General features: G+C 60.9%; 41 protein-coding genes and 2 pseudogenes. 18 read left to right on the top strand and 25 right to left on the bottom strand.

Going from position 1 to position 42886, the window contains the following annotated elements; all coding sequences use genetic code 11:
• Positions 1-740 (top strand): DUF6880 family protein (locus tag BFP70_RS21010; protein ID WP_369820196.1); only part of this gene is annotated, 740 nt, incomplete at its 5' end.
• A 155-nt stretch (positions 741-895) separates the two neighbouring features.
• On the opposite strand, the gene BFP70_RS08665 is transcribed toward BFP70_RS21010, so the two are convergent.
• Positions 896-2281, bottom strand: a complete 1386-nt coding sequence (locus BFP70_RS08665) for an IS1182 family transposase (protein ID WP_066010987.1) — start codon at positions 2279-2281, stop codon at positions 896-898.
• Positions 2282-2794: 513 nt separating this feature from the next.
• On the opposite strand from BFP70_RS08665, the gene BFP70_RS08670 reads away from it, so the two are divergent.
• Positions 2795-3520 carry a PD-(D/E)XK nuclease family protein gene (locus BFP70_RS08670; protein WP_176715529.1) on the top strand — a complete coding sequence of 242 codons (726 nt, stop codon included), beginning with the start codon at positions 2795-2797 and terminating at the stop codon, positions 3518-3520.
• Positions 3507-4124 carry a hypothetical protein gene (locus BFP70_RS08675; RefSeq protein WP_066010989.1) on the top strand — a complete coding sequence of 206 codons (618 nt, stop codon included), beginning with the start codon at positions 3507-3509 and terminating at the stop codon, positions 4122-4124. Before BFP70_RS08670 ends, BFP70_RS08675 begins: the two co-directional genes overlap by 14 nt.
• A gap of 287 nt (positions 4125-4411) precedes the next feature.
• Here BFP70_RS08675 and BFP70_RS08680 read toward each other — a convergent pair whose 3' ends face one another.
• On the bottom strand, positions 4412-5320 hold the full coding sequence (locus BFP70_RS08680; protein ID WP_066011022.1) for a LysR family transcriptional regulator: 909 nt from the start codon (positions 5318-5320) through the stop codon (positions 4412-4414).
• 95 nt (positions 5321-5415) lie between these two features.
• Between BFP70_RS08680 and BFP70_RS08685 the strand changes: the two genes are divergently transcribed.
• Complete coding sequence (locus BFP70_RS08685; RefSeq protein ID WP_066010990.1) at positions 5416-6057, top strand: DsbA family protein; 642 nt, start codon at positions 5416-5418, stop codon at positions 6055-6057.
• Positions 6058-6083: 26 nt separating this feature from the next.
• Positions 6084-6977: an MBL fold metallo-hydrolase gene (locus BFP70_RS08690; RefSeq protein ID WP_066010991.1), complete on the top strand. Its 894-nt coding sequence runs from the start codon at positions 6084-6086 to the stop codon at positions 6975-6977.
• A 510-nt stretch (positions 6978-7487) separates the two neighbouring features.
• Here BFP70_RS08690 and BFP70_RS08700 read toward each other — a convergent pair.
• Complete coding sequence (locus tag BFP70_RS08700) at positions 7488-8327, bottom strand: LysR family transcriptional regulator (protein ID WP_066011023.1); 840 nt, start codon at positions 8325-8327, stop codon at positions 7488-7490.
• A 111-nt stretch (positions 8328-8438) separates the two neighbouring features.
• Here BFP70_RS08700 and BFP70_RS08705 point away from each other — a divergent pair, with 111 nt between their 5' ends.
• Together BFP70_RS08705 and BFP70_RS08710 are read left to right on the top strand one after the other, a co-directional pair.
• On the top strand, positions 8439-9407 hold the full coding sequence (locus tag BFP70_RS08705) for a quinone oxidoreductase (RefSeq protein WP_066010993.1): 969 nt from the start codon (positions 8439-8441) through the stop codon (positions 9405-9407).
• Between the two features lie 286 nt (positions 9408-9693).
• Positions 9694-10380 (top strand): SH3 domain-containing protein, encoded by a 687-nt coding sequence (locus tag BFP70_RS08710; protein ID WP_066010994.1) that lies wholly within the window; start codon positions 9694-9696, stop codon positions 10378-10380.
• A gap of 349 nt (positions 10381-10729) precedes the next feature.
• On the opposite strand, the gene BFP70_RS08715 is transcribed toward BFP70_RS08710, so the two are convergent.
• The 5 genes from BFP70_RS08715 to BFP70_RS08735 form a co-directional block, all read right to left on the bottom strand.
• On the bottom strand, positions 10730-11455 hold the full coding sequence (locus tag BFP70_RS08715) for a hypothetical protein (protein ID WP_066010995.1): 726 nt from the start codon (positions 11453-11455) through the stop codon (positions 10730-10732).
• Between the two features lie 79 nt (positions 11456-11534).
• Complete coding sequence (locus BFP70_RS08720; protein WP_066010996.1) at positions 11535-12554, bottom strand: MsnO8 family LLM class oxidoreductase; 1020 nt, start codon at positions 12552-12554, stop codon at positions 11535-11537.
• Between the two features lie 75 nt (positions 12555-12629).
• Positions 12630-13610 carry a nuclear transport factor 2 family protein gene (locus BFP70_RS08725; protein ID WP_066010997.1) on the bottom strand — a complete coding sequence of 327 codons (981 nt, stop codon included), beginning with the start codon at positions 13608-13610 and terminating at the stop codon, positions 12630-12632.
• 3 nt (positions 13611-13613) lie between these two features.
• Positions 13614-14600: a TIGR03571 family LLM class oxidoreductase gene (locus tag BFP70_RS08730; RefSeq protein ID WP_066010998.1), complete on the bottom strand. Its 987-nt coding sequence runs from the start codon at positions 14598-14600 to the stop codon at positions 13614-13616.
• A 264-nt stretch (positions 14601-14864) separates the two neighbouring features.
• Positions 14865-15791, bottom strand: a complete 927-nt coding sequence (locus tag BFP70_RS08735; RefSeq protein WP_066011024.1) for a LysR family transcriptional regulator — start codon at positions 15789-15791, stop codon at positions 14865-14867.
• Positions 15792-15965: 174 nt separating this feature from the next.
• Between BFP70_RS08735 and BFP70_RS08740 the strand changes: the two genes are divergently transcribed.
• From BFP70_RS08740 to BFP70_RS08750, 3 genes are all read left to right on the top strand, one after another.
• The gene (locus BFP70_RS08740) at positions 15966-17084 is read left to right on the top strand and encodes an alkene reductase (protein WP_066010999.1); all 1119 of its coding nucleotides are present in this window, start codon (positions 15966-15968) and stop codon (positions 17082-17084) included.
• A complete protein-coding gene (locus BFP70_RS08745; protein WP_066011000.1) occupies positions 17077-17541 on the top strand; it encodes a nuclear transport factor 2 family protein in 465 nt (154 codons plus the stop codon). Before BFP70_RS08740 ends, BFP70_RS08745 begins: the two co-directional genes overlap by 8 nt.
• Positions 17542-17708: 167 nt before the next feature.
• Positions 17709-18728, top strand: coding sequence for a zinc-binding alcohol dehydrogenase family protein (locus BFP70_RS08750; RefSeq protein ID WP_066011001.1), 1020 nt, complete (start codon positions 17709-17711; stop codon positions 18726-18728).
• 748 nt (positions 18729-19476) lie between these two features.
• On the opposite strand, the gene BFP70_RS08755 is transcribed toward BFP70_RS08750, so the two are convergent.
• From BFP70_RS08755 to BFP70_RS08785, 7 genes are all read right to left on the bottom strand, one after another.
• Complete coding sequence (locus tag BFP70_RS08755) at positions 19477-20469, bottom strand: alcohol dehydrogenase catalytic domain-containing protein (RefSeq protein WP_066011002.1); 993 nt, start codon at positions 20467-20469, stop codon at positions 19477-19479.
• 46 nt (positions 20470-20515) lie between these two features.
• Positions 20516-21289 (bottom strand): L-iditol 2-dehydrogenase, encoded by a 774-nt coding sequence (locus tag BFP70_RS08760; protein WP_066011003.1) that lies wholly within the window; start codon positions 21287-21289, stop codon positions 20516-20518.
• Positions 21286-22287 carry an ABC transporter ATP-binding protein gene (locus BFP70_RS08765; protein ID WP_066011004.1) on the bottom strand — a complete coding sequence of 334 codons (1002 nt, stop codon included), beginning with the start codon at positions 22285-22287 and terminating at the stop codon, positions 21286-21288. Before BFP70_RS08765 ends, BFP70_RS08760 begins: the two co-directional genes overlap by 4 nt.
• 10 nt (positions 22288-22297) lie before the next feature.
• Positions 22298-23128 carry a carbohydrate ABC transporter permease gene (locus BFP70_RS08770; protein ID WP_066011005.1) on the bottom strand — a complete coding sequence of 277 codons (831 nt, stop codon included), beginning with the start codon at positions 23126-23128 and terminating at the stop codon, positions 22298-22300.
• Positions 23129-23161: 33 nt separating this feature from the next.
• Positions 23162-24034, bottom strand: a complete 873-nt coding sequence (locus tag BFP70_RS08775) for a carbohydrate ABC transporter permease (RefSeq protein WP_066011006.1) — start codon at positions 24032-24034, stop codon at positions 23162-23164.
• A 72-nt stretch (positions 24035-24106) separates the two neighbouring features.
• On the bottom strand, positions 24107-25420 hold the full coding sequence (locus tag BFP70_RS08780) for a sugar ABC transporter substrate-binding protein (protein WP_066011007.1): 1314 nt from the start codon (positions 25418-25420) through the stop codon (positions 24107-24109).
• Positions 25421-25549: 129 nt separating this feature from the next.
• Positions 25550-26575, bottom strand: coding sequence for a LacI family DNA-binding transcriptional regulator (locus tag BFP70_RS08785; protein ID WP_255356650.1), 1026 nt, complete (start codon positions 26573-26575; stop codon positions 25550-25552).
• A gap of 134 nt (positions 26576-26709) precedes the next feature.
• Between BFP70_RS08785 and BFP70_RS08790 the strand changes: the two genes are divergently transcribed.
• Both BFP70_RS08790 and BFP70_RS08795 read left to right on the top strand, forming a co-directional pair.
• On the top strand, positions 26710-27660 hold the full coding sequence (locus BFP70_RS08790) for a carbohydrate kinase family protein (protein WP_066011009.1): 951 nt from the start codon (positions 26710-26712) through the stop codon (positions 27658-27660).
• Positions 27657-28898, top strand: a complete 1242-nt coding sequence (locus tag BFP70_RS08795; RefSeq protein ID WP_066011010.1) for a class II D-tagatose-bisphosphate aldolase, non-catalytic subunit — start codon at positions 27657-27659, stop codon at positions 28896-28898. The genes BFP70_RS08790 and BFP70_RS08795 overlap by 4 nt, the downstream gene beginning before the upstream one ends.
• Positions 28899-29267: 369 nt before the next feature.
• Here the strand turns inward: BFP70_RS08795 and BFP70_RS08800 are convergent.
• Positions 29268-29483, bottom strand: a pseudogene (locus tag BFP70_RS08800) (IS6 family transposase); the annotation flags it as partial.
• Between the two features lie 382 nt (positions 29484-29865).
• Here BFP70_RS08800 and BFP70_RS08805 point away from each other — a divergent pair.
• From BFP70_RS08805 to BFP70_RS21245, 5 genes are all read left to right on the top strand, one after another.
• Positions 29866-30750 carry an NAD(P)-dependent oxidoreductase gene (locus tag BFP70_RS08805; RefSeq protein WP_066011012.1) on the top strand — a complete coding sequence of 295 codons (885 nt, stop codon included), beginning with the start codon at positions 29866-29868 and terminating at the stop codon, positions 30748-30750.
• Between the two features lie 263 nt (positions 30751-31013).
• Positions 31014-31454, top strand: coding sequence for an alcohol dehydrogenase catalytic domain-containing protein (locus tag BFP70_RS21230; protein ID WP_218059656.1), 441 nt, complete (start codon positions 31014-31016; stop codon positions 31452-31454).
• 57 nt (positions 31455-31511) lie between these two features.
• The gene (locus BFP70_RS21235; protein WP_218059657.1) at positions 31512-32231 is read left to right on the top strand and encodes an NAD(P)-dependent alcohol dehydrogenase; all 720 of its coding nucleotides are present in this window, start codon (positions 31512-31514) and stop codon (positions 32229-32231) included.
• A gap of 103 nt (positions 32232-32334) precedes the next feature.
• The gene (locus BFP70_RS21240) at positions 32335-32859 is read left to right on the top strand and encodes a hypothetical protein (RefSeq protein ID WP_218059658.1); all 525 of its coding nucleotides are present in this window, start codon (positions 32335-32337) and stop codon (positions 32857-32859) included.
• A 15-nt stretch (positions 32860-32874) separates the two neighbouring features.
• Positions 32875-33450 (top strand): metallophosphoesterase, encoded by a 576-nt coding sequence (locus BFP70_RS21245; protein ID WP_255356651.1) that lies wholly within the window; start codon positions 32875-32877, stop codon positions 33448-33450.
• On the opposite strand, the gene BFP70_RS08820 is transcribed toward BFP70_RS21245, so the two are convergent.
• From BFP70_RS08820 to BFP70_RS08840, 5 genes are all read right to left on the bottom strand, one after another.
• Positions 33431-34300: an SMP-30/gluconolactonase/LRE family protein gene (locus BFP70_RS08820; protein ID WP_066011013.1), complete on the bottom strand. Its 870-nt coding sequence runs from the start codon at positions 34298-34300 to the stop codon at positions 33431-33433. The genes BFP70_RS21245 and BFP70_RS08820 overlap by 20 nt on opposite strands.
• A gap of 69 nt (positions 34301-34369) precedes the next feature.
• The gene (locus BFP70_RS08825) at positions 34370-35200 is read right to left on the bottom strand and encodes an aldo/keto reductase (RefSeq protein WP_066011014.1); all 831 of its coding nucleotides are present in this window, start codon (positions 35198-35200) and stop codon (positions 34370-34372) included.
• On the bottom strand, positions 35193-35996 hold the full coding sequence (locus tag BFP70_RS08830) for an SDR family oxidoreductase (RefSeq protein WP_066011015.1): 804 nt from the start codon (positions 35994-35996) through the stop codon (positions 35193-35195). The genes BFP70_RS08825 and BFP70_RS08830 overlap by 8 nt, the downstream gene beginning before the upstream one ends.
• Positions 35981-36823 (bottom strand): SDR family oxidoreductase, encoded by an 843-nt coding sequence (locus BFP70_RS08835; protein ID WP_066011016.1) that lies wholly within the window; start codon positions 36821-36823, stop codon positions 35981-35983. Before BFP70_RS08835 ends, BFP70_RS08830 begins: the two co-directional genes overlap by 16 nt.
• 3 nt (positions 36824-36826) lie before the next feature.
• On the bottom strand, positions 36827-37975 hold the full coding sequence (locus BFP70_RS08840; RefSeq protein WP_218059659.1) for an MFS transporter: 1149 nt from the start codon (positions 37973-37975) through the stop codon (positions 36827-36829).
• Between the two features lie 133 nt (positions 37976-38108).
• Between BFP70_RS08840 and BFP70_RS08845 the strand changes: the two genes are divergently transcribed.
• Entirely contained in the window at positions 38109-39008 is a 900-nt protein-coding gene (locus BFP70_RS08845) for a LysR family transcriptional regulator (RefSeq protein WP_066011017.1), read from the top strand.
• A 300-nt stretch (positions 39009-39308) separates the two neighbouring features.
• Here BFP70_RS08845 and BFP70_RS08850 read toward each other — a convergent pair.
• The 4 genes and pseudogenes from BFP70_RS08850 to BFP70_RS08870 form a co-directional block, all read right to left on the bottom strand.
• A pseudogene (locus BFP70_RS08850) lies at positions 39309-40676 on the bottom strand (transposase).
• A gap of 245 nt (positions 40677-40921) precedes the next feature.
• Positions 40922-41191 (bottom strand): hypothetical protein, encoded by a 270-nt coding sequence (locus tag BFP70_RS20325; protein WP_176715530.1) that lies wholly within the window; start codon positions 41189-41191, stop codon positions 40922-40924.
• Positions 41192-41236: 45 nt separating this feature from the next.
• The gene (locus BFP70_RS08860; protein ID WP_066011019.1) at positions 41237-41566 is read right to left on the bottom strand and encodes a hypothetical protein; all 330 of its coding nucleotides are present in this window, start codon (positions 41564-41566) and stop codon (positions 41237-41239) included.
• A gap of 422 nt (positions 41567-41988) precedes the next feature.
• A partial coding sequence (locus BFP70_RS08870; protein ID WP_176715531.1) for a metallophosphoesterase occupies positions 41989-42886 on the bottom strand: 898 nt, incomplete at its 5' end.

A 42886-nucleotide genomic window follows, 5' to 3' on the forward strand; every position in this document is an offset into this window, starting at 1 on the left:
AGCAGGGCGATGTCGATGGCTGGATGGCCAAATACACGCCCGAGCAGCTGACCTACCATACCATCGCTCCCGATGCTGCGACCCGCCTCTTGGATGCAGGGCGCGCAGAAGAGGCTCTCGCGCTGACCCGCACTGCCCTCGCCGCGCAGAAATCTGACCGGCGCTCCGACTGGCATGATCCGCGCGAGCTGGATGACGCGCATTTCGCCTGCCTCTGGGCGCTCGGGCGCAAGGCGGAGCTGCGCGATGCGCTTTGGGCGCGGTTCGAAGCGCGGCTCTGCCCCGATGCGCTGCGCCATCACCTGAAGCTGCAGCCGGATTTCGAGGATATCGATGCAGCCGACGCCGCCCGCGCGATCGTGCTGGCCTATCCATCGATGACCAAGGCGCTGTGGTTCTGCCGCGCCACGCAGGACCTACAACTGGCCCGCCAGTTGATCGACGCGCGCCACGCCGATCTTGATGGCAATGTCTACGAGATCCTGACGCCGCTGGCAGAGGAACTGGCTCCAAACCACCCGCTTCAAGCCGTGCTCCTCTGGCGCGCCCTGATCGATTATGCTCTCACCCATCAGCGCAAGGGCCGCTACGGCCACGCCGCCCGCCACCTCCAAAGCTGCGCCGAGGCCGACACCCGTATCAGCGACTACGGTCCGCACCTCTCGCACGCCGCTTACCTAAAGACGCTGGAGGACACTCATGCCCGGAAGTCCTCCTTCTGGGCAGAGGTCGTAAGATAATCAATGCAGCGCAGCATACGACTAAGATTGGGCGGATGTTGTTGAAAAAGTCGGCCGAAATCGCCGATTTTGAGGCTCGCCGCCGCCGGGCAAGGCTATTGCGTTCGGGCGATCGCCCGTCGCCCCGCCTCAAGGCGGTAATATGGCCGCTCAGCTCATGCTGCGGCCTCCTGTAGGACGCTTCGCGAGCGGAGCTTCGCGAGTTTTCGGAGATTCTGTGCGATGGCGGCGAGCAGAAATTCGTCCTTGGCGCCGTTTGGACCACGGAGCCGCAACCGTGTTAGGCCAAGAATACGCTTGAGGTGCGCGAAGAGCATCTCGACCTTCTTCCGTTTGTCGCGCGACACTTTGTAGGCCTTGGTCTTGCGGCACTCTCTGGCGAACTCGCGCGCCTCTTCATGGGGCTCACGCGTGACATACCGGGCATCGGCTTTCGGGCAGCAGATCTCCTTGGATGGACAGGCTTGGCAGATAGCCTTCAAGCAGCGGTATTTCTTTCGCCCACCAGTATCCCGACCCCGGTTCGGATCGAAATAGTTGCGTCTGAACTGTTTGAGGGCATGGCCTTCAGGGCAGATATACTGATCATTCGTCTCGTCCCACTGGAAGTCTGAGCGGGAGAACGTGCCGTCGGTCCGTTCCGACTTGTCGATCACCGGTATGAAGGGGGTGATGCTGCGTTTCTCGACCAGCCAGCCCAGGTTCTCGGCATTGCCGTAGGCCGTATCGGCGGCCAGCCAGTCCGGCTTGATGCCAAAGCGTTTTTCGGTCCTGTCCAGCATCGTGTGCGCAGCTCCAACTTCGGCTTGGCGGATGGCTCTTGTCGCTTCAACATCCATGATCACCGAACTCTTGGTGTCGATCAGGTAGTTGGTGGCATAGGCAAAATAGGGGCGGCTCTCCTCCGCACGGGTCCATTGCGCTGCCGGATCGGACTTGGCCACGAACTTGGGCTGGACAGGCGATGCGGCCCCGAAGGCGGCGTCATCCAGTGTCTCCAGATATTCTCGTGCCGCCCTGTTGCCAGCGTCCCGCGCGGCCTCGGGGCTCCAGTCTTCCGCCGCGATGGAGCGGATCTTGTTGGCATCTGCCGAGATCAGGCTCGCATCGACCGCGAAACCTTCGCCCGACACCAGATTTTCTTTCAGGCAGCGTTCAACGGTTGTCTCGAAGACCTGACGCAGCAGACCGCTTTCCCTGAACTTGCCATGGCGATAGCGGGAGAAAGTCGAGTGGTCGGGGACATTGCCTTCCAGACCCAACCGACAGAACCAGCGGTAGGCCAAGTTCAGATGAACCTCGTCACAGAGCCGGCGCTCCGAACGGATCCCCATGACATATCCGATCACCAGCATCCGGATGATCAGTTCGGGGTCGATCGAAGGCCGGCCAAGGTGGCTGTAGAAGGGACGCAGTGCCTCGCGCAGGGAGTCGCCATTCAGGAACAGGTCAATCTCGCGCAGCATGTGATGGGCGGGGACATGCCGCTCCAGATCGAAGTCGTAAAACAGCTGCGCCGGTGCTTCTTGCCTGCCCATCATGCCGAAATCCTCCAATCCCCTCATAGTCGAGTGAATCGAAAGACTTGCCGCAGCGCAACAAAGACTTTTTCAACAGCATCGGCGGAAAGCAGACTTTCTTTGCACGCGCGAAACTATCTTGGCTGGACACGGAAGCGGACGTACCCACCAAGATATCGCCAATGAAGCCGACGCGACTTACACGGAAGGCGCGAAGTAGCCATTCGCAGCGAAGACGATGAATAGGCACGTTGATGCTGGGACCTATATGTCCATCCTTCTGCAAAAACCGCGCTTCTACAGCCTGGTTTCCGGGTCGGGTAGTTCCGCACCGGAGAACGTTAGGAAACTGTTGGATCTGGTATTATGGCGAGATAAGGTTCCAGTGAAAAAATTCTAACAAGCGTTTACGCCGATCAGGAACTTGCAATGCCTCAAGGCAAAAAATCTAAATTGAAAACAGAGGTGACCTCCGAGAAAGTATACGCGCTCATGAGTTGTGTCCCTAGGCAGGTGATCTCTAAGGACGAACGAATGTCCATCGTCAAGACAACGCGGAGGCTTCTGGATGGTGCAAGTATTCGCGTCGGGGAATTCGCCCGCAATCGACAGTGCTGGCATCGTTACGGGCGCGTAGAGCGCGCCCGTTGTCTCTTTGGACTTGACCGTCTAGACAGCAGCCTAATGCAGCCTCGCCTTGAATGGAAAATGTCCCTTTCCGAAAGGATTGCTACCGAGACCTTGGCGAGGCTTTTGAATGCTGGCGGATGCCAAGCGCGAGCGCTTCGGATCGATGCCTTTTTACGTGCCTTGGGACTTGGAGATGGCGAGCTTGGCGCTGCAATTGGTCAGTTAAATTCGGCGCAGGTCTTTTCAGAGGTGCCCGCGTTGGATGGCCGACGGATCGATCTCAAATTCGTATGGCGAGATGCGAAAGACAAAGAAAAAATTCTCGTTGTCGAAGCTAAGTTTGACCATGAAATAACGCCAGGGCAGCTTCGATGCTATCGGGAAAGTGCGAAGAAAGACCATCCGAAAGCCAAAAGGTATCATCTAGTTCTGGCTTTGCATGAGAGCGCGATGCTGAAAGCAAACTGTCGTGGCGATGGAAATTGGCGATTCTGCTCTTGGCGCGATTTATGGCTACGGTTCGAAACTGCGCGACCGGTCGAATATGATCAAAACCTCCAGCTTTTCCTCAACGTTCTCTGGCGCCGGATAGGACGACTCAACCCGAAAGATGCACATGCTCCCCTTTGAAATCCATGAAAGCGTTCAAGCCTATTTCCAAGAAGCGGACACACGCGCCGTTGTTGATGCGCTTGTAACAATGATTAATGATCCCGATCTGCCTGATATGGACCGAAGCAAACTGACAGACCTGAGCGAGGGCGTAATGCTGGCTTGTCAGGTCCGTTCAGATTTCGTCGAGTTCATGGCCGACATTTGGAAAAACACATTTGGCGCGGCGTTGGAAAAAATTGATCTAAACGAATTTTTTCCTGAAAACTGTACCATTAGCGAGGTCTGGAAAGAGTGGCATTTCTGGTCGTACGTCACCAGAGGTGATGATCTGGAACGAAGTCATTTTGACCTCACGGTCGATATCGATAGCAAACGACCATACGAAGTGACGCTTCGCATATGGCGTTACAACGATGATGACGAATTGCAGACATTTTCTTCTCGTTTGAAAGTCCCAGATTGTTGGCAAAGGATCACGGATGAAGGGGAGCAGCGGCTTGAATCGACCGCAAAGGTTACGATGGAAAGCTTCATAGATAATCCCGATGAGGCACTCAAACCGTTAAAGCTAGCCGCGTCCGCTATTGTGCCGCTCATCGCGAAGCTGCTAGCCGACTAAGCTGTGCGGTGTCACGAATGACCGGCCTGGTGAATCTGTTGCGCTGCTATGACCAACCGGGTGAGCGGCAGCTTTGGGCCGAACACGTCGATACGGCCACGGGGACATCGAGGCAGCCCCGCTGCGCCGCCGCATGACCGGTTTGAGCCCAAACTGACCTATGCTGCGGCACGTGCGAAGAGCGGCGAACTGCGGAGACCTGCCGTTAGCTGAATTTGCATATACGGCTCCCCAATAGTGGTAGTGGGCATTCACGGATATCCAGAGATAGTGCGGGCCTATGGCGCTCAACCACTGCTCCTTATCTTTTCCGCTTGCCGCAGCATTTCTATAAAGACGGATGCTTTTGCGCCGCGGAATTTTGCCGCCGGAAGCACCGCGAAGACCCCCCCTTCAGGGAGTTGCCACGCGGGCAATACCTGTGTCAGCGCGCCCGAGGTCAGACGATCACGCACCACATAGTCAGGTAGGATCGCCAAACCTGCTCCTTCCTCCACGGCGGCCATGATCGCAGGCGCGCTATCGATTGAAAGATCGCTTTGCATTGTGACGGAGGCCGTTTCGCCAGCGGTGTTTTCGAACAACCAGTGCAGCGGATCGGATAGCGCCTTGTTGGCGACGAAGGGTGACGTGGCGAGATCGCTGGGGTGTTGAATGTAATCAAACTGGCCGGATTTGTCGCCCGCGCCGACGAGGAGCTGTCGAAACCCGCCCAGCTTGCGCGCCAACAGGGTGGAATCGCGCAGCCACCCGACCCGAATGGCCAGATCAAGCGCGCCCGCCATGAGATCCCTGTGATCATCCCCGAGATATAGCTCTACTTGACATTCGGGGTATTGACGCCGGAACGCCGCAACAAGCGGGGCCACGATCGCCGTACCGTAATCATTCGGGGCGGTCATGCGCAATGTGCCCATCGGCTGCTCTGAGAGTTGCGACAATTCGCTGAAGGCTTCTTCCGCCTCGTTCAGGATCGACGCGCAGCGTGTGTAAAACAGTTTGCCTGCCTCAGTGGCGCTGACCTTGCGCGTGTTGCGCACCAGCAGAGCTGTTTGCAGCTCCTGCTCCAACTGCGTCACTTGGCTGCTGACCACGGCCTTTGTCACGCCAAGGCGGTCTGCGGCATTGGTGAAGGAGCCGGTTTCGACAACGGCCGCGAAATAGGCCAGACGGTTCAGGTTGTGTGATTTAGCCATGACCAGACTGTAAACCTTTGGCATACGCTGTGTCAAAATTGTTTATCTTATCACTGGCAATTGATGCCCCTATATAGGGTCCAAGGAGACAGACCATGACACAGAAAACGACACTGCATTACCTTTTTGATCCCCTGTGCGGCTGGTGCTACGGCGCTTCGGCGACCATTGGTACACTTGCGGCCGATGCCGAGATCGACCTTCAGCCACATGCGACAGGACTGTTCGCCGGCAGCGGCGCGCGTCCGATGAAAAGCTTCGCAGCGCAAGCTTGGGCCAACGATCAGCGCATCGCCGCAGTAAGCGGTCGACCGTTCACCGAAGCCTATCGCCGCGATGTTCTGGGGGCTGACGATGCGTCTTTGGACTCCACTGTAGCGACTCTTGCAGTAACCGCGGTGGCTGACAGCAGCCCTGATCGCGTGATCGAGGCGCTCGCGGCCATTCAATCGGCACGCTATGTAGATGGCAAGGATGTGACCTCCTCTGAGGTCGTCGCAGGCTTGCTGGCCGACCTTGAACTTGCCGATGCCGCCACGCGTGTTTTGACACCTGACGCCAGCCTCGTTGATCTGGTCCAAACCCTTACCGCAGAGGCCCGCAAGTTGATGACGGCGTTTAACCTGCAAGGCGTTCCCGCCCTCATTGCCGAGGTCGACGGCACCCGCCGCGGGCTGGACGCCAGCACCCTATATTCCGGCCCAGATGCGGTACGCGCCGCACTCGGACTGGCCTGAACCCACTTTACCGAAAGGACAAGACAATGAATCGTAGAGACATTCTAAAACTTTCCACCGCAGCCGCAGCTGCTGCCCTGATCGCGCCCAAACTCTCATTTGCGGATGAAAACGGCCTCACCTGGACGCATTTCCCTGCTGGCGAAAACGGCTTTTACCGTGCGCCCGTTTTGATTGAAGGCGCAAACGAGGCCGTGCTGATTGACGGCGGCTTCACCCTGCCGGATGGTCGCGCATTGGCCGCAGAGATCAAGGCGACTGGCAAAACACTGACCACTATCTACATCAGTCAAAGCGACCCTGATTTCTATTTCAGCCTGCGCCCGATCGTCGAAGCCTTCCCCGAGGCCCGCGTCATCGCAGCCAGCGAGACAGTCGCGGCCATCAATGCCAATGTGGCCAAAAAGGTCGAAACATGGGGGCCGCAATTGGGCGAAAACGGCCCTGCGACTGTGGCAGAGGTGATTATTCCCGACGCCGACGACAGCACGACGTTGACAGTGGATGGCCACGACATCGAGATCGTTCCTGCCGATGGGCTGGCCAACCGTCGCTATCTTTGGGTCGAAGACCTACAGGCCGTGTTCGGCGGCGTGATGGTCTTTTCCGGCACCCATGTCTGGACTGCCGACACACCCACCAAAGAACAGCGCGCTGCATGGATCGCCAACCTTGATGCTATCATCGCCCGCAATCCGAAGGTTGTCGTGCCCGGTCACATGACGCTGGACGCGCCGATGGGCCTTGCTGCGGTGGAATTCACCAAAGAGTATCTTCTGGCCATCGAGGAAGAGCTGGCCACCGCCGAAAATGCGGCAGATCTGCACGCGGCGATGACAGCCCGTTACCCCGATTTGGGGATGAGCGTCGCATTGGATGTCGGCACCAAGGTTCTGACCGGCGAAATGAAATGGGGTTGATCCGCGCCTGATCCGTTTCGCTGCGCTTGCCACCTATGAAACTCGTCAAACGAGAGCGGCCGAGAAATCTTGGCCGCTCTCGCTTCGTTTTGGATAATCCTCCCTTGAGATCGCCAGAAAATACCGTGCGTCAGTAGCGCTGCGGAGGTCAGCATTGTGGAGGATGCTGCGGCGCGGCTCCAGTCGTGGTGATGAAGGTCGGTTCAGGGACGTTCGTGTTGATCGACGCCATGCGCGGATAGCGGCCGTTCATACCAAAAGTGTCGGCGGCGGCTTTGTCCGCACTGCAGACGTCGGTTCGTTTGAAATGCTGCGCCGGTGCCCGAACGGCCGCTTTGGCGAAGCCGCGCCGCAGCGCCCACCAAACGCCGAACGTCCGGAGAGGGCCGATCGCGTCGATAGGGAGGCGCGGCCCTCGTGATGGGGCCGCCGCACCGCCGCATGTCCGCTCCGAGCCCAATGTGACCAATGCTGCGCGCTGTCTGAAGGGCCATCTCCCGAGCGGAGATCTTATTTGAACGCCATTCGCAAAACGTCGATTGTGCGCTTGATCCGTTCTTGGTGACGCTGCGAGTTATGGGTCACAGACCACACTTCGCGGACGAGAAGTGGTTCACCCGATCCCGCTAGCGTCAGTTCGTTTTTGTCTACCGTCAGGAAATCTGGAAGCACTGCAATACCGCCCCTCGCCATGACTGCCGCCATTTGCAGATCGACGTCATCCACATAGCAGGCAAACTTTCCGCCAGCTATCCGGTTGAGAGCGACCTGTTGTGGCATAGCGTCCGGCACGTCGCCCTGACCGATATACCGCCACTCTTCCTCGGGAGTGTTCGCGATGTACGCGCGGTGTGCATAAAGACGAAACGCGACGGATCCGAGTTTGGAGACCGCCAGATCACCGGTCTGGGGGCGCGTCAGGCGCACCGCGATGTCGGCCTCACCACGCAGCAGAGAGGCGAATGCGATTTCACCGGCGAGTTGTATCTCCAATTTCGGGTGTGCTTTCCCGAGGGATAGGAGCGGCGCAATCAACAGGGCCTTGGCCAAAGCGGGTGGTGCGGAGATTTTAATTCTGCCGCTCATGCCCGGGCGCATCCCTGCGGCACATCTCGCCGCCAAATGCGCCGCCTCCATCATCGGCCGGGTTGCATCGGCAAAATCGCGCCCCGCCGCAGTGAGCGCCAGTTGCCGCCCGCGCCGGTCGAACAGTGCCAGACCGGCCTCGCTTTCGAGTGCCTGTATCCGTCGGGTCACCGTGGTGCGCTCAACCCCCAGCTCACGCGCCGCGGCAGCGGTGCTTCCGGTTTCGACCAGGGCGACGAAGAAGCGAATGTTCTCCCAATCCATCCATCTCACCATATAATGCATTTTTGCATCATTATAGTGTACATTATACGCATTCCAATATGCCTAGATGTCACGAATATTCCGTCTCGTCAGAGCGGAAAAAGGTGCATCATGACTCATGTCGTCGAACTATCCGCCCCAGGTGGGGTGCAAAATCTATCGTTTGTCTCGCGTGAGATCGGCACTCCTGGCCCCGGAGAAATCCGTTTGCGTCAGACTGGTGCGGGCGTGAATTTCATCGACATCTATCAACGCAAGGGGATCTATCCACTTTCCATGCCTGCTGTGCTCGGCGTGGAAGGCGCGGGTGTGGTGGAAGCCGTCGGCGAAGGTGTCACCCAATTCGCCGTGGGGGATCGTATTGGCTATGCTGGGGCTGTTGGTGGATATGCCGAAGCGCGGCTGCTGCCCGCTTGGCGCGGCGCAAAGCTGCCCCAAGATGTCTCAAGCGATCTCGCGGCCAGCAGCCTCTTGAGAGCCTGCACTGCGCATATGCTACTTCACAAGGTTCATCAGGTGACGCCGGGAACGACGATCCTGATCCATGCCGGTGCCGGGGGGCTCGCCAGCATCGTCATGCCTTGGGCCAAACGAATAGGCGCTCGGATCATGGCAACGGTGAGCACTGACGCAAAGGCGGACCTCGCTCTGGCCAATGGCGCTGACACGGTTATCATCGGGCGAAACGCGGACATTGCAGGGGAAGCGCGAAAGTGGACCGACGGCCTAGGCGTGGATTTTACCATTGATGGCATCGGGGAGCCGACCTTCAGGGCTTCATTGGAGGCGACCGCTAAGTTTGGGACATTCGCAAGCGTCGGCCAAGCAGGCGGCCCGCTTGTCACGCTCTCTGCCAATGATCTCGGGCCACAAAGAAGCGTTGCCTTTCACATGCCAAGCGTGATGGCCTATCTCGCGGACCCTCTCCGTTATGAGAGTGTCATCCGCGCGTCGATCACCGCGCTGAGCGCCGGGCCCGAGAGAGTAGCAGGGCCGGAATTTGCACTTTCCGATGCCAGCGCCGCACAATCTTCTCTTGAGAATGGCACGACCACTGGCACGCCACTCCTCGTGATTTGAGCAAAACGGAAAGCTGCCTTTCGCGCCTTGAAGTTAATAGGCAGCTTTGTCCGCACTGCCGACCTTGGCGTGCCGGACGTTGCTGCACGATGCCACGGATGGCCGGTTTGGGGAAGCTGCGCTGCAGCGGAGCCAGCTGGGCGAATGTCCGGAGAGGGCCGGAGGTGAATGGTCCATCGAACTTGATAACAATTCCCACTGTCGTCATCATCTGGGAGTAAAGGCCGACCGGCGACCGCAAGGACCGCAAGGACCGCCGAAATGAGGCAATTTGAGTGAATGCAAAATGATTAGATTTATTGGACCAGTTGCGGCTCTATGCGGGTTCTTTACCTTGCCAATCCACGCCCAAGAGATTGGAGACCTGGCCAAAGTCAATACAGAGTTGTTGAATGTAAGGACCGGCCCCAGTTCTGATACTTCTGTTGTTGGGAGAGTCTCGCAGGGAGCAATGTTGCTAGTTGTCGAACGGCAGGGCGATTGGGTGAAGCTCTCAGACCCACTCAATCGCGGTCTTGCAGAAGGCTGGGTGAACTCACGCTTCCTTATAGTCGCGGCCCCCAGCCAGCAAATTGACACACAAAGGCCTACTGCTAAATCTGCGCCAGCTCCTCGATTCGTCCCGATACCTGATCCATTTCAGATTGCCGATGCTGATTTCGAGTGCAGCGAAAGTTACATCACCGAGGGCGGTTTTGATGAATGTGAGCTTGAAGTAGAAATTGAGGTGAATATTCCGTCGACTTTTGCGCCATATTTGAGGGACTATGTCGACGTTACCTGTGTGGCAGAGATTTCGTACCGGACCAATGATTCCTATTTCGAGCAATCCGAGCGAGAGAGTGAAAGCACAAGCCTTTATCTTTATTCGGGCACCGCTAGCGGAACCCTCGAAATCGACTTTGATTTTGGATACACCTTTGAACCTGTGATTTCAGCTAAGGTTGAATCACTCGAGTGTCGTCCCGATTGAGATTGCTACAAGTTCTGACGACTTTTCCATTCACCTACTTGGCAGATGCAGCCAATGTCGGCAAAGCAGGCTGCAACCACCGCATCTCGATCTGTGGCCGGACGGCGGCTTTGGGCCGGAAGCGTAGTACGGTGCTGACCGCCTGGGTCACGCGCCCGCCGCAGCGCCGAATGACCGGTTCGAGCCCAAAGCGCTCATGCCGATGCTGCAGCCTCGCTGCGGATGCATTCGCCCGCTGTCCGCGCTAATCCTCACACGCGTGGCATGGCCTCTGTTGCTCGAAGGGCGCGCCTTGAGATGCGCTCCATCCGACAGTCAAGAATAGCAGACCAAGTCAGCCAACGCAGGCTCACGGCAGGGGCTTTTGCTGCGCAGTCCGCTCTGCCGGAATGATGGAGGACACGGCAGGCAGCGGTTGCGATACGTCATCCTCGAGGTCGAGAAAGAGGCTCAGGCCACCTGCCGCAGACGTATCGGTCGCGCTCAGCAGCGCGCGGTACTTTGGGCTGCCCTCGGGGACGTTGGCCTGCACCTGCAACTGCGATGTCGCCGCGCCGAGCGCCTCGCGTAGGCGCGCATCGCTCTCGAGCAGTTCGGCCAGCGCTGCATGGGCCAGCGCCAGAACGCGGTTCGCGGCCCATGACGGAGCGAAGATCGCCTGCGTGTCGGGCAGGATCGGGGTCTTGTCGAGCGAGAGGAACCGCGCGCCTTCGGGCCTATGCGACAGCTCGGTCTCGTAGCGGATGATGGCACCCTGAACGCCTGTCGGGCGCACCGCCTGATAGGCCACCAGCATGTTCAACCGTGACTGTCCCCGCGGGGCGGGTTCGAATGTCGCGTGCAGGATGTGGTGCGCACTGCGCTCGCCCGGCACCGTGGCAAACCATGTGGCAAGGCTGTCGCGGTCGTCGGCGAACAGATGGCGACCTTGGTGACCGCTTAGGCTGACCTGCGGATCGAAGATTTCGAGATGCGGCGCGAGGGCGCTGCCCGGTGCTTCGAAGAAGGCGAACCAGCGGTAGGCAAGATGCAGGGCGTCATGCTGCGAGCGCAGCTGATCGGAGGAGAGTGTCATACCGGCCCCTTAGAATTGGAGGTCGCCCAGGCCAGCGACGGGCCGGGGCATGTGTTTCTGGGGCGTCACGCCCCGAGGATCAGGCGGGGATTGCCTGCGGGGTGACCTCCAGCGCCTGCGCGAGGCTGGTCAGGGCGGTCTGACGCGCGGCTTCACCGGGCATCATCAGGTTCACCATGACCTCGTCGGTGCCATAGGCCCGGCCCAGCTCTTGCAGCTGCGATGCGACGCTGTCCGCCGTGCCGTAGATCAGGCGGCCTTCGTTGCGCTGACGCACCATCCGTTCCTGAACACTCCAGTCGTGTGTGCGCGTGGTCGCAAGCGACGGAAGCCGGTCGAAGGGCCGCGCGCTTTCGGCATGCGACAGCCACAGGTGGAAGGTGTCGGCGAAGGCCTCCGCCTCGGCCTCGGTTTCGCCCACGGCGGCAAAGACCGCGACGACGACGGAGGGCTTGTCGCCGAAGACGGTGGGCTGGAACGCCGCGCGGTAGGCGGCAGCCGCTTCAGTGCCCTGCGGGCCTGGGTTGATGAAATGCGCAAAGGTAAAGCCAAGCCCGGCCTGCGCCGCGACCCCTGCCGTAGAGCCGGAGGCCCCCAGCACGAAGGTCTGCGGGATGCGGGCGGTGCGCGGCAGGGCGCGCAGCCCGGCATGACGGCTTTGGGTGGGATGCTGCCCGCTCAGGAAGCCCAGCAGGTCGCCCAGCTTCTGGCCATAGGGAAGTTGGCTGGTCTTCTCTTCGTTGAGCGCGGCGTTGACCCGTTGATCCGCGCCCGGAGCACGCCCCAGCCCAAGGTCGATCCGGTCCGGGAACATGCCTTCCAGAAGCTGGAAATTCCCGGCAATCTTGTAGCTGCTGTGATTGGGCAGCAGCACACCGCCCGAGCCGAGGCGGATCGTCTCGGTGCCGGCGGCGGTGCGTGCCATCATCAGTTCGGGCGCGCTGCTGACCATGGCGGGCATGCCGTGGTGCTCAGAAAACCAGTAGCGATGAAGTCCGGTGGCATCGGCGGTTTGTGCAAGGTGCAGCGAGGCGGCGAGTGCGTCCTGCGCCTCAAGGCCTTCATCGACGGGGACGTAGTCAAGGATGCTCAGTCGCATGGGATATCCTTTTGACAAGAGTGGGTTGCCCGCGCGGCGAGGGCGGTGGCGGGACAGGTTGATCAACCGGGCCGATCAGGCGGTGCTGTGGCCGATGTCGAAGTCGGGAATGGTGTCGATGTCGAACCAGCCGGGGCGATAATCCGTCCAGCAGAAACGCCACTGGCCGTCCTCTTCGCGCCGCGCGCGCAGCTGGTAATGCGCGCCGTAGAGCGGCTTGCCCTGCGGGGTCATCGTTTGTTCGGGCACGATCCGGCCGACGATGGCATTGGCGTGTCGCCCATCGGGATCGGCCTCGACCCGGACGAGGTCGGCGAAGTGCTGCATCCACGGCCAGTGGTGCCGGAAGCTGCGCAACTGTCCGATCACCGCATCGCGCCCTGCGTACTGGCCCATCGGGGCAAATCCACCCGCGATATCCGCCGTGTAGCTGCCGATGAGCAGGGTGATGTCGCCCTGGTCGATGGCAAAGGAATAGCGGCTGTAAAGCTCTGAGATCGCCGCGAAGAGATCGCTCGGGGGCGTGCCGATGGGTTGCAGGGCCCAAGGCGAATGCAATTCGCTCACAAGAACTGGCGGCGGGTCGCCCACCTGCCAGCCCGCATCGCCGGGTGGCAAAAGCCAGTGCGAGGCAAGCCGTTCGGTGCCGCGCATCCAGCTGCTGGAGACCCTGACATGGCTCACCTGCCAGCAGTCGTCGGCGCGTGTCGCGCGCAGAACCACGGTCGCGCCGAAGAGCAGCGCCTGCGCGGCATCGCTTTGGTTCTGCAACAGCCCATAGACATAGAAGCTGGCCACACCCTCATCGCCACGGGTGGCGGCGTAGCGGTTGCTGGTGCGGATGGTACAGGCGCCTTGCCGACCATCCGCGGCAAGCGCGTTCTGGATGTCCTGCGCACCGCCGAGCTGCCCGTGCAGGTTGCTGTCGAGCCGGGCCTCGGGGGCCAGCCAAGAGGGCGCGCCCGAGCTTTCGCCGGACCATTGGGCCGCAAGCCTGTCGATCAGCGCCAGAAGCGCTGCGCGGTCCTGTTCGGGACCTTGATGTTCATGTGTCATTTGTCACCTTTTGCGGGAAAGACGGGCAAGCGCAGGCAGGATGTGCGCGCCCATTTCGTCGATGATGCGTTCGGCAGGGCGCCGCGACGGGCGCAGGTTGAACGCCACATGTTTCACGCCCTGCGCCGCCTGCTGCTGCAACCGCGCCAGCAACGCCTTGCGCCCGATGCGAAGCACATTGTGGTCGCGCCGCGGCGGAGCATCGGGGTTTCGGTCGAGGTCGAGGAAGGTCGAATAGCCATAGGGCGGCGGGCGCCGCTTGCCGGAGGCTGCCTTCAGATCGTTCAGGATCTTCGCGACCGATTTCGGATCATCCACCGTCCAGATCCAGGCATCGGCGTTCTTCGCGATCCAAGGCACCGTCTGCCCGACGCGTCCGACCGCGATCATCGGCAGTCGGCCCTCTTTCGGTTTGGGCAGCAGGTCGAGATCCCCCGACAGCGTCCCGAAACCTTGGGTTTTGCCGCGCGGGAAGGCCTCGCCGTGAAGTTTGCGGATCAGCCTAAACGCCTCGCGGAACCGGTCGGCGCGCCTGTCGAAACGGACGCCGAAGGCCGGGTACTCCATCGGACGGTCGCCCGACGATAGGCCGAGGATGAACCGGCCCTGCGTCAGCATGTCGATGGTGGCGGACTGTTTCGCCACTGCGATCGGCTCGCGCAGCGGCAGCACGATGCCTGCGGTGCCTATGGTGATCCTCCGCGTCTGCGCGGCAAGAAACCCGGCGTAGACCAGCGGGTCCATGATCTGCGCCGCATCGCCGAACTCCGGATCGAAGAAGGGCACGTCGCGCAGCCAGATGCTGGCAAACCCCGCCTCTTCGGCGCGCCGCGCGGCGGCGTGGCCTTCCAGCGTCGGCACGGGGCCTTCGGCATAGGCTTCGAGCGGCGTAATCAGGCCGACCGTCATACCTTGCGCGCCGAAAACGGCATCGAGGGGATCGGGCCATTGATCCTCCTGCAAAGGATCGAAGCGGGGGTGTCGGGGCACGGGATCGGTCCTTGCTGGTCTTGGCGTGGGCGGGTCGTTGCAGCGGTCTTGCCTGAGACGGCCGCCCAACGGTGTTGCGTTGAGCCCGAACATATTCCCGTCTCAGAAATCTATAACCCCGAGGTTTTTCCGATCAGTCGATCCTATGGTTCCGCAATTGTAGGGCGCAGACCCCGCCAGATGCAGGCCCCGTCAGGTCAGCCACCGGTTGAACGAAGGCTTTTGCGGCACCGGCGGGGCGTCTTCACGCAAGGCGCAGCGCTGTTAGAGCCAGTAGCCGGCCTCTTTCTTGGCCGCGTCGGCAACCAGCGCGTCGATGAGCGCACGCTGGCCGGGCTTGAGGTAGCGCGAGCGTGGCCAGACCGCGTGGATCGGCATTTCGGCGCCGGAGGCATCGTCCAGCACCGTGACCAGCTCCCCTGACGCCAGTGCGTCACTCACCAGCCACGTCGGCAGCTGCGACAGGCCCGCCCCAGCAAGCGTCGCCTCCAGCATGGCATCGCCGTCGCTGAATTCGTGCCGGGCGCGGATGGTTTGCGTGATGACGGACCCGTCCGGCTGGCGCAGAAGCCACGAGGGCGGCACACCGTCCCGACGACTGCCGATGATGCAGTCATGCTCGGTCAGGGCCGCCGGGGTGGCCGGGGTGCCATGCTTGGTGAGGTAGGCGGGGCTGGCGCAGATGACCAGTCGCTGACGGCCCAGCCTGCGGGCGACCAGATCGGCATCGTCGCTCAGCGCGCCGATCCGCACGACAAGGTCCACCCCTTCGTCGATCAGGTTCACCCGCCGTTCGGTAAAGCTGACGGCAAGGTCGAGCGCCGGGTGCTCGTCCGCCAGCCGGGTCAGCACCGGCATCACGTGACGCCGCCCGAAGGCCGCCGGCAGATGGATGCTCAGCCGCCCCGACACCTGCCCGCTGCCCTCGGTCACCGAATGCTCCAGCCCCTGAACATCGCTCAGGATCGCCACCCAGCCATCGAAGTATCGCTGCCCCTCCGGCGTCAGCGACAGCCGGCGGGTGGTCCGGTGTAGCAGCTTCGTGCCAAGCCGCGCCTCGAGACGGCTGACGCTTTTGCCCACGGCAGAGCCGGTCAGCCCAAGCCGCGCACCGGCCGCGGTGAAGGAGCCGTTGCGTATGGTTTCGACGAACTCGCGCGCGCCGGAGAAGGGATCATCGTGCTCAGGCATTGCGGAACCTTGGGACGGAATGACTGGAACGGCGACCATATTATATTCCACGACAGGATCAATAGATTGGCGGTCAGAAAGGAAGGCCCCCAAGCCCCTGAGCAGCCGCTGGCCATGAAATCAGGGCGCAGCAATCTTCCTGCCAACTGCTTATACTCCTTCGAGGACTCACCCATGTCGCACCTCTTCTCGCCATACGACCTCGCGGGGCTGCCCCTGCCGAACCGCACCGTCATGGCCCCGATGACCCGGTCCCGCGCCCCGACCGGCGCCCCTGACTCGCAGACCGCGCTCTACTACGCTCAACGCGCCAGCGCCGGGCTGCTGATCACCGAGGGCGCGCCGATCAGTCAGGAAGGCAACGGCTATCTCTATACCCCCGGCATCTACACCGACGATCACGAGGCCGCATGGGCCAAGGTCACCAAGGCGGTGCATGATCGCGGCGGGCGCATCTTTGTCCAGCTGTGGCATGTGGGCCGCGTCTCGCACACGTCCCTGCAACCGGGTGGTGCCGCGCCGGTTTCGGCCAGCGCACAGCGCGGCGAGGGCGCGTTCTCCTTCGCCATCGGGCCGGATGGCCAGCCGGGGCAGCAGCCTGCCTCGACGCCCCGCGCGCTGGAAACCGAGGAAGTCGCCCGCGTCACCGCAGACTTCGTCGCGGCGGCGCAGCGCGCCATCCGTGCGGGCTTTGACGGGGTCGAGATCCACGGCGCCAACAGCTACCTCTTCGAGCAGTTCCTGAACGCCAATTCCAACCAGCGCACAGACCGCTACGGAGGCAGCATCGAAAACCGGATGCGCTTCCTGCTGGAAACGATTGATGCCGTCGCAGCCGAGATCGGCATGAACCGCGTGGGCGTGCGTATTTCGCCCTTTGGTCGCCTGTCGGGCATGCAAGGCTACGAGGGCGAGGCCGACACTTGGCTGGCCCTGGCCGAGGCGCTGGAGGCACGCCAGCCCGCCTATGTCCACCTCAGCGACCAGCTGACCATGGGTGGCGAGGCGATGCCCGCAGGCTTCCCATCGCAGTTCTGCAAGACCTTCACCGGCACGCTGATCGCTGCGGGCGGCTTGACCCAAGAGACAGGGGAACAGGCGCTGAAGGACGGCGCGCTGGACCTCATCGCCTTCGGCAAGCCCTTCATCGCCAACCCCGACCTTGTCGAGCGGATGCAGAACGGCTGGCCGATCAACACGCCCTCGCGGGAGGCATTCTATGGCGGCAATGGCGCTGCCGGTTACACCGATTTCCCCACTTGGGACGAAGAGAAGGACAAGACCGATGACTGACACCCGAGAGAGCCGCATCACCGCGATGCTCGACCGCGAAGACATTCGCGCCCTGCGCCTGCACTACAGCGCGCTACTGGACGGCAACGCGGCTGACCGCATGGGCGAGGTGTTCACCGAAGACGCCGAAGTGGTCGTGACCGTCGGTGCCATGAAGGGCCTCGACGAGATCAAGACCAGCCTGCGCGATGCCTACCAGAGCTTCGACACTCGCAAGGCCGAGCATTTCCCGTTCGTCCACGCCATTGCCAACCACGAGATCACCCTGACCGGCCCGGACACGGCCACCGGCAGCTGCTACCTGCTCGATTTCGTGACCGACCGTCCGGGTGCGCAGCATCCCTTCCTGCTGTTGGGGCGGTACGTGGACGACTATGTGCGCGTGGATGGCGAATGGCGCATCAGCCGGTCCGAGCTGGACGTGCTCTGGCCGAACGACGACGCGGCAGAGGCCTGAAGCCACCGCCGGTTTCCGCCTGTTTCCCCCGGCCGCCCTTGGCGCAAGGCGCGGTCGGCGCGGGTATAAGCCCCGGGGGTGCCAGACCCTCTGTCCCCCTTGGTCGCGGGGGCCGGACTTGCACCGGCCCCCCGCACATTCGCTGCTCAATTCAAGAGAGAAAGACAATGCGTGCCATAGGTTACACCAAGGCGGGTCCGATCACGGCGGACGACGCCCTTGTCGACATCGACCTGCCCGAGCAGATCCCCGGCGAGCGGGACCTGCTGGTCGAGGTGAAGGCTGTGTCGGTCAATCCGGTCGACACCAAGGTCAGAGCCAGCGCCGCGCCCGAGACCGGGCAGCACAAGGTGCTGGGATGGGACGCGGCCGGCATCGTGCGCGCGGTCGGCGCCGTCGTGACCGGCTACGCGCCCGGGGATGCCGTCTACTACGCGGGCTCCATCGCGCGGACCGGTACCAACGCCCAGTTGCATTGCGTGGATGAACGTATCGTGGGACACAAGCCCCGGACGCTGGACTGGGCCGAGGCGGCTGCTTTGCCCCTGACCACGATCACCGCCTGGGAGGCGCTCTTTGATCGGCTGGAGGTCACGCGCCCGGTGCCCGGCGGGGCACCTGCTGTGCTGATCGTCGGCGGCGCGGGCGGCGTAGGCTCGATCGCGATCCAGTTGCTGCGCGCCTGCACCGAGCTGACTGTCATCGCCACGGCGTCGCGCTCCGAAACGGCGCAATGGACCCGCGACATGGGGGCGCATCACGTCATCGACCACAGCCGTCCGATGGCGCCGCAGATCGCCGCGCTGGATCTAGGCGCGCCGTCCTTCGTCTTTTCCACCACCCATAGTGATCAGCACATCCCAGACGTGGCCGAGCTGATCGCGCCCCAGGGCCGCTTTGCCCTGATCGACGAACACACGCCGCTGGACGTGCGGCCTTTCCAGGGCAAGGCCGTCTCGATCCACTGGGAACTGATGTTCGCCCGCCCCCTGCACCAGACCCCGGACATGGGCGAGCAGAAGGTACTGCTGGACGAAGTTGCACGGCTGATCGACGCGGGCGCGGTGCGCACGACACTGACCGAGCGGCTGTCCCCAATGGATGCCAGGACACTGTCCAAGGCGCATGCTCAGGTCGAGAGCGGGACGATGCGTGGCAAGGTCGTCGTGGAGGGTTGGCCCGACTGAAGCCGACGGCGGAGGGCCGGGCAGCGCCCGACCTCCGCCTTGATCGCGGGCGCTGGATATTCTGCCGTAAGGTAAGCACGGGCGCTTTCCCCGTATGGCCTGAGGAACGGGTGCCGTCCGCTTCGGGCGGCGTCGGCTCTAACAAGACGCTCGACGCGAGTTCTGGTGGCGCAGGCTACGGCGCGCTCCATTAGCCGGTGCATCGGGGCCGCGTGACATGATGCCACGACGGGTCGAATGTCTGGCCGTAAGAGTTGCCGTAGGCCAAGCTCTGTCCAGAAAGAGGTGACGTCTTCTGCTCCCTTTGAACACCATTGCCGCTCCAGTATGGCTCGCTGACGTGGAAGACCTATGACGTGGAGGGCTGATACCGGTCATAGAATGAGAATGTTTTAGGGGGCCAGGTCCACTTCATGCGCATTGCTGACGCTCAACCTGTGGTGGGCTGCGGTCGCAGCGAACGGCAGGAAGGTCCGGATTGCGTTGAAAAACTCCCTCACCGAGCAGTCACAGGGCTCCGACGAGAATTTCGTTCTGGTGGAGGTCAGATCTTCCGTAACCGGTGTTCAACGCCGTCCATTCGGCGACTGTCATGATCGCTGGCATCGAGACTGCTCCCAAAACCCTCAAAGGGCATATGCCGTCAAATTGACTCCATACACTTCAGATCTTTGCGATACAGCCAGTGATTTCCATTCGCTGATATGTGTGAGAAGATCGAGTGAGAGGCCACAAGCTGCAGAGTGCGTTACGACATGACCGCCTGTATCTTCAGGCTCGCCTTAGGCGGATGTGTCCCGAGAAACTCGGCCATTTCCTCGAGTGCGACCTGATGCGAGACCAGTCCTTCGATCTTTGGTCCATAGGCTGTAATCGCGGCAAGGGCCTGCGGGATATTGCGATTGAGAGAATGCGTCCCCATCAGACGCAGTTGCCGCCGGAATACCTCGAACGGAGAGATCTCGATCCGTGCATCGGGCGGACAGACCCCGAAAAACAATGCAGCACCTGAATCGGCGAGATAGCCTGTCAAGCCTGACGCCACCTGAGTGACACCGGTGGCATCGGCGGCGATATCCATGTTGCCGCGTAGCGACTGCATCTGGGCGGAGCCAGCCTCGACCGAGGCAAATCCGAAGCTTTCGGCCAGAGCAAGCCGTTCGAGTGACAGATCCGCCAGCGTGATCCGTTCCACGCCGCGCGTATGCAGCGCAATTGCCAGAAGAATACCGATCGGCCCTGCTCCAATGATCAGCGTTTCATCATGGGCGGCAGGGCGAAGCGCCTCGACCGCATTCAGGACGCATCCCATAGGTTCGGCCAAAGCGGCCTGCGTCCAGGGAAGCTCAGTTTTATGCAGGTTTTCGGCTCGAATGATCGCTTCCTCGGCGAAGCCGCCATCTTTCGATACGCCATAGGCCCCAAGGGCTACACAGAGATTTTCCCGACCGCGCAGGCAACTGCGGCAGGTGCCGCAGGACAAGTTAGGATCGATCACGACCCTATCTCCCGTGCTGAAACCCCGGACTTCGTTGCCGATCTCGATCACCTCGCCCGCAAACTCGTGCCCTGGCACGATCGGGAAGGCACCATTCCCATAACGGGCTGCGCGCACCTCATAATCGGTGTGGCACAAGCCAGCCACGCGCACCTTGACCCGGACCTCACGCGGTCCCACGGCACGCGAGGGCTGGTCGCGCAGGGCAACCTCTCCCTGCGCCGGAAAACAGATCGATTTCATTTCTCCCCTCCCCTTAAAAATGGGGGGCGTTTCTGCCCCCCAAACCTTAGCTCATCCACTGACCGCCATCGACGTTATAGGTCTGCGAAACAATGTAATCGCTGTCGGAAGAGGCCAAGAAGACCGCCATGCCGGTCAAATCCTCAGGGACTGCAAACCGTCCGGCAGGCACGCCCGCTGCGACTTCTGCTTTTTTCTGACCCGGTGCTTTGCCTTCGAGTTTTGCGAACATCGCATCGACATGTTTCCAATGCTCACCGTCGACCACGCCCGGGGCAATGGCATTGACGTTGATGCCATGCTTGATCAGGTTCAGCCCTGCGGATTGCGTCATCGAGATAACCGCCGCCTTGGTCGAGCAATAGACCAGAACAAGAGACTCCCCACGGCGCCCTGCCTGAGAAGCCATGTTGATGATTTTGCCGCCATGGCCCTGCGCGATCATCTGCTTTGCCGCAGCTTGCATAGTGAACAGCGTGCCTGCGACGTTGACTGCATAGAGGCGGTCATAGCTGTCACGGGTGATATCGACCGTTTCCGCGGCATCAAAGAGGGCCGCGTTGTTGATCAGGATGTCGAGCTTTCCGGTCTGTGCGACGACGGACGCAATCGTGGCATCGATGCTGTCCTGACGCGACACATCAAGCTGCACCGCATAGGCTCCCTCTCCCAACTCCGCCGCGGTGGCTTCGGCGGCCGCGAGGTCGATATCGGCAATCGCGACCCGAGCGCCTTCACGCAAGTAAGCTTCGGCAAAGCCGCGGCCAATGCCGCGTGCGGACCCTGTGATAAGGGCGGATTTTCCGTTGAGACGTGTCATTGCTTCAGTCCTTCATTATTGAAGCGGTGGATCTTGTCGGCCTGCGGCGTCAGGAAGACGGTGTCTCCGTGGCGCAGCGCCACTTCACCGCTTGCACGGACGGTGATCGTCTCGGCAAGGCCGGTGTCGTGAACGTGGAAATAGGTATCGGAACCCAGATGCTCGGCGACGCCGATCCGGCCCTGCCATTGACCTTGTGTCGCTGACACATCGATATGTTCGGGACGGATCCCCATCGTGTGGGCGTTATGGTGTGCAGCTTCCGGCCCTTCGATGAAGTTCATCCGGGGTGAGCCGATAAAGCCTGCCACAAAAAGATTGCGGGGGTTTTCATATAGCTCAAGCGGTGCGCCGACCTGCTCGATCCGGCCTGCGCGAAGCACCACAATCTTGTCGGCCATCGTCATCGCTTCGACCTGATCATGGGTGACATAGATCATCGTTGTCGCAAGACGTTTGTGCAGCTCGGAGATCTCCAGCCGCATGCCGACGCGCAGCGCGGCATCAAGGTTCGACAGCGGCTCGTCGAACAGAAACGCCGCAGGCTCGCGCACAATCGCGCGTCCGATGGCGACCCGCTGACGCTGACCGCCCGATAGCTGACCCGGTTTGCGGTCCAGATAATCCGTCAGATTGAGCGCGGAGGCCGCGGCCGCGATACGCCGCTCCTGCTCCTCGGCGGACACTCCGGCCATTTTCATCGGGAAGGCGATGTTTTTCCGCACACTCATATGCGGATAAAGCGCGTAGCTCTGGAACACCATCGCAAGGCCGCGTTTGGCCGGGGGCAGCTCGGCCGAAGGACGCCCATCGATCTCGATCTCGCCCGACGAGACATCCTCCAGCCCCGCGATCAACCGCAGCAGAGTGGATTTACCGCATCCGGACGGGCCGACAAATACTACGAACTCGCCATCATTGATCTGCAGGTCGAGCGGGGGAATGACCTCCACATCGCCAAAGGCTTTACGAACTTTATTCAGGGAAATATGTCCCATGGAACTCTCCTTACTTAACCGCGCCGAAGGTCAGCCCGCGCACGAGCTGTTTCTGGCTGAACCAGCCCATTATGAGAATGGGGGCAATTGCCATTGTCGAGGCGGCCGACAGTTTGGCGTAGAACAACCCTTCGGGCGACGAATAGCTTGCGATAAAGGCCGTCAGAGGCGCGGCCTTGGCCGCTGTCAGATTGAGGGTCCAGAACGCCTCGTTCCACGCAAGGATGATATTGAGCAGCACAGTCGACGCCATTCCCGGAACGGCCATCGGTAAAAGCACATGCACGACTTCCTCACGCAAGTTGGCCCCGTCCATTCGCGCCGCCTCCAGAATCTCGCCCGGGATCTCGCGGAAATAGGTGTAGAGCATCCAGATGATGATCGGCAGGTTGATCAGCGTCAGCACGATGACGAGCCCCGTGCGCGTGTCCAGCAGACCCAGTTGGCGGAACAGAAGATAGATCGGCACGAGAACGCCTACCGATGGCAGCATTTTGGTCGACAGCATCCACATCAGGATATCTTTGGTTCGACGGCCAGGGACAAAGGCCATGGCCCATGCTGCGGGGACGGCAATCACCAGACCAAGCAACGTCGATCCCACCGAGATCACAACCGAATTCCAGAAGTGTAGCAGATAATCCGATCGTTGATTGACGGCGGTGTAGTTCTCTAACGTCCAGTCGAAGGCAAACCAGACGGGCGGGTCGGCAATCGCTTGTGCTTCGGTTTTGAACGAAGTCAGCACAGTCCAGAAAATGGGGAAGAAGATCAACGCACCGACAATGGCGGCAATTGCAGTATTGAGCGCTTTGCGCTGCGGTGTAACGGCCCGAGCCATCAGCAGTCCTTTCGCGGATTTGCGGGTGTGAGATCAGGCATCGAGATTTTTCCCGATGGCGCGCATGAGGAAAATAGCGACGATATTGGCAAGGATGATCGCGACCACACCGCCCGCGGACCCCACGCCCACATCAAAGCGCAGAAGGCTTTCGGCATAGATCAGATAGGTCAGGTTGGTCGAGGCATTGCCCGGCCCGCCATTTGTCGTCACGAGGATTTCGGCAAAGACGGAGAGAAGAAAAATCGTCTCGATCAGGATAACGACAGTGGCCGCACGCCCCAGATGGGGGATGGTGATATAGCGGAAACGCGACAGGGCGCCCGCCCCGTCCATCTCGGCCGCTTCGATCTGCTCGCTATCGAGAGACTGCATGGCCGTCAGCAGGATCAGCGTGGCAAAAGGAAGCCACTGCCAGCTTACGATCCCGATGATCGACAGCAGTGGTGCTTGGGCCAGAAAGTCAAAGGGCGCAAGACCCAAAGCCTTGAACAGGTGTGCAAATAGCCCGTTGACCGGATTCATGAACATGTTCTTCCAGACCAGTGCAGAGACGGTCGGCATGACAAAAAACGGAGCAATCACCAGAATGCGCCAGATCCCTGACGCCCACATCGGCTGATCCAGCAGAAGCGCTAGAAGGGTGCCGCCTACAATGGTGACAACCAGAACCCCCACCACCAGGACAAGCGTATTGATCAATGCCGTCGTAAACGCCGGATCAGTCAGGAAATACTGATAATTCTCGATACCCGCAAAGGGGGTATCTCCCGGCATCAGCAGATTATAGCGCAGGACGGAGAAATATAGCGTCATACACAGTGGGATCAGCATCCAGCCCAGAAGCAGGATAACTGAGGGTGAGATCATGAGGCGCGCCGCGGCGCGTGCGTGTGTGGTCGCCATTGTGTTCTCTTTATAGGGAAAAGAAGAGTGGGGTGGCCTAAGGCGCACCCCACCTGTCCGCGGGAGGGCGGATTAGTTGCCGTACCCAGCGCGACGGATCTCGCGCTCTGCGGACCGTTGCGAGGATTGCAGAGCTTGCTCCGCAGTCATTGAGCCGGAGAGAGCGGCAGAGATGTTTTGGCCGACAGTCGTGCCGATACCTTGGAACTCGGGGATCGAAACATATTGGATACCGGCATAGGGGACCGGCTGGGCCGTCGCATCATTCGGATCTGCGGATTGGATAGCGTCGAGCGTCGTGGCTGCAAACGGCGCAGCGGCGATATAGTCCGGATTTTTATAGGTGGACAGGCGCGTACCCGGCGGCACGGCGACCCAGCCCTTTTCCTTACCGACAAGGGCGACGTAGTCCGCGGAAGTGGCCCAAGAGATGAACTCTTTTGCAACATCCTGTTTTTGCGAGCTGGCGGGCACAGCAAGCGCCCACGCCCAGAAGGCAGAGTTGCCTTTGGGAACGGTCGCGACCGGCGAAGCGGTGAAGGCGACCTTGTCTGCGACATCCGACTGTGTCGGATCGAACACGCGACCTGCAGCAGAGGTTGCATCGATCCACATTGCGCATTTTCCGGTCTGGAACAGCGTCTGGTTCTCATTGAACCCGTTCGACGTCGCGCCGGGCGGGCCGTATTTCGTCATGACGTCGAGGTAATAATCCAGAGCGGCTTTCCACTCGGGGGTGTCGATGGTCGCGTTCCAATCCTCGTCGAACCAACGGCCCCCGAAGGTGTTGACCATCGTTCCGAAGACGAACAGGTTCTCGCCCCAACCGGGTTTGCCGCGAAGGCACAGGCCGTAGACCTCATTGGGCTTGTCGGTCAGCTTGGCCGCGAATTCGCGGATCTGCTCCCAGGTGGGCTGATCCGGCATGGTCAGACCGGCCTTTTCAAACAGGTCTTTACGATAGAGCGTGAATGAACTTTCGGCGTAGAAGGGCACCGCGTAGAGCGTATCATCCGCCGAAAGGTTCGCCGCAACGGTGGGGATCAGATCATCATAGTCGAAGCCGGGAAGATCGTTCAGCGGCGTCAGCCAGTCCTGGCGCCCCCAGATCGGGGCTTCGTAAGAACCGATGGTCATCACGTCATACTGCCCGCCACCGGTTGCGATATCGGTGGTCACACGCTGACGCAGGACATTTTCCTCCAGCACAACCCAATTGATTGTATTGCCGGTTTCTTTCTCCCAGATCGGAGACAGTTCCTGCATGATGATCATATCGCCGTTATTGACGGTCGCGATCGTGATTTCTTCCGCCTGTGCAGATGTCAGGCCAGACAGCAGGGCCAGTCCTGCGACCGTCCCCATCAAACTATATTTATTCGGCATCTAAGGCTCCTCCCTTTTACGCGTGTAAAGATATGCGCTTTTTTATGATCTCCGGTCAAGCAAAAAAATGCCAAAGCCGCAGCAGTTCCCCTGCTGCGGCCTCAAGCCTTTGAAAATATCGAAAGGTTTTTAGGCGGATTCTCGAATGATCAGCCGTGTGGCGAAAGTTTCACGACGCGGCGGCAGATCATGGCTATCGCCTTTGATCTGGTCGGCTACAAGGCGCAGCGCCGCCCGGGCGATCGCGGGAATGTCCTGAGCCACCGTCGTAAGCGCGGGTGTCATGAAACGGCTAAGGGGGTGGTCATCATGCCCCGCAATCCTGAGCCCGTTCTCTCCGGTCAGCCCAAATCTGGTGGCCGCCCGCAATGCACCGATGGCAAGGCGGTCATTCGCGCAAAGCAGCGCGCCAGACACATGCCGCCCCTGTGCAAAATGCCCCTCCATGACATCATGGGCATAGGCCTCGAAGTGCCAGCTGGCGCCAACGCTTCGTCCGCGGATCACGACCGGCTCAAGACCTTTTTCCTCCATGAGTTCGATGTAGGCGGCTTCACGGGAGTCGGCGTTTGCGTTTAGTCGGGGCATACCCAGAAACGTCGGGGGATGACCCGTCCTTAAAAGATATTCTCCAATCATCCTAATGCTTTGGCGGTTATCTGTGCCAACAAAATCGACATCATCAAGCCCTGGAATGGGACTATCCACCAGCACCATCGGCAGATTGCGGCGCAGCCTGTCTAGGCTCTCAAGGCGGCTTTGCCCCCCCAAGGGTGCCACTAGAACCCCGTCTGCATTCATCGAGAGTAACTGCTCGATCGCCCGACTTTCCAATTCCGGAGAGCCATGGGAGCTCTGTGTGAAGACGGTATACCCCAATTCTGCGGCGAAAATCTCGATCTGTTCAAGGACGCTTGCAAAAAACAGATCCGTCGCATGCGGAATGACTACGCCCAGCATTCCGGTAGCTTTGCGGTTCAGTCGAGTTGCAAAAAAATTGGGGACGTAATCCAGCGTTTCCATCGCGTCGGAGATCTTACGCGCGGTGGATGCACGAACAGATTCTGGGTTCTGGAAATATCTGGACAGGGTGGGGCGTGAAATGCCGATCGTTGCGGAAAGCTCTTCCATGGAATGGATTTTTGCTTTTCTCACGATGCAATCTCCGTCTGCCTATCGTGCTCATCTCCGCAGAGGTCACGCTTGTCAATCTCCCCGATCATTCCATAAATATTGACGCGCGTAAATATTATCGCTAGCAACAAGAACGACTCAAGGGAGGTTTCAAGATGTTCAAAGGACATCGGCTGATCGGAATCGGAGAGATTCTGGTCGAGTTCGTATCTCATGTAAAAAATTGCGGACTGACTCAGGTCGGGCCCTATTCGGGGCCTTATCCCAGCGGCGCCCCTGCAATTTTCGCGGATCAGGCTGCGCGGATCGGTGCTACTGTTACAATGATCGGAGGCGTCGGGGCAGACGGCTTTGGCCATACAACGATTGCCCGCCTCAAGCAGGACGGTGTCGATTGCTCTGCCATCAAGCTGGGCAGCCGCTCGACCGGCACCGCATTTGTCAGCTATTACGACGATGGAACACGCGATTTTATCTTCCATATCAGTGGAACCGCGGCCGATGATTTCTCTCTTCCGGCCTTGCCGGAGGGGCCGTTGCTTCTCCATGTCTCGGCAGCCTCGCTGGGCAATCCGGTTCTGCGCAATCTGATCATGACCTATGCCCGGCAGGTCCTGGATCAGGGTGGGAAACTGGCCTGCGATCCCAATGCGCGCCCGGAACTCATGCGCGATGATGATGCGCTCCGCGCGCTTCAAGAAATCATGCAGGAGGCACATTGCCTTCTGCCAAGTACGTCTGATCTTCCCTATCTCTTCCCGGACCTTCCGCTTGAGCAGGCTATCGAGCGCCTCGCGCAACGCGATGGGCTTGTTGTGCTCAAGCGCGGCGCCGAAGGCGCGACGATTTTCGCCGATACCCGCATCGATTTGCCCGGCTATGCCGTGACCGAAGTTGATCCAACGGGTGCGGGCGACTGCTTCTGTGGAACATTCCTCGCCGAGCTGTCTCTGGGCACACCGGTTCTCGAGGCGGGCGCAAGGGCGAATGCAGCAGGCGCCATTGCCGTAACGCGGCGTGGCCCTATGGAGGGCAATTCCTCCCCCGAGGAAATTACCGAATTTCTAGCCCAACAGGCCCGATTGCTGGAAGGAGCGAAGGCATGAACGCTATTTGCAATATGATCGACCGCAACCGCAAAGGCGAACCTGTCGGTCTTCCGAGCTTTTGCACCGCGAATGCCCATGTCCTACAGGCCATCCTGTCCCATGCGGCAGCGACCGGCAAACTGACGGTCATCGAGGCTACCTGCAATCAGGTCAATCAGGAGGGTGGCTATACCGGCATGACGCCGCGCGACTACATGGAGTGGGTGCGTGGTATGGCAGCCGATGCAGGCGTGCCTATGACCCATCTGATTCTGGGCGGGGACCATCTCGGACCCAATCCCTGGAAATCGCGCCCCGCTGAAGAAGCCATGGAAAAGGCGCGCGAACTGGTCCGGCTCTATGTCGAAGCAGGCTTCACGAAAATCCATCTCGACGCCTCCATGCCCCTGGGAGGCGAGGCGCCGCCGAGTTTTGAAACCATTGCCGCGCGTGCTGCGGATCTATGCGTCGTGGCCGAGACCCATGCGCCCGATCCGAGCGCGTTGATCTACATCGTGGGTACGGAAGTGCCGATCCCGGGTGGCGAGACCGAAGAGCCGGACGCGCTGGATGTGACCTCGGTCGACAGGCTTCAGCGCACGATCGATACGCATCGCGCGGCATGGACCGAACGGGGTCTGGATGCCGCGTGGGAGCGGATCGTGTCTGTGGTCACCCAGCCGGGGGTGGATTTCGGTCATAGCTCGGTCTTCGTCTACGATCCGGAGGCAGCCGCCGATCTGTCACAGGCGATTCTGCCGTCGCCGGGTCTGACTTTCGAGGCGCATTCCACCGATTATCAGCCGACCGCCTCTCTCGCCGAACTGGTAGGATCGCATTTCTTCTTCCTGAAGGTCGGCCCGGAATTGACATTCCGCTTCCGTGAGGCTGTCTGGGCGCTGGCGGATATCGAGGCGCGTCTCGATCCCGCGACGCCCTCACGCCTGCGCGAAGTTGTCGCCAAGGCCATGGAGGACAACCCCGCCTACTGGTCCGACTATTATCGCGGCACCGACCTGCTGCAACGGATTTTCAGCTATTCCGACAGGATCCGCTACTATTGGGCGATGCCCGAAGTCGCCAAAGCCGTCGACCAGCTGATCGAAAATCTTACGCAGCTGGATGTCCCGCCAACGCTGGTAACGCAGGCTTTCAGCGGTCTCGAATTCGGCCAAGTGAACACAGATCCCGTTGCGCTGATTGACAGACATATCGGTAAATGTATCAAGCGCTACTACTCGGCATGTTCAATTTAGGATCTGCATCGGCAATATCACGTTGCGTTAAGCCGTGCGAATGCAGACCAACGGGAGTCCGCCAGACGATTATCTTGAAGGCATGATTGTTCCGAAGACATACTGTCGCTGCTTCGCATGACGGTTGCAATTGACGGTGAGGGATTTCAGCGGTTGCAACCCCTCACCGTGATGTGGCATCCGCGCCAGCTCTGGAGGATCAGACACATGCGTAAGAACTGTTTCGCCTGAGCCCGGAGTTTCGGGATGGTCGAGTAGTAAGAGGCCGAGGTACCGACGGCTGAGATGTGGCGGAAGCACGGACTGAGCATTGCCACCGGCACTAACAACTTATTTGTCGGTCGGCGAGTTCGGCCGGAAGGGCGAATGTCAGGCGGTCATCTCGAGGGCATAGTGGGGCCAAAGGTCCTGGGCGTCGGACCTGGTATGACGATAGAAGTTAGCGGAAAGTTGATCGCGGCGGGGTCGGAAGAGAGTGTTGATCTGGTCATGGGCGGAGAGGAACCTCTGCGCTTGCCTGGGCGACTTGAACCTGCCCATCAGTTTCTCACGCTTGCGAGTCGCTCGATGGATGTCCTTGACTACCTTCTCACTGTGGCCTTGCTTGGTTCCGGGTTTCTGTCTCATCTTCACTCCTCGGTGGTTACGACGAGACAGAAACTCCCCCTTATCAAATCATCCTAAACTGTCCCATTGGCGCTGACGTTAGACACCCCGTTATAGTTTTGGCTAGGACTGCATCAGGTCGAGGCTCCGTCGACAGAAATCGCGTCTGAGTTCATGCGAGCTCAGTTTCAAGCGCCGTGGGATTCATGACCTACCCTGTTGCACAGCATGTTGCGCCGCACAGCTACATTGGAAGAGCCAGGTTCACCAGAGCGTTGAACCGAATTCGCGCAACTTCATAGTCAGAAAGGGTTGGAGATCGGAATGCCAAAGGGCGACAAAGAAAAGGATTTTCAGCATTATGACGGATAGAAAACGCATTGCAGTTACCGGTGGCCACGGCAAGGTAGGCAAGGTCCTCATCCCCTACCTACGGGCGCAGGGGCATCAAGTGTTCTGCCTCGACCAGGAAGCGCCTTATACGCTGGATGAACCCTACATGCAGGTGGACCTGACCAATTTCGGCGACACGCTCGACGGATTGGCCTCGGTGGGCGAGGATGTCTACGCCCGCCCCGAGCGGAAGGCCTTCGACGTGGTCATCCACCTTGCTTCGGTCCCGCATCCCCGGATGGTTCCCGATAGCGAGGAGTTCCGGCTCAACATGATGACGACCTATAACGTGTTCGAGGCCTGTCGCCGTCTCGGCATCAAGGATATCGTCTGGGCGGCGAGCGAGGTGGGCATCGGCGTGCCCTTCGATCAGACCGGCGCCCCCTATGTGCCGGTGGACGAAGACTATCCGCTGCGTGGTTACAACGTCTACGCGCTGACCAAGGTTCTGGGCGAGGTTATGGCAGAAGAGTTCTGCAAAAACGACCCCGAGCTGCGGATCACCTGCCTGCGCCTGAGCAATGTTATCGATACTGAAGAATACCCGGGCTTCGAGGACTGGCAGGACGATCCGACGCAGCGCATGTGGAACTTCTGGACCTACATCGACAACCGCGATGCGGCCCAAGGGATCGAGAAGGCACTCCATCATGCGCCGCGCGGGAAGGATGCGTTCTTCATCACCAACGACGACACCGTGATGCGGGCGCCGACCGAGGCGCTTCTCGAGGCGCATTTCCCGGAGGTCGAACGCAAGCGACGCTTCGAGGGCAATGAGGTGGTGTTGACCAACGATAAGGCCAAGCGCGTTCTGGGCTTCCAGCCGCGCCACAACGGGTCACAGGCGCGCTGACCAAATCGCGGAGCAACCTGAGAGGGGCGGGAGCAGCCGAGGTGCTTCCGCCCCTCTCAGTCCTTGGCGCTGTCGATCTGAGCGGGGCTTCAAAGGCACCTTTGGCAATGCCCCTGCGGCGCGCCTGATCATGTTTCATGACATCCGCGTTCAGCCCGACCGATCACCGTGTTGAGCCACAGCCACAGCGAAAGAAACGAGGGAATGCATATCTTTGTGATGTGCGCAAACCTCCCCTGCGTGCCTATCCAACAGGAGTTATCATGACCGTTACCTACGATGCCGATCACCTGGCCGACAACGCGGGCCGCCGCAACTTCCTAAAGCTCGCCGCAGGCACGGGCGCCTGGGGCGCGGCGGGGCTCGCGGGCAGCCGCGCCGCCTATGCCGCAACGGACGTCCCCCCGGCCGCCTTCAACGCGCCGTTCCCCGTCTCCGGCTACGCATCGCAATCCGCGGACTCGGCGCTCGCGCCCTTCGACTTCAACCGCCGTGCCGTTGGTACGAATGACGTTGCCATCGAAATCCACTACTGCGGCGTCTGCCATTCCGACATCCACACCGCGCGCGGCCACTGGGGCCAGCAGCGCTATCCGCTGGTGACGGGCCACGAGATCGCCGGGGTCGTCACTGCCGTCGGCAGCGGCGTCAGCAATTTCCGTGTGGGTGACCGCGTTGGCGTCGGCTGTATGGTCAACTCCTGAGGCCATTGCGGCGAATGCGACGCGGGCTTCGAGCAGTATTGCGAGAACGGCTCGACCATGACCTACGGCACGGGTGTCGCTGCCGACATCGAGCCGACCGAGACCACGCAGGGCGGCTATTCCACCGGCGTCGTCGTCGACAAGGATTTCGTGATCCGCATTCCCGAGACCTTCGACCTCGCGGCCGCAGGTCCCGTCATGTGCGCGGCGGTGACGGTCTACTCTCCGTTGCGGAACTGGAACGTCCGCAAGGGCGCCAAGATCGGCGTTGTCGGGATGGGTGGCCTCGGCCACTTCGCTGTAAAGATCGCCAATGCGCTTGGCGCCGAAGTGGTCGTCTTTACCACAAGCGCCGACAAGGAAGAAGACGCGCGCGCGTTCGGTGCCGTGGACGTCGTGGTGAACTACGACGAAGCCAAGATGGAAGAGCATCGCAAGTCGCTCGACTTCATCCTGAACACCGTGCCCTACCAGCACGACATGAACCCGCTGGTCGCGCAACTGAAGCGCGACGCGACCATGTGCCTCGTCGGCATCGGTGATGTCAGCGAGCCGAACCAGCTATCGCCCTTCACCACGATCCAGGGGCGTAACTCCTTCGCCGGTTCGCTGATCGGCAGCATCCGTGAGACGCAGGAAGTGATCGATTTCTGCGACCTGCACGGCATCGCACCGGAGTATCAGCTGATCCACTTCGAGGATCTGAATCGGACCTGGGAGGACGTGATAGCAAAGCGGGCGCGTTATCGCTACGTGATCGACATCCAGAACGCCTGAACCGGTCCGCTTCACGAAGCGAGGTCGCCCATGTGCTTTGGGCGGCCTCTTCGCGTCTTTTGAAACCGCCGCCAGCCTTCAGATCCTGAAAAGGACCCTTTCCATGTTTCATCTGGTCACCGGGGCGCTCGGCCTCTTTGTCTCCGCGCATCTCTGGCCCTTGTTGCCCGCGTCCCGCTTCCTGCGGATCGTGTGCTGCCTCGGCGTGCTACTGATCTCGCAGCATCATCTCCTGACCAGGCTCACCTTCGGCACGATGTTTTCCGCCGAAGTGCCGCGTGCCGTGCTGATTTGGGTGAACGTCCTCTTCGCGGCCATCGTGTTTGCCGCGGTTATGTTTGTCGTGCTGGACCTGCTCCGATTAGTCGCGTCGCTTGTCAGACTGACATGGACACTCCTGCCAAAGACCGCAGGCAGGAGCGTCATCGTTGTGGCCTTAGCCCTTGCGGGCTTTGGCGTGAATTCCGCCATCAGCCAACCGCCCGTGCGCCGCGTCGACCTCGCCATTGCCGATCTGCCGGAAAGCTTTGAGGGGTATCGCATCGTGCAACTCACCGATCTGCACCTGAGTCGCCTGTTTCGAGCCCCTTGGACCGAGGAACTGGTCCGCCGGACCAATGCGCTGTAGGCCGATGCGATCCTGATCACCGGGGATGTCATCGACGGCACGCTCGACGCGCGCGAGGCAGATGTCGCACCCCTGGCAGGGCTACGGGCGACGGATGGGGTCTTTGTCGTCTCCGGCAACCACGAGTATTACTTCGATCACGACAGGTGGATGGCGCATTACGCGGGCCTCGGCATGATCGTCCTGCACAACGAACACGTCGTTCTGGGCACGCGCGACAACGGTCTGATTGTCGCCGGTGTCCCGGATCGATCCGCGCATCGGTTCGGACTGCCGGGGCCTGACCTCGGCTCCGCGTTGCAGGGCGCGCCGGAGGGGCTGCCGGTGATCCTGCTCAACCATCAGCCCGCCGATGCGCTTCTTTCGGCGGGTGCAGGTGTTGCCCTGCATCTCGCCGGGCACACCCATGGCGGCATGATCCGGGGCCTCGATGCGCTCATCGCGCGGTTCAATGACGGCTTCGTCTCCGGGCTCTACCGGCTGGGCAACACGACGCTCTACGTCAACAACGGCACGGCCCTCTGGCCGGGGTTTGCCATACGGCTTGGCGTCCCTGCCGAGCTGAGCGTGTTTATCCTGCAGCGCGCATGATGCTGTAAAGGCTTGTCGCGCCGGTGATGAACAGGCACCCCGGACCGAAGCACAGGTTGCTGACTGCCTCGGGCACCGGGATGTGTCCGAGGCAGTCGCCGTCCGGCGCATAGACATAGACACCATCCGCGGAGCTCGCCCAGAGGCGACCGTCAGCGTCGACCCGAAACCCGTAGAAGACACCGTTCGGGCAGGTGGCGAAGACCTCCCCACCCGACCAGTGATCGGTAGTTTTGTGAAACGAGCGGATGTGTCGCTGCCCCTCTGCACGGCTGCCACCGGAATCCGCAATGTAGAGCAAGTCGCCTGACGGCCCGAAGGCGATGCCGTTGGGATAGGCGAAGTCCGAGAATACGCGCGTCAGCTGCCCCTGGTGCCAGCGGTAGACGCCATTCACCGGCTGCTCCTTGGGTCCGGCGATACCCTGTCCCTCGATCTCGATCCCATAGCTGGGATCGGTGAACCAGAGCGCACCGTCAGCCGCCATCGCGACATCGTTCGGGCTGTTGAGCCTCCCGCCGCCGTAATGCGTGGCCAGGACCTCCCGCGTGCCATCCGGCATCAGGCGGGTCAGCGCGCGGGTTCCGTGTTCGCACATCACGAGCGCCCCGTCGGCGCCCGTCGTGCCGTTGACGAAATGCCTCGCCCCGCCGCGATAGTCCGACGTCAGCCGTGTCGAAGGTGTGTGGATCAGCTGGCGGTCGTTGGGGATGTCACTGAAGACAAGGATGCCGATGTCCGGCAGCCAGGTCGGTCCTTCGAGCCACCCGCCGCTGGACCAGAGACACTGAAGCTCCGCCCGTTGCGGGAAGAGCGTCGCAAAGATGGGGTCGTAGGTCTCGAGGGGCATCGCGCTACTCCAGAAGAAAATGCCCCCACCGGAGGGAGCGGCGAGGGCATGGGACGGATCAGTCCGGGGTCAGTCCCATTCGGGAGACATGTCCTCGGGCGAGATTATCCGCCCGTCGGGACGCGCGAGGCCGTGGATGGCCTCCATCTGGGCGTCGCTCAGCTCGAAGTCGAAGATGCCGAAGTTCTCGGGCAGGCGCTCGAGCTTCGCGGTCTTCGACAGGGTCACGACACGCGGCTGCTGAACCAGCCAGCGCAGGGCCACCTGCGCGGCCGTTTTGCCATGGGCAGAGCCGATATCTTTCAGGACCTCATCCTGCGGCACCAGACCGTCGGCCATGCCGTAATAGCCGGTAAGCACCATGCCCAGCTCTTCACAAGCCTTCAGGATCGGCGCTTGGCTGAGGTAGGGATGATATTCCACTTGGTTGGTGACCAGCGGTGCATCCGAGAGCTTTGCGGCCTCGTGCATCTCAGCCACGTTGTAGTTACTGACACCGATGTGGCGGACCATGCCCTTTGCGACGGTCTTGTTCAGCTCGGCAATTTGCACCTCGCGCGGTGTATCGTTCCCGTGCGGCCAGTGCAGCAGCAGCAGCAGGTCCACGTGGTCGACGCCGAGTTTTTTCAGGCTCTCCTCGACGGAGGGAAGGAAGTCGGCCTCGGCGAATTCGGTCACCCAGACCTTGGTGGTCAGAAAGATCTCGTCCCGAGCCACGCCGGCCGCCTTGATCGCGGCGCCCACGGCGGCCTCATTGCCGTAAACTTGGGCGGTATCGACATGGCGGAAGCCCAGCTTCAGCGCCTCGGGCAGCACGGCGGCCACCTCGGCGTCGTCCATGCGGAAAGTGCCAAAGCCCAGTGCGGGGATCTCCGCGCCATTTGCGTTCACGTTATGCATTGTCTGTCCCTTTTTGGTCGGGGCGCGCCAGCACTGCGTGGCGACGCGCTTTCTCTTCCTCTGAGAGGATCTTGTGTTCGGCTCCGGCCTCCTGCGTGGCCGCATCGCCGCCGATGACGCTGGTGACGCCCGCGCGCAGGGCCTCGACACCCTGACGGGCGACCAGCGCAGGATCGTTCTTCCAGCTGTAGTCGCCGAAGCGGGTGCTGCCCATGCCCGCGCGGCCGTGGAAGTTGGTCGCAGTGGCGCCGGGGTGCAGGATCGTCACGGTAATCCCGGTGTCTTTCAGCTCCTCGCGCAGCCCGTGGCCGAAGGAGGTCATGAAGGCCTTGGAGGGCCCGTAGACGCTTTCGAACGGCGTGGGGGTCGTGGCAGATAGCGAGCTGACCAGCAGCAGCTTGCCCCGAGTCTCTATAAGTTTTGACAGCAGTGCATGACACAGCCGCACGGTGGAGGTGATGTTCAGTTCGAGCAACTGGAGGTGCCTCTCCAGCGCAATATCCAGAAAGGCCCCGCCGATGGCGATGCCGGCGTTCAGGACGACGACATCGACACGCCCGGCCTTGCGGACGGTGTCCACGACGTCGCGCACGCCCTCCTCGGTCGACAGGTCGGACTGCACGGCAATGACATCCACTTCATGGGTCCGCAGGGTTTCGGCGGCGTCCTGCACGCGGGCGCTGGAGCCGGTGATGATCAGGTCGTGACCGTCCTCGGCCAGGAGCTTGGCGATCTCGAACCCGATCCCGGCGGAGCCGCCGGTGATCAGCGCGCGAGGTTTCACGATTTCATCCATTGGGCGAAATCCTCCTTGCAATCGGGGTGCCAGCGCGACAGCGCGGGACGATTGCGCACCATGTCCTCGGCGGCCCAGCGGATACGTTTCGCGTCCATCGCGGGCGTCACCTCGTTGTCGGGGCACAGGATGTAAAAGTCGCCGTTCAGCAGACGCGCCATGAAGTAATCGACCATCTGTTCCGCTGACCACGGGGCATCGGGCTTCTTGTCGCCCGCCTTGGCGTCGGGGAAGTTCATCGGCGTGTAGGTGTAGCCCGGCACCAGCAGGTGCGCCGAAAGGCGGCCGTCGGTGGCGTTGCGCAGCTCGTGCTCCAGCTGTTCGGTCAGCACCTTGATGCCCGCCTTGGCGACGGAATACGCGGCTTGTCCGGGCGGTGTCGTGATGCCTTCCTTCGAGCCGAGGTTGACGATCGCACCCGGCTGGTCGCCGGCGATCATGTCCGGCACGAAGAGGTGCTGCATCCGGAGCGCAGAGGTGAAGTTCACGTCCAGAACCTCGCGCCACTCCTCGGGCGAGGCCCAGGGACCCGGACGGCGCATCATGCCGGCATTGTTGATCAGCAAGTGTGGCACGCCGAAACGATCGGTCACCTCTCCGTGCAGGTTTTCGCAATCTGCCGGGATGGACACGTCGCCGGTCACGGTCAGCACGTCGCCCTTCAGCCGGGTCGCGAGCGCTTCGAGCGCTTCGGGGTCGCGGTCGAACAGCGCCAGATTCATGCCCCGCGCGGAGAGGTCTTCGGCGATGGCGGCCCCGATGCCCTTAGCGGCGCCGGTGATCACGGCGGTATTCCCGGGGGCGATGACGTCTTGCATACGTGTCATGGTTCAGTCCTTTCCTTGAAGTTTCAGCGAGATGGCGAAGATGAGAAGCCCGGCCAGCGCGAGCGCCGCGCCGACATAGCCGGTGGAGGCCCAGCCGAGGCCCGCCGAGATCGCAAGCCCGCCGGTCCAGGCGCCGATGGCGTTCGACAGGTTGAAGGCCGAGTGGTTCATAGCCGAGGCCAGCGATTGCGCGCGCGGCGCCGCGTCCATCAACCGGGCCTGCAACGCCGGGACTAGCGCGAACCCGATGCCTACGAGGAAGAGCGCCAGCCCCGCCAGCCAGACATTGGCCGCAACCGCGCCGAAGAGCGCCAGCGTCACCACCGTCCAGCCGAAGAACCCGAGGATCGCGCCGGTCAGCGACTTGTCAGCCAGCCAGCCGCCCAGCGTATTGCCCACGACCATCCCCAGCCCCCAGAGCGCCAGCATCCACGGCACCTGCGCTTCAGAGATCCCTGTGACTTCGGTCAGCGTCGGGGTGATGTAGCTGTAGACAGCGAACATGCCGCCAAAGCCAATGGCTGCCGTCGCCAGCGTCAGCCAAACCTGAAGCGAACCGAAAGCCGAGAGTTCGGACAGCGGCGAGGCATCCTTGTCCGCGGGCCGCGTCGGCACCACCAGCGGCAACAGGACGAACAGCAGCACGCCGCCTGCAGCCACCAGCCCGAAGGCCGAACGCCAGCCAAAGACTTGCCCCATCCAGGTCACCAGCGGCACGCCCGCCACGTTCGCGGCGGCAAGGCCCAGCATGACATGGCCGATGGCCTGTGTACGCTTTTCACGCGCCACCAGCGAGGCCGCAACCAGCCCCGCCGTCCCGTAATACGCCCCGTGCGGCAGCCCGGCGACAAAACGTGCCACCCCGATCTGGCCAAAGCTCGCCGCCAGCGCCGAGCCGGCGTTGCCGAGCACGATCAGCACGGCGAGACCCATGAGCAGCTTCCGCTTCTCCATCCGTGCGGTCACGACCGTCAGGAGCGGCGCCCCGACCACGACCCCAATGGCATAGAGGCTCACCAGATGACCAGCCGTCGGCATGTTCACCTCGAAAGTCTCCGCGATTGATGGCAACAGTCCCATGGCTGCGAACTCGGCGGTGCCGAGGAACAGCCCGCCGAGGGCGAGGACGAATTGAGCAATGACGATCTGCATACGGGGCCTCCTGACTTGCCGTGTGGCAGACAGATAGCGGCGTGACAGAGGCGCGACAAGGCAAGACGAATTGCACGCTGTGTTGAATGAAATTCACCACAAGGCGTGCTATATGAGCTAAAAAGGAGCAGCGATGACACTCAACCGCACTGACCTCGGCGATCTCAACCTCTTCCGCACTATCGCCGAAACCGGCGGGTTTCGGAAAGCTGCGGCCGAACTGGATCTTTCGCCCTCCGCACTGAGCCACGCCATGCGCGGGCTGGAGGCTCGGCAAGGTGTGCGCCTGTTCAACCGGACCAACCGCAGCGTGACATTGACCCATGCGGGGCGGGAGCTTCTGACGCATGTGCAGGCCGGTCTTGACGCCATCGAAGGCGGGCTGGAGGGGCTGAACCGCTTCCGCGATCGGCCCGCAGGCAACTTGCGGATAAACGTGCCCTCAGATGCGGGACGGCTCGTGCTGGCGCCGGTTCTGGCGAAATACATGCGACAGTTCCCCGAAGTGAGGGTCGAGGTTGATATCAACGACCATGTCATCGACATCGTGCAAGAGGGGTTCGATGCGGGCATCCGGTACGGAGGCACCGTGCCGGAGGACATGATCGCCCTGCCGATCGGGCCTGAGTTGCGCTGGCTGGCGGTCGCCTCGCCGGACTACCTTGCCGATGCCCCGCAATTGGAACATCCCAACGACCTGAAGAACCATCGCTGCATCGGCCTGCGCATGGGGACCGGACGGATCTACAACTGGGAGCTGGAACGCGGCAGCGAGGAAGTGGAACTGTCCCTCGACTGGTCCGTCATCGTCAACGAGACGATCCTGTCACTGGAAATCGCAAAAGGCGGTGGGGCCATCTGTTACATTCTGGAGGACCGGGTCCGGACAGAATTGGAAACCGGCGAGCTGCTGCATGTCTTGCCAGAATGGTCGTCAATGGGCCCGGCCTTCCACCTCTATTACCCCAGTCGCAGGCAGTTGCCCGAAGCCCTGAGGGCCCTGCTGCGGTCCATGCAGGGCAAACGAGTGTGACCGGGGCATCTTTTTGGCGCCATTGTGGAATGGCGTTAAATTACGCCCCAGAGCCATCTTTTGGTGAAGGGTTGCGAGCAGATATTGCAAATGACGGCTGACCGCTTGGGTTTCGTTGAGCGTCCATAGGTGCAGACCGCTGCGAATAACTGCTCTTCGCACTCACTCCCTCGTGACTTCGCGGGTGCAGCGTTAAACAAGCTCATTCAGCAAACGGCAGGAACGTCCGGATAGTGTTGAAAACGTCGGTGTTCGACGCGTTCAGAAGGGCATTCAAAGGGAGCCGATTGCCAATCCCCCTCATGCAGGGGGCGGCAGGGGCACCAATTTGGCGAGTTTGCGGAGGTTCTGGGCGGTTGCGGCGAGTTGGAATTGCTGCGGCTGCACCCTTGGGTCCGCGCAGCCGCAGCATGCGTAGGCCGATATATCGTTTCAGATGGGCAAAGAGCATCTCAACCTTTCGCCTTTGCATGAACGAGGTAATGTAGGCGTCGGTTTTGCGAATTCCGCGGGCGAGGTCTCGGGCCGCTTCGTGAACCGATCGGAGCACTTTTCGGGCGGATTGGGTCGGGCAGCATTGCGCTTTCAGGTGGCAGGTGTCGCAGTCCTGCTTGCGCGCACGGTAGCGGATCAAACCGTCCTTGCTGACATTCGTGACGCGCGGCTTGGAGAACTTCCGGCGGGACGTCTCGAGCGTATTTCCTGCAGGGCACGTATATTGATCGCTGGTGGTATCGTAGACAAAGTCGTCCCTCGATAAGGTGCCGTCGGTGCGTTTCGATTTGTCCCAAACGGGAATGTGAGGGGCGATCTTGCGCTCCTCTACCAGCCAGCCCAACGTTTCGGCCGATCCGTAGCCTGTATCGCCGACCAACTTTCCGGGTTTGCTGCCAAAGCGTTGCTGAACGCGGTCGATCATGTCCCGTGCGGCGCGCGCCTCCGTTGGCCGGATCGGAGCTGTGGGTTCGACATCCACGATCACGGCGTTGTCCAAGTCGACCAGTTAATTGGTAGAATCGGCGAAGTATGCGGCACCGCCGTCGGCTCCCGTCCAGCGGGCAGCCGGGTCTACTGGCGAGATGTACTTGGGAACGACTGCGGTTGCGGCGCCAAAGGCCGCATTGTCGAGCGTTTCGATATATTCACTCACGGCTCGAGACAGCAGCTCCGGGGGCAGGCCTTCCTTGCTGTCGACGCCTCGCGTCTGATTGGCATTCGCCGGGATCAAGCTGGCATTGACACCGAAGCTGTGACCGCCGACCAGACCTTCGTCGATACATCGTTGCAAGACGGTCTCGAACAGATGACGGAACAGCCCGCTCTCGCGAAAGCGCCCGTGCCGGTTCTTGGAAAATGTCGAATGATCCGGTACCGCGTCGGTCAGATCGAGCCGGCAAAACCAACGATACGCCAGATCGACATGAACCTCGTCGCAAAGCCGCCGCTCGGACTGAATGCCCATGCAATAGCCCAGCAGAAGCATGCGGATCTTCAGTTCGGGATCGATGGGCGCCCGCCAGAACTGTAGAACGGTGCCAACAGTGGCCGCACATCGGAAAGATCGAGGAACCGGTCGATACCGCGCACTGGGTGGTCCAACGGCACGAAGCTCTCAATAGAGAAATCGTAAAACAGCGCGCCCTGCGCAACTTGCCTTGGCCCCATCATCGCGATGCCCTCCACTCTCAGAACGAGTGAATCAAAGCCCCCGACGCTAAGCAACCGACTTTTTCAACACTATCTCCGCATTGCTGACCATGGCCTGCCCAACTACGCTGCGCTGTGTGACGAATGGCTGGTTCAAGGAAGCTGCTCTGCAGCAAGAACCAAACCGGTGAATGATAGTCGGGGCCGTAAACACATATCAGCACAAGTCGCTCCCTTTGCGAAAGGCGGTTTGCGTAGCTCCAATCTCAGCGCCGGCGTCCCCGCGAGGAGGTTTTCTTGTTCCCGCGTGCGCCGGTCACGATAGGTGTGTACTGCTGATTTTCATCTTTCAGCTTGCTCCTCCTTGCAAGGCGCGCGGGGTCGAGCGTGCCAGTTGCGACGGCGGCCTGGACCGCGCAGCCAGGCTCGTGTTGGTGGGTACAATCTCGGAAGCGGCATTTGGGGGCCAGCTCGGTGATCTCGGCGAAGAGCGCGTCAAGGCTGGTCGAGAGGTCGCTGACATGCAGGCTGCGCATGCCGAGCGCGCCCCTGTGAGTTGAGCACTACAAGCCTCACTCGACCTAAAGCTGTATTGCTGCCCAATCTTGGTCCTCAAGGGGTTCGATGCTGAGGAATTGCGGCAACCGTTCTGCTAATCTGAGCCCGGACTTCATGATCGACGAGAGGCCATAAGCGTTTCGCTGGCAGACATATACAGAGCCCGAATGGCCGCGAAAGCGATACTCATGTTCATCGGCCTTGACGCTGACAATACCGGAGTTGATCCGCCACCGGTCGGACTTCATATAGCCGCCGAACCAGCCTGCCAGCACCCGTAATTCTTCGACAGGCTCGCCGCGCTGGATGATTGTGACGCGCAGAATGATCCAGGCGTCAGGATGTTCACTCATGATAGGCCTCCACTTATCTTGTTGAGATCAGAAACTTCATTGCGCTAGCGTCTCTTCCGGATTTCAAACCCGCCATCATTGCTCGGCGAACCGACCTCCATGTTGTCCGGGGGGGGCAGCCGTGGAAATCAAGAAATCTTTGCGGATCGGCCACGAGTGTGGCGGTCGACGCGGTGCCTCATGGGCTCTTGCGGTGTCCGCAGCCCCGCCTTCCTCTTTGCTAGGACTGTGCCCCCCGTTGCTGGGATCGCTTGGGGTGCGACGCAAGTGGTCGGGGATCGGGGGTGCGCTTTCGACAAATCTCACGCGCTCCGGCTCCGGTTCAGCCGATCGCGTTGTCCCCAGATAGGTGATGATCACATGGACAAGACCGATCAGGCAGATCAGCATCCCTGAGATCGAGAAGAACGCCTCAACGGACATCATCCTGATCCTGCCAGTCTTCGACCGAGCGCGAGGATGACATCGACTGCATAAAACGCGTCACCCTCCGGCACGATAGGACTGGCGCGTCCCGTCAGATCATGGCGCAGGATGGCGCATGTTTCGGGTAACAGCTTATCCAGCAGAACATGTGTGTAGGTTTCGCGGCACCGCAGCGCATATGCATAATCCCGTTCAAGCGCCGGATGGATGTCATGCTGCTCCCACGGCTCATTTAGGGGCTGCAAGGCTGGTGCTTCGCTGACGAGGCAAACCTCCGCCAGATCATCCTCGTTCTGGCCATGATCTTCGTCGGGGTATCCGATCGAAACATTTTGAATGCGTGTGCCAGCAACCGTGGAGGACAGCCGTCGATGCGAATGTCCGAAGAACCATGTGTCGATATCTGCCTGTTTTATCACATCGGTCAGATCCGAATGGAAAGCTGGCGTCAGGCGATCCAGCGGGCCTGCCGCGGACAGGTGCGGGCCATGATGGGTGACAACAAATGTCCGCCCTTCGCCTGCGAAATGTGGGGTCGCCAAGCGCTCCTCCAGCCAAGCGCGATGCTCGCCATGCAGCCTGATGGTATCCTCGGGCGTGATCGTGACAAGATGAAGCGGCCGTACCACATCCGGATCGTACTTCTCATGATCTGGGGCTTTGATGGAAATCATATCAAAGTCGCGCATGAACCGGCGCGCGAATTGCATGGCCGCGTTCCTGTCGCCCATGAGGTCGAAGTCGGTCCAGAGAGTGGCACAGAAGTAGCGGTCGCGGCGATGGCGGAGTTCCGTCTTCTGAGCAAACCAGCTCCCGCAGTCACGGACCATGTCGCGCAGCCGTCTGTCATCGTCGAGCCTGCTCCTGTAATAGTCGTGGTTCCCCGGGAGGATG

The organism is Thioclava sp. SK-1 (assembly GCF_001705665.1).
Taxonomy (GTDB): domain Bacteria; phylum Pseudomonadota; class Alphaproteobacteria; order Rhodobacterales; family Rhodobacteraceae; genus Thioclava.

What these genes read in the sequence shown, in the direction of transcription:
- BFP70_RS08665 (WP_066010987.1), bottom strand. Translation starts at nt 2,281, where the DNA reads ATGATGGGCAGGCAAGAAGCACCGGCGCAGCTGTTTTACGACTTCGAT.
- BFP70_RS08670 (WP_176715529.1), top strand. Translation starts at nt 2,795, where the DNA reads ATGTCCATCGTCAAGACAACGCGGAGGCTTCTGGATGGTGCAAGTATT.
- BFP70_RS08675 (WP_066010989.1), top strand. Translation starts at nt 3,507, where the DNA reads ATGCTCCCCTTTGAAATCCATGAAAGCGTTCAAGCCTATTTCCAAGAA.
- BFP70_RS08680 (WP_066011022.1), bottom strand. Translation starts at nt 5,320, where the DNA reads ATGGCTAAATCACACAACCTGAACCGTCTGGCCTATTTCGCGGCCGTT.
- BFP70_RS08685 (WP_066010990.1), top strand. Translation starts at nt 5,416, where the DNA reads ATGACACAGAAAACGACACTGCATTACCTTTTTGATCCCCTGTGCGGC.
- BFP70_RS08690 (WP_066010991.1), top strand. Translation starts at nt 6,084, where the DNA reads ATGAATCGTAGAGACATTCTAAAACTTTCCACCGCAGCCGCAGCTGCT.
- BFP70_RS08700 (WP_066011023.1), bottom strand. Translation starts at nt 8,327, where the DNA reads ATGGATTGGGAGAACATTCGCTTCTTCGTCGCCCTGGTCGAAACCGGA.
- BFP70_RS08705 (WP_066010993.1), top strand. Translation starts at nt 8,439, where the DNA reads ATGACTCATGTCGTCGAACTATCCGCCCCAGGTGGGGTGCAAAATCTA.
- BFP70_RS08710 (WP_066010994.1), top strand. Translation starts at nt 9,694, where the DNA reads ATGATTAGATTTATTGGACCAGTTGCGGCTCTATGCGGGTTCTTTACC.
- BFP70_RS08715 (WP_066010995.1), bottom strand. Translation starts at nt 11,455, where the DNA reads ATGACACTCTCCTCCGATCAGCTGCGCTCGCAGCATGACGCCCTGCAT.
- BFP70_RS08720 (WP_066010996.1), bottom strand. Translation starts at nt 12,554, where the DNA reads ATGCGACTGAGCATCCTTGACTACGTCCCCGTCGATGAAGGCCTTGAG.
- BFP70_RS08725 (WP_066010997.1), bottom strand. Translation starts at nt 13,610, where the DNA reads ATGACACATGAACATCAAGGTCCCGAACAGGACCGCGCAGCGCTTCTG.
- BFP70_RS08735 (WP_066011024.1), bottom strand. Translation starts at nt 15,791, where the DNA reads ATGCCTGAGCACGATGATCCCTTCTCCGGCGCGCGCGAGTTCGTCGAA.
- BFP70_RS08740 (WP_066010999.1), top strand. Translation starts at nt 15,966, where the DNA reads ATGTCGCACCTCTTCTCGCCATACGACCTCGCGGGGCTGCCCCTGCCG.
- BFP70_RS08745 (WP_066011000.1), top strand. Translation starts at nt 17,077, where the DNA reads ATGACTGACACCCGAGAGAGCCGCATCACCGCGATGCTCGACCGCGAA.
- BFP70_RS08750 (WP_066011001.1), top strand. Translation starts at nt 17,709, where the DNA reads ATGCGTGCCATAGGTTACACCAAGGCGGGTCCGATCACGGCGGACGAC.
- BFP70_RS08755 (WP_066011002.1), bottom strand. Translation starts at nt 20,469, where the DNA reads ATGAAATCGATCTGTTTTCCGGCGCAGGGAGAGGTTGCCCTGCGCGAC.
- BFP70_RS08760 (WP_066011003.1), bottom strand. Translation starts at nt 21,289, where the DNA reads ATGACACGTCTCAACGGAAAATCCGCCCTTATCACAGGGTCCGCACGC.
- BFP70_RS08765 (WP_066011004.1), bottom strand. Translation starts at nt 22,287, where the DNA reads ATGGGACATATTTCCCTGAATAAAGTTCGTAAAGCCTTTGGCGATGTG.
- BFP70_RS08770 (WP_066011005.1), bottom strand. Translation starts at nt 23,128, where the DNA reads ATGGCTCGGGCCGTTACACCGCAGCGCAAAGCGCTCAATACTGCAATT.
- BFP70_RS08775 (WP_066011006.1), bottom strand. Translation starts at nt 24,034, where the DNA reads ATGGCGACCACACACGCACGCGCCGCGGCGCGCCTCATGATCTCACCC.
- BFP70_RS08780 (WP_066011007.1), bottom strand. Translation starts at nt 25,420, where the DNA reads ATGCCGAATAAATATAGTTTGATGGGGACGGTCGCAGGACTGGCCCTG.
- BFP70_RS08790 (WP_066011009.1), top strand. Translation starts at nt 26,710, where the DNA reads ATGTTCAAAGGACATCGGCTGATCGGAATCGGAGAGATTCTGGTCGAG.
- BFP70_RS08795 (WP_066011010.1), top strand. Translation starts at nt 27,657, where the DNA reads ATGAACGCTATTTGCAATATGATCGACCGCAACCGCAAAGGCGAACCT.
- BFP70_RS08805 (WP_066011012.1), top strand. Translation starts at nt 29,866, where the DNA reads ATGACGGATAGAAAACGCATTGCAGTTACCGGTGGCCACGGCAAGGTA.
- BFP70_RS21230 (WP_218059656.1), top strand. Translation starts at nt 31,014, where the DNA reads ATGACCGTTACCTACGATGCCGATCACCTGGCCGACAACGCGGGCCGC.
- BFP70_RS21235 (WP_218059657.1), top strand. Translation starts at nt 31,512, where the DNA reads ATGACCTACGGCACGGGTGTCGCTGCCGACATCGAGCCGACCGAGACC.
- BFP70_RS21240 (WP_218059658.1), top strand. Translation starts at nt 32,335, where the DNA reads ATGTTTCATCTGGTCACCGGGGCGCTCGGCCTCTTTGTCTCCGCGCAT.
- BFP70_RS08820 (WP_066011013.1), bottom strand. Translation starts at nt 34,300, where the DNA reads ATGCCCCTCGAGACCTACGACCCCATCTTTGCGACGCTCTTCCCGCAA.
- BFP70_RS08825 (WP_066011014.1), bottom strand. Translation starts at nt 35,200, where the DNA reads ATGCATAACGTGAACGCAAATGGCGCGGAGATCCCCGCACTGGGCTTT.
- BFP70_RS08830 (WP_066011015.1), bottom strand. Translation starts at nt 35,996, where the DNA reads ATGGATGAAATCGTGAAACCTCGCGCGCTGATCACCGGCGGCTCCGCC.
- BFP70_RS08835 (WP_066011016.1), bottom strand. Translation starts at nt 36,823, where the DNA reads ATGACACGTATGCAAGACGTCATCGCCCCCGGGAATACCGCCGTGATC.
- BFP70_RS08840 (WP_218059659.1), bottom strand. Translation starts at nt 37,975, where the DNA reads ATGCAGATCGTCATTGCTCAATTCGTCCTCGCCCTCGGCGGGCTGTTC.
- BFP70_RS08845 (WP_066011017.1), top strand. Translation starts at nt 38,109, where the DNA reads ATGACACTCAACCGCACTGACCTCGGCGATCTCAACCTCTTCCGCACT.
- BFP70_RS20325 (WP_176715530.1), bottom strand. Translation starts at nt 41,191, where the DNA reads ATGCGCAGCCTGCATGTCAGCGACCTCTCGACCAGCCTTGACGCGCTC.
- BFP70_RS08860 (WP_066011019.1), bottom strand. Translation starts at nt 41,566, where the DNA reads ATGAGTGAACATCCTGACGCCTGGATCATTCTGCGCGTCACAATCATC.